Here is a 55374-nt window from a genome sequence, read left to right on the forward strand (position 1 = left end):
GCCGCACCAGCGAGGGCAAGACCAGCCGCGAGATCAAACGCTGCCTCAAGCGTTACATCGCCCGCGACCTCTACCGCCTACTCGAATCAGGACCAATCAGGGATTGACGATCCATAGGAGCGTCCCTCGAGCCGAATCCCCGGGTGGAGGGGTCAGGGGAGCAGCAGCACGACGCTCTCGGCGACCATCGCCGGCTTCGGCTCGTCCTCGATCTCCACGGTGTGCTGGAGGGTGACCTGGTAGCCGGCGGGGATCTCGGTGACCTCGCCGAGGGCGACGGTGAGCCGGATCCGCCTGCCGACGAGCACGGGGTGGGGGAAGCGGACCTTGTTGACGCCGTAGTTGAGCTTGGCGCCGGGGGTGTTGATCTCGAAGATCGAGGAGCCGAGCCACGGGACCAGCGACAGGGTGAGGTAGCCGTGGGCGATGGTGCCGCCGAAGGGGCCGTCCGCGGCCCGCTCGACGTCGACGTGGATCCACTGGTGGTCACCGGTGGCGTCGGCGAACCGGTCGACCCGCTCCTGGGTGATCTCCACCCAGTCGCTGGTGCCGAGGGTCTCCCCGGCCGTGGCGGTCAGCTCGTCGAACGTGGTGAAGACCCGCATGTGGTGCTCCTGCGCTGTGGTCGGGGGAGTAAGAATGCGAACATGGAACCTACACGCGGCCTGCCGGACGACCTGCTGCGGGCGGCGCCCAAGGTGCTCCTCCACGACCACCTCGACGGTGGCCTGCGGCCGGCCACGATCGTCGAGCTCGCCGCCGAGAGCGGGCACGCGCTGCCGGAGAGCAACCACGAGGCCCTGGAGACGTGGTTCGCCGAGGCCGCCGACTCCGGCTCGCTCGAGCGCTACCTGGAGACGTTCGCGCACACCGTGGGCGTGATGCAGACGGCGTCGGCGCTGACCCGCGTCGCCCGGGAGTGCGCCGAGGACCTCGCCGCCGACGGCGTGGTCTACGCGGAGATCCGCTATGCGCCCGAGCTCCACGTGGAGGGCGGACTGGAGCTCGAGGACGTCGTGGCCGCCGTGCAGCAGGGCTTCGAGGAGGGGATGGCGGCCTCGGGCGGCCGGATCATCGTCCGCCACCTGCTCACCGCGATGCGGCAGGCGGCGCGGGCGATGGAGATCGCCGAGCTCGCGATCCGCTGGCGCGACCGGGGTGTGGTGGGCTTCGACATCGCCGGTCCCGAGGCCGGCTTCCCCCCGACCCGGTTCCTCGACGCGTTCGAGTACCTCCAGCGCGAGAACTTCCACTTCACCATCCACGCCGGCGAGGGCTTCGGCCTGCCGTCGATCTGGGAGGCGGTCCAGTTCTGCGGCGCCGACCGGCTCGGCCATGGCGTCCGGATCGTCGACGACATCAAGGTGTCGACGGGCGCGGGCGCGGCGAGCGGCGCGGAGCTGGGGCGGCTGGCGTCGTACGTCAGGGACAAGCGGATCCCGCTCGAGATGTGCCCGTCGTCCAACGTGCAGACCGGCGCGGCGCCCTCCATCGAGGAGCACCCGATCAAGCTGCTGGCCGACCTGCGGTTCCGGGTGACCGTGAACACCGACAACCGGCTGATGAGCCGGACGTCGCTCTCCCGCGAGCTCGGCCTGCTGCGCGACGCCTTCGGCTACGGCCTGCGCGAGGTGGAGTGGCTGACCGTGAACGCGATGAAGTCGGCGTTCCTGCCGTACGACGAGCGCTACCGGCTGATCATGGAGACCATCAAGCCGTGGTACGCCGAGCGGGCCGGCTAGCGAGCCGCACACGCCTCGCCGGCGCGGGGCGCCTGAGCGACGAGGCGATGGAGCCGCTCCACCGGCCACGGTCACTCCCGGGAGCGGCGCACAGCCCAACCGCCGACCATCATGCTCGCAAGTCCCGAGGCAACCGCGACAGCGCCGCCGACCACACCGCCGCCGGTGCCGGGCCCACCGTCACTCGCGGCGATCACGAGACCACCGCCCAGCACGCCGATCAACCCCAACGCCACGCTCGCCAGCGCCGGTCCGCGCGACGCCCGCGTCACCGCCCACACGCCGATGCCCAGCCCAGTGAGGGCCGCGAGTGCAGCGGCCACGCTTCCGATCCGGCCTGTGGTGAGCTCGTAGCCTCCTGAGGCTGCTGCGACTGCGAACGGTGCCACCGTCGTGATGTCCATGGTCGTGCTCCCTTCAACGTGTCGGTTCGGGTGCCGGGCTCGCCGCGACGTCGCCGCCTGCCTCGAGTGTCGAGTGGCCTTCCACCTGCAGTTGAGGCAGCAGCCGGTCGAGCCAGCCCGGGAGCCACCACGCTCGCTCACCGAACAGGCGCATGGCGGCGGGCACCATCAAGCAGCGGATCACCACCGCGTCGAGGAGGATGGCGATCGCCATCGCGAAGCCGGTCTGAGCGAGCATCCGGTCGGGGAAGAGTGCGAACGAACCGAAGACCACCACCATCACGGCTGCTGCCGCGGTGATCACTCCTCCGGTGTGCGCGAGACCCTCACGGACCGCATGCTGTGCGTCGCCCGTCGCCACCCAGATCTCCCGGATCCGGGCGAGCAGGAAGACCTCGTAGTCCATGGAGAGCCCGAAGACGATCGCGAAGATGAAGACCGGCACGAATGCTTCGATCGGACCGGCCTCCGCCCAGAGGCGGCCGTCCTGGAAGACCAGCTTCATCGCGCCCATCGCGGCGCCGATCGAGAGGATATTGAGCACCGCAGCCTTGATCGGGATCAGCAGCGACCGGAAGACACACAGCAGGAGCGCGAACGCAAGCCCCACCACCGCGGTGACGAACAACCAGAACCGGTCGGCGATCGCCTCGGCGTAGTCCACGCTGGCCGCGGTTGCACCGCCCACGAGGTTTGCGTCGCCCAGGTCGGCACGCAGATCGGTGACCAGGTCCGCGGTCGCGTGGTCCTGCGGACCGGTCGTGGGCTCGACCCGCATCAGGTGGACGCCGTCGGCGACCGGCATCGGCGGGGTCAGCCGCTCGCCGACGATGCGGTCGTCACGGCGGAGATGGTCGTACGCCGCCTGCGCCTCGGCCGATGAGCCCTCGGTCACCACCAGCAGCGGCCCGTTGGCACCGGGACCGAACTTCTCGCTGACCAGGTCGTACGCCGCCCGGGTGGTCGAGGACTCCGGGTCGTTGCCCGCGTCGTTGAAGCCCAGCTGCAGCTCCAGCGCTGGGGCCGTGAGGGCACCCAGCGCGAGCACCGAGACCACGAGCGCGCCGACGGGGTGCCGCTGGACCAGCCGGCCCCACTGCCGCCACCGGCTGCCGGGCTCGCGTCGTGCCTTCCTGGCATGTTCGCGAACCCGGCGCTCGAGCCGAGGACCGAAGAGCGCGAGCAGCCCGGGCAACAGGGAGAGGGAGGCCACCATGGTGACCAGCACCGTGAGGATGACTGCGGCGACAACGCCCTGGTAGGCCGGAATGTCGAGAACCACCAGGCCCAGCAGGGCCAGGATCACGCTGAGACCGGCGAAGAGGACGGCGCGCCCGGCGGTGTCGAGCGCCTTCGACGTCGCGACCGTCCAGCTGGCGCCGGACAGCAGCTCGCTGCGCAGTCGGGTGAAGAGCAGCAGGGCGTAGTCGATTCCGACTCCCAGCCCGATCAGGACCGGCAGCGCCGTCGTGTAGTCGGGGACGGAGATCAGGTGCGACAGGAAGGTCACCAGGGCGAGGGCGGTGCCGACCGCGAACAACGCGGTCAGCAACGGAAGGCTCGCTGCCAGGAACGAGCCGAACATGAGCACCAGGATGACCAGCGCGGCGAGCAGCCCGGCGGCCTCGGCGCCCATCCCCTCACCCTGTTGGCTCTTCCTGATGCCCTGCCCGGCGACGTCGACGCGGATCCCGTCGACCGCGTGAGCCTCCGCGATCCCGATGATCTCTTCGTACGTCGCGGTGTCCGCGCTGCCCCTCGCCCCTTCCAGCGCCACGTCCATCAGTCCGACGGTGCCGTCCGGTGACACCGTCCCGGGTAGTGCGCCGGGTGGCGTGACCGCCTCGACCCGGTCCACGGCGCCGAGGTCATCGATGAGGGCGTGCAGATCGACCGCAGCGTCCCAGCCTCGCCGGTCGTGGACCACGACGGTGACACTGTCGCCCGACATGTCGGGGGCGTGTTCCTCGAGCAGGTCGGCCAGCTCCTGCGACTGGGTCCCGGGCAGGCCGAGGTCGCTGCCGTTGCTGTAGTCGTCGCCGGCCACCCGCGCCACCGCCGTGACGCCGGTGAGCACGATGAGCCATGCGACCAAGGCGATCCGGTGATGGCGCTGGGCGAATCCGGCCACGCGATCCATGCGTGATCCTGCAGACATCTGCGCCTCCGTCTGGTGGGTGACGGATCGAGAGTGGCGCCGTCGGTGAGGTTCCGGCATCGGACGAATCGCGGCTACTGCTACGCCTTCCGGCGTAGTCGATGGCCGACTGGTCCCGCCTCTCGTCGTACCCACGAGACATCGGGAACTCCTAGGATCGAGCTGTGCACCGCGCAGCCATGCCCGAGCGCCTGATGACGACACAGGACGCCGTGCTCGCGGCGGGTGCGACCGCGGTCATGCTGGCGTTCGTCGTATGGAGGGCCGACGAGCTCTGGCACCTGGGCACCGGATGTGTGCTCGTCAGTGGCCTGGTACTTCTGGTCCGCCGCCAGTTCCCGACGGGTGCATTCGTGGTGGCGACCGTCGCGGCCACCGGTTACTACCTGCTCGACTTCGCTGAGGGACCGGCAATGCTCGGATGCTGGGTCGCGGGGTACACGATGGCCTCGCGCGGCGACGGTCGCCGATCGCTGTTGATCGCAGGCGGCGCGATCGGCGCCATGGCCGCCATCTGGCTGACGGTGGGCCCCGAGGCCGGGGGTGAAGGGCAAGGATGGGTGTTCTTCCGGGTGGCCTCGCTGGGCCTCTGCGTCGCGCTCGGTGAGTCGATCCGGTCTCGTCGCGTGATCATCGCCGATGCGGTGGCCCGTGCGGAGCGGGCCGAGCAGACCCGGGAGATCGAGGCACAACGAAGAGTCGACGCCGAACGCCTGCGAATCGCCCGCGAGGTCCACGACACCGTCGCGCATGCCATCGCGGTGATCAACGTCCAGTCCGGCGTCACAGCGCACCTTCTCGACAGGCAGCCCGAACGGGCCCGGGAGACCCTCGAGGCGATCGAGATCACCAGCTCGCGAGCGTTGCGTGAGATGCGGACGATCCTCGGCGTCCTCAGCGACCCCCACAACGGCCGGACGCCGCACCCGGGCATCGACCAGATTCCGGACCTGGAGGTGACTGCTCGCGACGCCGGGCTGGAGGTCGACCTTGACGTCTCCCGACCACTCGATCCGCTCCCCAGCGCTGTGGACAGCGCCGTCTACCGGATCATCCAGGAGTCGATCACCAACGTGATCCGCCACGTCGGCCCGGCACGGGTCCGGGTCTCGGTTGCTCCGGATGGCGACCAGCTGGAGGTGCGCGTGGTCAACGACGAGGGAGACGACGATCGGCAGCCCCGAGGAAGGTCGGACGAGCCGGGCCGCGGAATCCTCGGCATGCGGGAGCGCTGCGAGCTCCTGGGTGGCGAGTTCCTCGCCTGCCCCCGACCGGAGGGCGGTTTCGAGGTTCGCGCCAGGCTTCCGGTGGCACCGGTCGGGGCGGCGCCGTGATGACGGCAGGCTCTGCGCTCGAGGACCGGCCGATCAGAGTGATCCTCGTCGATGACGAAGGCCTGGTGCGGTCCGGCTTTCGAGTCCTCCTCGAGTCGGTGGACGACATCGAGGTCGTCGGGGAGGCCGGTGACGGCGCCGCGGCGATCGCCCTCGCCCGGAGCGCCCGCCCCGACGTGGTGCTCATGGACATCCGGATGCCCACGCTCGACGGGATCGAGGCCACCACCGAGATCGTCAAGACACCCGGACTCCAACAGACCCGGATCCTGATCCTCACCACCTACGACACAGACGCCTACGTCTTCGGCGCTCTGGCAGCCGGCGCCAGCGGCTTCCTGCTCAAGGACGCCGGCCCCACGGAGCTGCTGCACGCGGTCCGCGTGGTCGCCGCGGGGGACGCGTTGGTGGCACCCCGGATCACGCGGAGGCTGATCTCGGAGCTCACGGCCCAGCGCAACGCAGCCGACGCCGGCGCAGAGACCCTGTCGGTGTTGACCGATCGCGAACGAGAGGTCCTCGCTCTGGTCGGGCAAGGCATGAGCAACCACGAGATCGGCGAAGCCCTCTTCCTCAGTCCCGCCACGGCGCGGACCCACGTGAGCAACGTGATGGGCAAGCTCGGTGCCCGTGGCCGGGTCCAACTCGTCGTCATCGCCTACGAGACCGGACTGGTCACCCCTCAGCGCGGCTCGTAGGCCAACCTGAACGAACGCGGCTGGCTCAGACCACGAACCAGAAGTGGCTCCAGCCGGCCACGCCGACCCGGTGCCGGGTCCAGCGCTCCTCGTCGACCTGCACGATCCGTCCGGCGGCCGGGTCGAAGACCTCGATCCCCTCGGGCGTCGACCCGACGGCGAGCACGACGTGCCGCGGCAGCCAGCGGTTGCCGAGGTAGACCACGACGGGCCGGTCGGAGAGCTGCTCACGGAGCACGAGGTAGGCGATGGCGGGCCGCGGGCGGGCCGACACGGTGGCGATGCCCATCCCGGTCAGTGAGCGCATCAGGTTGACCAGCGCCCACGGCGGCGTGCCGAGCGCGCGGAGCCATGGGAGCTGGAGGCGGCCGCGGGCGCTGCCGACGGAGGTGAGCCGGCGGTGCTCGGCGAGGATCTCGCTCGGCGGGTCGACCGGACGCCAGCCCTCGAGGATGGCGCGCGCCGCCAGCGCGGTCGCCGCGCCGCAGGTGCGCCGGTCGGGCTGGCGCAGGTCGGCGGGATCGAGGTCAGCCGGCCAGTGCATGCTCGCCCTCCGATCGGCAGAGCTCGACGAACGCGCGGTCGCCGGAGGCGGTGCGGCAGCCGGCGGCGGTCGCCCGACGGACCACGTGCCGCTGCGCCCGCGCCAGGGCGACGCCCCGACGGAGCAGCACCAGCGGGGGCTTGCGGTGCTCGCGCAGGTCGCGGGTCAGGCGGCGCCAGAAGGTGAGGAGCGGGTGCTGGGTCACGCAGTACGCCGCCGCGAGCACCCCCGCACGCCGGCACTCCTCGACCACCTCGGCCGCGAAGATCCCCTCCGCGCAGAACCGGGTGGCGCCGCGCAGGTCGACGTGCTGCGTGCCGGTGCGGCGGCTGCCGGAGATGGAGTAGACGGGGATGTCGGCGACGCCGGTCTCGCACAGCCGGAGCAGCGCCGCGATCGCGTCCTCGTGGTGCCAGGTGCCGGGGTGGTCCCAGTCGACCAGCCCCGCGTTCGCGCCCTCGGCGATCCGCGGGAGTCCCGGCTCGTCGCCGTCGCGGTAGAAGTCGTCCAGGCGCAGCGTGGGCCAGCCGCAGGCCCGCTCGAGCCGCTCGGCGAGCCGCGACTTCCCGGCCCCGGAAGGGCCGGCGAGGACGATCACGCGGGCAGCCACCCGACGAGCCTATGCCGCGCGCCGATCAGCTCTCCAGTTCGCGGGTGACCACGGCCAGCGCCTCGTCGAGCTGGGCGTCGGTGCAGCCACCGAAGCCCACCACCAGGCCGTGGCGCACCACCGAGCGGCAGTAGGGGGCCAGCAGCGGGACGTCGTACCCGGCGCGGCGAGCGGCCAGGTGCGCCCGCTCGGCGTCCGCCCGGGAGAGCTCGACCGTCGCATACATGCCGGCCACGGGCCCGTGGGTCGTGCCGTGGGGGGCCAGCGCAGCGGTGACCCGGGCGGCGCGCTCGGCGTACACGCGGCGCGCGGAGCGGACGACCTTGTCGACGTAGCCGTCGCGGAGGAGGGAGAGGAAGGCCCGCTGGACGGGCCATGAGGCGGTGTCGTGGGTGATGGCCCGGATCCGGTTCAGTGGCTCCAGCAGGCCCGGCGGCGGGACCAGCCAGCCCAGCCGCATGCTGGGGGCGACCGTCTTGCTGGCCGTCCCGAGATACGCCACCCGATCCCGGTCGAGCGCGGCCAGTGCCGGCACCGGGGCCACGTCGTAGCGGAACTCGGAGTCGTAGTCGTCCTCGACCACCAGCGCACCACTCGTCCGGGCGGCCTCCAGCAGGGCGATCCGGGCGGTGCCCGGCATGGTCAGCCCCAGGGGGTGCTGATGCGCCGGTGTCACGTAGGCGGCCGCGCACCCCTGCAGCAGATCGGCCGTGGGTGGCGAGGTGGCCGCGGGGACGTCGACGACGTCCCGCCCGGAGAGCCGGACCGTCTCGACGGCGGCGCGGTAGCCGGGGTCGTCGACGCTGACCGCGCCCGGGCCGAGCACCCGCAGGAGGTGGCGGAGGCCGTCGGCCGTTCCCGCGGTCACCAGCACCTCGTCGGGATCGCACTCCACGCCGCGGGTGCGACCCAGCCGCGCGGCCAGCTCCTCCCGCAGCTCCGGAAGGCCCCGCGGGTCGCCGTAGTCCGCGGGCTGGCGCGCAGCGGCGACGTCGCGCCACGCCCGCCGCCAGAGCGCGGCGTGCCGCGGGTCGATCCACGGCGTCCCGGCGTCGAGCCGGACCAGCGACGGCGCGGAGCGGGCACGCCGCTCCCACGGGGTCCGCCCACGCCGCGCGGGCCCGGTCGGCCCGGTCGGCCCAGCGGGTCCCGCCGGACCGGCCGGCGCGCTCGCGGAGACGAAGGTGCCGGACCCGTGCCTGCCCTCCAGCCAGCCCTCGGCGACGAGCTGTCCGTAGGCCTGCTCGGTGACCGCTCGGGCGACGCCGAGGTCGGCAGCCAGCGCGCGCGAGCTCGGCAGCCGGTCGCCGGCGGCGAGCCGGCCGTCGGTGACCTGGCGACGGATGGCGTCGGCGAGCTGGCCGCCGAGGGGGCGCGGGTCGCCGCGGTCGAGGTCGACGGCGAGCGTGTTGGTCATCCGAAGTGTCCTGTCGAAGTGGCCGATAAGTGGCCCGTGAATGGGGGCCACTTCTCGGCCAGTCTAGGGCCATGAGCGTGGAGCTGACCCTGTCCCCGACCCGTCGTACCCGGATCAACCGGGGGCGCAACCGGATGGTCTCCCGGCGCGCCGACCTGCACCGCTTCCTGGAGGAGGCGCTCGTCGCCCACCTCGGGGTCGTCGTCGGCGAGCATCCCGTCGTGCTGCCCACCGCCTACGCCGTCGACCTCGAGGGGCCTGACGACGGCGGCAGCCTCTACCTGCACGGCTCGGTCGCGGCCGGGTGGCTCCGGGCCGCGGTCGGCGCCACGGTGTGCGTCACCGTGACCGAGCTCGACGGACTGGTCGCCGGGCGCTCCGCCTTCCACCACTCGATGAACTACCGGTCGGCGGTGGTGATCGGGCAGGCCCGGTCGGTCGACGACGACGCCGAGCGGCGCCACGCGCTCGACCTGATCGTCGACCACATGGTGCCCGGCCGCGCGGCGACGCTCCGGCCCAGCACCCGCAAGGAGCTGGCCGCGACCGCCGTGCTCGCGGTGCCGCTCGCGGAGGCCTCCATGAAGGTCCGCACCGGTGATCCGGTCGACGAGCCGGCCGACGTGGCGGCCGGGACCTGGGGCGGACACATCCCGCTGGTGCGGACCGCGACCGGCACGGTGTCGGCCGCCGACTCCCACGGCGACGTCCCCGCGGACGTCGTACGACGCGCAGCGGATCTCGCCGCCGGGCGGCCCGTCGACCGCTAACGTCCCTGGGATGGGTCTCCTGAGACGCCGCAGGCTGCGGCTGGTCCTGCTCTCCGGCGCGGGTCTCGTCGTCGTGGGCACGATCGCGTTCTTCGCGCTCGCGCCGGGCGTGGTGGAGGGGATGCGCAACCGCATCGTCCCCGCCGAGCTTCCGGAGGTCACCCCGGAGACGCAGCGCCTCCACGACTCGCTGCACGTGGTCGACATGCACTCCGACACGCTGATGTGGGACCGCGACCTGCTCGACCGCTCCGACCGGGGCCACATGGACCTGCCCCGGCTGCAGGACGGCAACGTCGCGCTCCAGGTCTTCTCCTCGGTCTCGAAGTCGCCGAAGGGCCAGAACTACGACAGCAACAGCGCCGACAGCGACAACATCACGCTGCTCACCATCGCCCAGCTGCAGCCGCCCCGCACCTGGACTTCGCTGCTGCAGCGGTCGCTCTACCACGCCGAGAAGCTCGAGGACGCCGCGCGCGAGTCCGGCGGCGAGCTCGTGCTGGTCCGCACCCGCGACGACCTCGACCAGCTGCTCGCCGACCGTGAGGCCGGCAAGGACGTGACCGGCGCCCTGTTCTCCGTGGAAGGGCTGCACAACCTCGAGGGCGACCTCGACAACCTCGACCGGCTCTACGACGCCGGGATGCGGATGGCCGGGTTCACGCACTTCTTCGACAACGAGGTCGCCGGCTCCATGCACGGCGTCGACAAGGGCGGCCTGACCGACCTCGGCCGCGAGGTGTTCGCGGAGATGGAGCGCCGGGGCATCGTCGTCGACATCGCGCACGCCAGCCACGTGGCCGTCGCCGAGATGCTCGTGCTGGCGACCAAGCCGCTCGTGCTCAGCCACGGTGGCGTCCAGGCCACCTGCGAGGTCAACCGCAACCTCACCGACGAGGAGATCCGCGGCGTCGCGGCGACCGGGGGCGTCGTCGGCGTCGGCTACTGGAACGCGGCCGTCTGCGCCCGCACCACCGACGCGGTGGTCGACGCCATCGACCACGTCGTGCGGGTCGGCGGCATCGAGGCCGCCGCCCTCGGCAGCGACTTCGACGGCGCCACCACCGTCGGCTGGGACACCAGCCAGCTCGCCGCCCTCACCCAGGAGCTCGTCGACCGCGGGTACGACGACGACGAGATCGCCGCGATCATGGGCGGCAACACGTTGCGGGTGCTGCGGGCGGTGCTGCCGGAGTAAGAACGGGTCGATCACCAGCCCGACGGGCGGCCGCGTCCGCTACACGCCGATCGGGTGCCAGACGGTCTTGGTCTCGAGGAACGCCGTCATCGCGGTCAGGGCCGGCTCGGCGGTCCAGTCGGGCTCGGCGGCCGGCGCGCGTCGTACCCGCTTGAGGTTGTCGGCGGCGGCGACCTCGAGCTCGACGGCGAGCGTGGCGGCGTCGGGGTGCCCGGCCACGCCGGCGAGGTCGATGGCGTTGACGTCCATGTGGCCGGCCAGCCAGGGGCCCAGCACGGCCGCGTCGCCGGTGAGCAGGTTGACCACGCCGCCGGGCACGTCGGAGGTGGCCAGCACCTCGGCGAAGGTGACGGCCGGCAGCGGACGGCCGTACGACGACACGACCACCGCGGTGTTGCCGGTGACGACCACGGGCGCGACCACCGAGACCAGGCCCAGCAGCGAGGAGGCCTGCGGGGCGAGCACCGCGACGACGCCGGTCGGCTCGGGGGCGGTGTGGTTGAAGAAGGGGCCGGCGACCGGGTTGGCGTTGCCGACCACCTGGGCGAGCTTGTCGGCCCAGCCGGCGTACCAGACCAGCCGGTCGACCGCGGCGTCCACCTGGCTGCGGGCAGCGGCGGCCGACGCGCCCTCGGAGAGCCGGACCGCCTCCTCGAACTGCGGGCGCCGGTCCTCCATCACCTCGGCGATCCGGTAGACGACCTGGCCGCGGTTGTAGGCGGTGCGTCCGGACCAGCCGCCGAAGGCCTTGCGTGCGGCTGCCACGGCGTCCCGCGCGTCCTTGCGCGACGCCAGCGAGGCGTTGGCCACGAACCTCCCCTTGCCGTCGAGCACCTCGTAGGAGTGGCCCGACTCCGACCGCGGGAACGCCCCGCCGATGTAGAGCTTGTAGGTCTTGCGGACGTCGATGCGTGCCATCAGGCGTCGGCTCCCTTCAGGTAGGAGGCGAGGCCCTGGCGTCCGCCCTCGCGGCCGTAGCCGGACTCCTTGTAGCCGCCGAACGGGCTGGCGGGGTCGAACTTGTTGAAGGTGTTGGCCCACACCACCCCGGCCCGGAGCCGGTCGGCCATGTGCAGGATCCGCGAGCCCTTCTCGGTCCAGACGCCCGCGGACAGCCCGTAGGGGGTGTTGTTCGCCTTCTCGACCGCCTCGCTGGGCGTGCGGAAGGTGAGCACCGACAGCACCGGGCCGAAGATCTCCTCGCGGGCGATTCGGTGGGCCTGGGTGACGCCGGTGAACAGCGTCGGCGGGAACCAGTAGCCCGAGGAGGGCAGGTCGCACTCCGGCGACCAGCGCTCGGCCCCCTCGGCGTCGCCGGCCCCGGCGAGCTCGCGGATCCGGGAGAGCTGCTCGGCGGAGTTGATGGCGCCGATGTCGGTGTTCTTGTCGAGCGGGTCGCCGACGCGCAGCGCGCCCATCCGCCGCTTGAGCCGGCCCAGCACCTCCTCGGCGACGGACTCCTGCACGAGCAGGCGCGAGCCGGCGCAGCACACGTGGCCCTGGTTGAAGAAGATGCCGCTGACGATGCCCTCGACCGCCTGGTCGATGGGGGCGTCGTCGAAGACGATGTTGGCGGCCTTGCCGCCGAGCTCGAGGGTCACCGACTTGTTCGTGCCGGCGACGGCCCGGGCGATCGCCTTGCCGACCTCGGTGGAGCCGGTGAAGGCCACCTTGTCGACGTCGGGGTGCGCGACGACGGCCTGGCCGGTGGCCCCGGCGCCGGTCACGACGTTGACCACGCCCGGCGGCAGGTCGGCCTGCTGGCAGATCTCGGCGAACAGCAGGGCGGTCAGCGGCGTGGTCTCCGCGGGCTTCAGCACGACGGTGTTGCCGCACGCCAGCGCCGGCGCCACCTTCCACGCCAGCATCAGCAGCGGGAAGTTCCACGGGATCACCTGCCCGGCGACGCCCAGGGGCTGCGGCTCGCGGCCGAGACCGGCGTACGACAGCTTGTCGGCCCAGCCGGCGTAGTAGAAGAAGTTGGCGGCGACCTGCGGGACGTCGACGTCGCGACTCTCCTTGATCGGCTTGCCGTTGTCGATGGTCTCCAGGACCGCCAGCTCGCGGGCCCGCTCCTGGATGATGCGCGCGATCCGGAACAGGTACTTGGCGCGCTCCTTGCCGGGCATCCGGGACCATCCGCGGAACGCCCGCCGCGCGGCTCGGACGGCGCGGTCGACGTCGGCCCCGTCGGCCTCCGCCACCTCGGCGAGGGTCTCCTCGGTGGCCGGGTTGATCGTCTTGAAGGACGGGCCGTGCCCGTCGACGAACTCGCCGTCGACGAACAGGCCGTAGGACGCCTTGATGTCGACGATGCTGCGCGACTCGGGCGCGGGTGCGTACTCGAAAACCATGACAGCTCAGTCCAGGGTGAAGTAGTCGGGGCCGCTGTAGCGCCCGGTGGCGATCTTGGTGCGCTGCATCAGCAGGTCGTTGAGCAGGGTGGAGGCGCCGAACCGGAACCAGTCGGGCGTCAGCCAGTCGTCGCCGGCGACCTCGTTGACCGTCACCAGGTACTTGATCGCGTCCTTGGCGGTGCGGATGCCGCCGGCGGGCTTCACGCCGACCTGCACGCCGGTCGCGTCGCGGAAGTCGCGGACCGCCTCGAGCATGACCAGGGTCACCGGCAGCGTGGCGGCCGGCTGCACCTTGCCGGTCGAGGTCTTGATGAAGTCCGCGCCCGCGAGCATCGCCAGCCACGACGCGCGGCGGACGTTGTCGTAGGTCTGCAGCTCGCCGGTCTCGAAGATGACCTTGAGGTGGGCGTGGGAGCCGTCCGCCCGGGCGCAGGCCTCCCGGGTCGCGACGATCTCCTCGAAGACCTGGAGGTAGCGGCCGGCGAGGAAGGCGCCCCGGTCGATGACCATGTCGATCTCGTCGGCGCCCGCTGCGACCGCATCGCGGGTGTCGGCGAGCTTCACCTCCAGCGAGGCCCGGCCGCTCGGGAAGGCCGTCGCGACGGCGGCGACGTTGACCCGGTCGCCCACGACCGACTTCACCTCGGGCACCAGGTCGCCGTAGACGCACACCGCCGCGACCGGTGGGCAGGACGGGTCGGCCGGGTCGGGGCGCAGCGCCTTGCTGGCGAGGGCGCGGACCTTGCCGGGGGTGTCCTGGCCCTCGAGCGTGGTGAGGTCGACCATCCGGATCGCGAGGTCGAGCGCCCAGGCCTTGGCGGTGGTCTTGATCGAGCGGGTGCCGAGCGCGGCGGCGCGGGCCTCGGCGCCGACCTGGTCGACGCCGGGCAGGCCGTGCAGGAAGCGGCGCAGCGATGCCTCGCTGTTCGTCACGTCGGCGTAGGCCGACAGGCCTGGCGACGGGTCGGTGGGTGCGGAGGCTGTCACCGGTCCAGCATAGGGTTGCCGGTCGTGAGGGACGAAGGCGTCGAGGAGGTCGAGCGGTTCAGCGCGGGCGGCCGCGGGGCGGGGTTCCTCGGCCTGGTCGGTGTGGCGGCGTTCCTGGCCTACGGCGTGCTCGACCCGGCCGCGGACTTCGCGCCGTGGCTGTGGCCGCTCACCCTGCTCGTCGGGGTCGCGCTCTGGGTGGTGCTGGTGCGCCCGGCCGTGCTGGTGCGGGGTCGGGTGCTCGAGCTGCGCAACATGCTGCACACCGACCTGATCCCGCTCGCCCGGGTGACCGACGTGCGGATCAGCCAGGTCACCGTGGTGCGGGCCGACGAGCGCCGGTTCGTCGGCAGCGGGATGGGCAGCAGCCGGCGCCAGCTGGGTCGCGACGAGCAGCGCGGCCACGCCGCCCTCGCGGCCGACCGGCCCTTCGGCTGGCTGGTCGAGGAGAAGCTGAACCGCCTCGCCGAGGCTGCCCGCGAGGTGACGGCGGAGGAGCCGCCTCCCGTGCGGCGCACCTGGGCCTGGCCCGAGATCGCCGGGCTCGTCGTGCTGGGCGGCGCGGTGCTGGTGCTGGCGCTCCGCTGAGCGGGGCGGCTCAGATCCCGGCGGCGGCCGCGACGTCCGTGCGCAGCGCGATCAGCCGGGTCGCCGCCTCCGCCCGGGCGGTCGCCACGTCGCCGTCGACCACCGGTACGACGACCTCGAGGTAGCACTTGAGCTTCGGCTCCGTCCCGCTCGGGCGTACGACGACCCGGCTGCCGTCGCTGGTGCGGTAGCGCAGACCGTCGGTGGGGGGCAGCCCGCCCGCGCCGAGGCTCAGGTCCTCCGCCGACTCCACCGCCGCGGCGCCCAGGGTGACCGGCGGCGTCGCGCGCAGCCGGTCCATCGCGTGCCCGATCTCGGCGAGGTCGCTGACCCGCACCGAGAGCTGGTCGGTCGCGTGCAGCCCGTGGCGCACCGCGATGTCGTCGAGGAGGTCGAGCAGGGTGCGGCCCGCTGCCTTCGCCGACGCGGCCACCTCGCAGAGCACGAGGGCGGCGGAGACGCCGTCCTTGTCGGCCACGTTGCGTGGGTCGACGCAGTAGCCCAGCGCCTCCTCGTAGCCGAACACCAGGCCGGGCAGCCGGCCGATCCACTTGAACCCGGTCAGCGTCTCCTCGTAGCGCTGTCCGTGCGCAGCCGCCATCGCACCGAGCAGCGAGGAGGAGACGATCGAGGTCGCGTAGACCCCCGCGCGCCCCTCGCGCAGGAGGTGGTCGGCCAGCAGGGCGCCGACCTCGTCGCCGCGCAGCATCCGCCACCCGTCGGGTCCGGGCACGGCGCACGCACACCGGTCGGCGTCGGGGTCGTTGGCCACGACCAGGTCGGCGCCGGTCCGCTCGGCGAGCGCCACCGCGCGGTCGATGGCACCCGGCTCCTCGGGGTTGGGGAACGCCACCGTCGGGAAGTCGGGGTCCGGCCGCTCCTGCTCGGGCACGACCTGCGGCGCCTGGAAGCCGGCGGTCTCGAGGACCGCCGGCAGGGCCTCCGCGCCGACGCCGTGCAACGGGGTGTAGACGACGGCGAGGTCGCGCGGCCCGTCCCCGGCGATGCCGGCGACGGTGTCGAGGTAGGCGTCGACGATCCCCTCGTCGAGCACCCGGCCGCCGGTCGCCTCCAGCGGCGACCGGGGGACCGACGCCAGCGACCCGACGGCGGCGATCCGGCCCGCGATCGCCGTGTCGGCGGGCGGCACGATCTGGGTGCCGTCGCTGAGGTAGACCTTGTAGCCGTTGTCCTGCGGCGGGTTGTGGCTCGCGGTGACCATCACGCCCGCGGCGCAGCCGAGCTCCCGGATGGCGTAGGCGAGCACCGGCGTGGGGAGCGGCCGCGGCAGCAGCAGCGGGCGCAGGCCCGCCCCGGCCATCACCTCGGCGGTGTCCCGGGCGAACACGTCGGAGTTGTGGCGGGCGTCGTACCCGATGACGACGGGCGTCCCCGGCTCCGTCCCCTCGCCGAGGAGGTACGCCGCCAGGCCGGCCGCGGCCCGGATGACGACGACCCGGTTCATCCGGTTGGGGCCGGCGCCGAGCGCCCCGCGGAGGCCGGCCGTCCCGAACTGCAGCGTGCCGCGGAACCGGTCGGTCAGGTCGGCGAGCGCGTCGCCGTCGCCCTGCTCGGCGGCGGCGACCAGGGCGTGCAGCTCCGCCACCGTGTGCTCGTCGGGGTCCTCGGCGGCCCAGCTCCGGGCGCGGTTCAGCAGGACGTCGACGTCGGGCGTGGTCATGCGTTGAACGCTAGCGCCCGCGACGGTGCCCGGGTGTCGCTGGAGCGGGGCCGCCACAATGGCCCGGTGGCGCGCTACCGGTTCTCCTCGGCCTGGGAGGTCGCCGCACCCGTCGCGGAGGTCGCCGCCACGGTCGTCGACCTCGAGCGCTACCCGGAGTGGTGGCCGCAGGTGCGTGCCGTCGCCCGGCTGGACACGGACCGGGCCTGGGTGCGCTGCCGGGCGGTGCTGCCGTACACGCTGGACCTGGTGCTGGAGGCCACCTCCCGCACGCCACCGTCGCTGGAGGTCGGGATCGGCGGCGACCTCACCGGGTTCGCCCGGTTCGACCTCTCCGAGACGGCCGGAGGCGGGACCCGCCTGGACTTCCGGCAGGAGGTCACCGCGCACGGCACGCTGGCCCTGGCGTCGTATGTCGCCCGGCCGCTGCTCGCCTGGAACCACGCCCGGATGATGGCCGGCTGCCGCGCCGGCCTGGCTCAGCGCGCCCGCGCCCGCTGACGCTCCACGAACCTCGTCCCGGAGCGCAGCACGAGGCCGGGGGAGAGCCGGCCGAGGCGCCAGGCGAGCCGAGCCTGGACCGGCTCGACCACGAGCGGCCGGTCGGCGAGCACCGCCGCGAGCACCTTGCCCGCGAGGACGTCGGGGTCGACCGGCCTCCGGATGCCCTGTCCCTTCAGGAAGTAGTCACGGCCCCGCACCCGGCCGAGCTCGCCCTTGTCGAGGATCGGCGTGTCGACCGCCGCCGGGCAGACCGCGGTCACGCCGACGTTGTGCGAGGCCGCCTCGGTGCGCAGCGCCAGGGACAGGCCCACGACCGCGTGCTTGGTCATGACGTACGACGTGAGCAGGCCGGCCGCCATCAGTCCGCCCATCGAGGCGGTGTTGACGATGTGGCCGCGGCCCTGCCGGATCATCCGCGGGTAGGCGGCGTGGACGCCGTGCACGACGCCGCGGATGTTGACGTCGATGATCGCGTTCCACTGGTCGAGGGTCATCGCCTCGGCGTCGCCGAGCAGGCTGATCCCGGCGTTGTTGAACATCAGGTCCAGGTGCCCGTGCTCGGCGACCACGTGGTCCACCGCCCGCTGGACCTCCGGGGCCCGGGTCACGTCCACCCGCGACGCGCGGGCGGACCCGGGCCCCGAGACCCGGGCGACCGTCCGCTCCGCGGCGGCGAGGTCCAGGTCGGCACAGACGACCTCGGCGCCGGCCGCGACGAGCGCGCGGGTCAGCGCCGCACCGATGCCGGAGCCCCCGCCCGTGACGATCGCGGTGCGGCCGGCGAGCGTGCCGAGCCCGCTCACGAGAACGCCTTCTCGACGAGGCCGACCAGGTCGGGGTAGCGCCTGAGGTGGGCGCCGCCGTTGATGTCCAGCGTCTCCCCGGTGATCCACGCGGCGTCGTCGGACAGCAGGAACCGGACGGCGGCGGCCACCTCCTCCGGCTCCCCGGGCCGCCCGAGCGCCGTGTTGGCGACGTACTCCTCCCGCACGCCGGGGATGTCCATGGCGGGCGCGGTCAGCGGGGTCACCACCAGGCCCGGCGCCACCGCGTTGACCCGCACCCGGCGCGGGCCCAGCTCGAGGGCGGCGACCTCGGTGAGCGCCACGAGGCCGGCCTTCGCGGCGCAGTAGGCGGCGAGGCCGGTGCCGGGCTGGCGGGCGTTGAGGGAGGACAGCGAGACCAGCGCGCCGCCGTCGGCGACCCGCCGGCCGGCGTGCTTGAGCACGAGGAACGCCCCGGTGAGGCAGACGTCCACGACCCGCCGCCACTCGTCGGCGTCGTGGTCGACGACGCGGGCGAGCGTACTGACGCCGGCGCAGTTGACGACCCCGTGGAGGCCGCCGTGCTCGGCCACCACGCCGTCGAAGAGCGCCGCCACGCTCGCCTCGTCGGTCACGTCGACGGCGATGTCGGCGGTCGTGCCGGGCAGGTCGGCGACGACCACCCGGTGTCCTGCCGCGGCCAGGGCCGTGGCGGTGGCCGCGCCCAGTCCCGAGGCGCCCCCGACCACCACGCTCACCCGTCCTCCGGCCATGCCGGACCTCCTCGTCTGACGCTCGTCGGCGCCTGTTGACACGTGTCAGGTCGAGCCCTAACGTGACCGTCGTCACAGCGGTTTGTCAAGGGCCGCCCGCGGGGGTCCGAGAGGGGTTTCGGCATGAGTGGTCCCACGGTCGCCGTGATCGGCGCCGGCATCAGCGGCCTGACGATGAGCAAGATGCTGGCCGACTACGGCCTGGAGTTCACCACCTTCGAGTCCTCCGACCGGGTGGGCGGCAACTGGGCCTTCGGCAACCCCAACGGCCACAGCAGCGCCTACCGGTCGCTGCACATCGACACCTCGAAGCACCAGCTGTCCTTCAAGGACTTCCCGATGCCCGAGGACTACCCCGACTTCCCGCACCACACGCAGATCAAGGCCTACCTCGACAGCTACGCCGACGCCTTCGACATCCGCAAGGACATCGAGTTCGAGAACGGCGTGCTGAGCGCGAGGCGGCTGCCCGACGGCGGCTGGGAGCTGGAGACCCAGCGCACCGGGATCCGCCGGTTCGACGTGCTGGTCGTGGCCAACGGCCACCACTGGGACCCCCGCTTCGCCGACAAGCCCGGGGACTTCACCGGCACGACCATGCACTCGCACAGCTACATCGACCCGCGCACGCCGTACGACCTGAGCGGCAAGCGGATCCTGATCATCGGCATCGGCAACAGCGCCGCCGACATCGCCGTGGAGCTCTCCAGCCGGACCCTCGAGAACGAGGTGGTCATCTCCACCCGCTCCAGCGCCTGGATCGTGCCGAAGTACTTCGCCGGCAAGCCGGCCGACAAGTACTACCGGACCTCGCCGCACATCCCGTTCGCCTGGCAGCGCAGGTTCGTCCAGCTGATGCAGCCGATGACGGCGGGCCGCCCCCAGGACTACGGGCTGCCGGAGCCCAACCACCGCTTCTTCGAGGCGCACCCCACCCAGTCCGTGGAGCTGCCGCTGCGCCTGGGCTCCGGCGACCTCCGGGCCAAGGGGGACGTCGAGCGCTTCGACGGCAGCACCGTCCACTTCGCCGACGGGACGGCCGAGGACTTCGACGTGGTCATCCACGCCACCGGCTACAACATCACCTTCCCCTTCTTCGACCCCGACTTCATCAGCGCTCCCGACAACCACATCCGGCTCTACAAGCGGATCTTCAAGCCCGGCATCGACGACCTCGCCTTCGTCGGCTTCGCCCAGGCGACGCCGACCCTGTTCCCGTTCGTGGAGAGCCAGACCCGGCTCGTCGCGGCGTGGCTGGTGGGGCAGTACGCCCCGCCGAGCGAGTCGGAGATGGAGGAGGTGATCACCGCGGACCAGGAGTTCTACACCGCCCACATGGTCCAGCGGCCCCGGCACACCCAGCAGCTCGACTACTTCCTCTACGAGCACGACGTGCGCGTGAAGGAGATCCCGGCGGGCCGCGAGCGTGCCCGCACGAGGCCGCGACGCGCACCCGCCGCGGCCGCCGCCCGGCCGGTGACCGCCGGGGCGGCGGGGTGAGCGACGAGGAGCGCGCCTGGGCGAGGCTCGTCGACCGGCGCAGCGTCAACCGGGGCGACCTCCGTCGGACCGCCCTGCTCCGGGCGCTCGACGAGCTGCTCAGGGAGCAGTCGCTCGAGGAGGTCAACGTCGCGGAGATCTCCCGCCGCGCGGGCGTCACCCGCTCGGCCTTCTACTTCTACTTCGAGAGCAAGGCCGTCGCCGTGATGGCCCTGATGGCCGACCTGTACGACGACGCGTCGGACGCCACCGACCTGCTGGTCAAGGCCGAGGGTGAGCCGGAGCCGCGGATCCGGGCCGTGGTCACCCGGCTCTTCGACTCCGTCGACAAGACCCCGCACACCTACCGCGCGCTCCTGGAGGCGCGGGCGACCAACCAGGACGTCCGCGAGGTCTGGGACGCGGGCCGCTCCGACTTCGCGAGCATGGTGGCCGAGATGATCCAGCGCGAGCGCGCCGCCGGCCACGCCACCGACGGTCCCGACGCGGCGGGGCTCGCCGCCGTCCTGCTCGACCTCAACGACCACGCGGTCGAGCGCCACGCCATCGGCGGGGGCCCGCCCCGCGAGCAGCACATCGACGCGCTGACCCACATCTGGATGCGCAGCATCTACGGCACCGACAGGAGTGCACCGTGAGCACCACCTTCACCTTCCGGTCCGAGGGCGTGGCCTGCGCCGCCACGCACCACCCCGCCGCCGACGGGTCCGCCGGACCCGTGCCCGTGGTCGTGCTCGGGCACGGCCTGGCCGGGACGCAGGACTCCGGCCTGACGGAGTTCGCCGCCGCCTTCGCCGCCGCCGGCTTCTCCGCGGTCACCTTCGACTACCGCGGGTTCGGCGCGAGCGAGGGCAGTCCGCGCCAGTCGGTCTCGATCGCCGGCCAGGTCGCCGACTGGCATGCCGCGGTCGACGCGGCGAAGCGGCTCCCCGGCGTGGACCCCGCGCGTGTGGTGCTCTGGGGCATCTCGCTCGCCGGCGGGCACGTCGTGTCGGTGGCCGCCGCCCGCGACGACGTCGCCGCGGTGGTGTCCGCCGTGCCCCTCGTGGACGGGCTCGCCGCGGCCCGGCTGGCCGCCCGGCACCACTCGCCGGCGCAGCTGCTCAGGTCGACCGGCCGCGGCGTCGCCTCGGCCGTACGACGTCGGGCCGGCCAGGCGCCCACCATGATCCCGGTGGTGGCCCGTCCCGGCGAGGTGGGGGCGCTGACCCTGCCGGGCGCCTACGAGGACTACCTCTCGATCGCCGGACCGAGCTGGCGCAACGAGATCGCCGCCGACGTGGTGATGGAGCTCGGCGGACGCACTCCGGCGAAGGACGCCCGCCGCCTGGACGTGCCGTGGCTCGTCCAGATCTGCGACTTCGACAACAGCGCCCCGCCGCACGCCGCGGCCAAGGCCGCCTTCGCGGGCCGTGCCGAGGTCCGGCACTACCCCGGGGACCACTTCGACCTGTTCCCCGGCAAGCCGTTCCACCGCCGCGCCTGCGAGCACGCGGTGCACTTCCTGCGCCGCCACCTGTCCGCTCCCTCCACCGCCACCTCCACCGAGACCGCAACGGAGCCGTCCCATGTCTGACACCGTCCAGGCCCTCCTCCTCGAGCACGCCGAGCGCGACACCCCCGGGCTGAAGTACCGCGACCGGGTGTGGTCGTGGCGCGAGTACCTCGGCGAGAGCGCCGCGCGCGCCCACGTCCTCCACGGCATGGCCGGCGGCGCGGAGCCGCTACACGTCGGCGCACTGATGAAGAACACCCCGGAGATGGCGATGGCGATCGCCGCCGGGGCCATCGGCGGCCACGTCACGGTGGGGATCAACGCGACCCGGCGCGGGGAGGGGCTGGCGGCCGACGTGCGCCGGGCGGACTGCCGGGTGCTGCTCACCGACGACGAGCACGTCGGCCTGCTCGACGGGCTCGACCTGGGCGGCGCGGTGGTGGTCAACACCGACGAGGAGGGCTGGCGCAAGCAGGTGGCCGACGCGCCGCGTACCACCGACGGGTTCCGCACCGTCGAGACGATGGACACCTTCATGCTGATCTTCACCTCGGGCACCAGCGGCGACCCGAAGGCGGTGCAGGTCGCGAACTTCATGGTGGTGCTGTCGGGGGCGACCCTGGTGGACAAGTTCGGGCTGACCCCCGACGACGTCGCGTACTGCTCGATGCCGCTCTTCCACAGCAACGCGATCCTCGCCGGCTACGCCGTCGCCGCGAAGTCCGGTGCCGCGATCGCGCTGGCCCAGTTCAGCGCGAGCCACTTCCTCGACGACATCCGCGACTACGGCGCGACGTACCTCAACTACGTCGGCAAGCCGCTCGCCTACGTCCTCGCCACCCCCGAGCAGCCGGACGACAAGGACAACCCGCTGCGGGTGGCCTTCGGCAACGAGGCCTCCGACCGCGACATCGAGCAGTTCGCCGAGCGGTTCGGGTGCACCGTGTGGGACGGCTTCGGCTCGACCGAGACCGCGGTGATCATCACCCGCACCGAGGACACCCCGCCCGGCTCGATCGGCGTGCCCTTCGAGGGCGTCGCGGTCTACGACCGCGAGACGCGGCAGGAATGCCCGCGCGCGGTGTTCGACGAGCACGGCCGGGTCACCAACCTCGACGAGTGCGTCGGCGAGCTCGTCAACACGACGGGCGCGGGCTTCTTCGCCGGCTACTACAAGGACGAGAAGGCGACCCAGGAGCGCCTCGACGGCGGGATGTACTGGTCGGGCGACCTCGGTTACCGCGACGAGGCCGGCTTCGTCTACCTGGCCGGGCGCACCAGCGACTGGCTCCGCGTCGACGGCGAGAACCTCGCCGCGGCGCCGATCGAGGCGCTGCTGCTGCGGCACGAGGCGATCAGCCAGGCCGCCGTGTACGGCGTCCCCGACGAGCGCGTCGGCGACCAGCTGATGTGCGCCCTGGTCCTGCGGGACGGCGCGAGCCTGACGCCCGAGGAGCTCCGGTCGTTCCTCGACGCCCAGCAGGACCTGTCGCCGAAGGCATGGCCGCGCTACGTGCGGATCGCCGACGAGCTGCCGAGCACGGCGACCAACAAGGTGCTCAAGCGCGAGCTCCGGGCGCAGGGCACCGACACGACCGACACGCTCTGGGTGCGCGGCGAGCGGGACCGGGTCTACACGCCGCGCTGAGCGACGAAGCGCCGGCCGACCCGGCCGAGCAGGTCGACCAGCTCGGCCGGCTCCTCGACGGTGAAGTCGCAGTCGAGGGTGGTGAGGACCATGACCGGCCAGTCGAGGCTCTCGGTGTTCATCGTCAGCCGGCAGCCGTCGTCCCGGAGCGGCTCGACGGTGCCCCACCGGCCCAGGTAGGCGGTCACCTCGGGCGCGGGGGCGTCGAGCCGGGCGCGGACCTGGTAGCGCTGCGGGCGGCTGCGCAGCCCCTCGTTGACGAAGGTCAGCGCGTCGCCGCCGGGGATCTCGCGGGGCCGGAAGCGCAGGCCGGTCGGCTGCGGGGCGCCGGCGACCCGGTCGACCCGGAAGGAGCGCCAGTCCTGGCGGTCCCGGTCGTAGCCGGCGAGGTACCAGCGGCGGCCCAGGTTGACCAGGCGGTGCGGCTCCACGCGGCGCGTGCTCGCGGTCCCGTCCGCGGCGGTGTAGGGGAAGGAGAGCACCTCGCCGTCGCGGCACGCCTGGGCCAGGGTGGTCAGCACCTCGGCGTCGAGCGCCGGGCCGCCGGTCCAGGGCAGTCCCTCGGTCTGGGTGTGCACGGCGTCCATCCGCCGGCGCAGGCGCGGCGGCATCAGGGCGATCACCTTCGTCAGCGCCTGCACCGAGGTCTCCTCCAGGCCGGGCACGCCCCCGTTGGCCGCCGAGCGGAGCCCGGCCGCGATGGCGACCGCCTCGTCGTCCTCCAGCAGCAGCGGGGCCAGCGCGCCGCCCGCTCGCAGCTGGTAGCCGCCGGCGGCGCCGCGCACGGCCTCCACGTCGTAGCCCAGCTCGCGGAGCCGGTCGACGTCGCGACGCAGGGTGCGGTCGCTGACCTCGAGCCGGCCGGCCAGGTCCTGGCCCGACCAGAACCGGTGGGTCTGGAGGAGCGACAGCAGGCGAAGCATCCGGGCGCTCGTGCTCATGTCACGAAGATTAGCGAGAATCAGGACAGAACCTGACCGCATTGCTCCCTAGCGTGGGAGTCATGGACAACAACCAGGCAAGAACAGGCAGTGCGGTGGGACCGGTGGGACCGGTCGGAATGGTCGGAGCGGCGGGGGCGGCCGGCGCCCTCGGCGGTCCGGTGATCCGGACGTCCGGGCTCACCCGGCACTTCACCCGCAACAAGCAGACGATCGAGGCCGTCCGCGGGCTCGACCTGGAGGTCGGGGCGGGCGAGCTCGTCGCGTTCCTCGGACCCAACGGCGCCGGCAAGTCGACGACGCTGCGGATGCTCACCACGTTGATCGCCCCGACGGCGGGCTCCGCCGAGGTGGCCGGCCACGACGTGGTGCGCGACCGTGCGGCCGTACGGCGCTCCATCGGCTACGTCGGCCAGGGCAACGCGGCCGGCCACCAGTTCCGCGGCCGCGACGAGCTGCTGTGCCAGGCCCGCTGGCACGGGCTGTCGGCCCGGGACGCCCGGATGCGCACCGACCAGCTGCTCGAGGCCTTCGACCTCACCGAGCACGCGGACCGGCCGGTGTCGCAGCTCTCCGGCGGCCAGCGCCGCCGGCTCGACGTGGCGATCGGCCTGGTCCAGGAGCCGGCGATCCTGTTCCTCGACGAGCCCTCGACCGGGCTCGACCCGCAGAACCGGGTGAACCTGCAGGAGCAGGTCCGGCGGCTCAACGCCGAGCTCGGCACCACGATAGTGCTCACCACCCACTACCTGGAGGAGGCCGACGCGCTCGCCGGCCGGGTGATCGTCATCGACCACGGTCGGGTGATCGCCGACGACACCGCCGGCGGCCTCAAGTCGGCGCTCGGCGACCTGGTCGGCATGGACTTCGCCGACCCGGACGCCGCCCACGCGGCCGCACGCCGGGCCGACCGGCTGCCCGGGGCGCACGTGACCGTCACCGACGCCCACGTCGCGGTGCGCGCGCCCTTCGGCCGCGACGCCGCACCCACCCTCGTCGCCGAGCTGGCCGCGGCCGGCACGCCGGTCACCCGGCTCGAGGTCGTCGGGCCCACGCTCGACGACGTGTTCCTCAACCTCACCGGGCGCAGCCTGCGTGAGTCACAGACCTCCGGCCCCGTCGCCGACGAGGCCCTCACCGAAGGAGACGCAGCATGACCATCGAGATCGAGATGACCGCGGCGCCGGCACCGGCCGTCCGTCGTACCCGTATCGCGGCGGGGCCGGTCGGCATCGTCGCCGACATCTGGCACGTGCTGGTCCGCGAGCTCCAGCCCGTGCTGCGCCAGCCGGTGTCGGTGCTGTTCGCGATGGTGCAGCCGCTGGTGTTCCTCGGCCTCTTCGCGCCGTTGCTGCCGGACACCGGCGAGGGGTCGGCGCTGCAGTGGTTCGTGCCGGGCATCGTCGCGATGACGGCGCTGATGAGCGCGTCCTTCACCGGGGCGAACCTCAGCGAGGAGATCATCAGCGGCTCCTTCGAGCGGCTGCTCGTCGCGCCGGTGCGCAGGTCGGCGCTGATGGTCGGCAAGGCCCTCCGCGAGACCGTGCCGCTGCTCCTGCAGACGGCGATCATCGTCGTCGCGGTGACGCCCTTCGCGTTCGACCTGCACCTGCCGGGCGTCCTGGTCGGTGTGGTCGTCCTGGTGCCCTTCAGCGTCGGCCTGGGCGCGCTGAGCCTCGCCCTGGCCGTCGCGGCGAAGGACCAGGCGTGGGTGTTCTGGACCGTGCAGCAGACGGTGATCTTCCCGCTGCTGCTGCTCGCCGGCGTCCTGCTCCCGCTGGACGGAGCACCGGGCTGGCTGCAGGCGGCCGCCGACGTGAACCCGCTGCGGTACGTCGTCGACGCGGAGCGGGCCCTGTTCGCCGGGTCCTTCCCGGTGGACACCGTGGCCGCCGGGTTCGGGGCGTCCCTGGTGGTCGGCGCGCTCGGCCTCTGGGTGGGCGTGCGGACGATGAACCGCGCGAGCTGAGCGCGGCCGGTCCAGGCCTCAGACGAGCGGCACCACCCGGCTGAGCAGCTCGCCCATCCGGGTGGCTGCCGCTCGTCCGGCCTCCAGCACCTCGGCATGGTCGAGCGGCTCGCCGCTGATGCCGGCGGCGAGGTTGGTCACCAGGCTGATGCCGAGGACCTCCATCCCGGCCTCGCGGGCGGCGATCGCCTCCAGGGTCGTGCTCATCCCGACCAGGTGCCCGCCGATCGCGCGCACCATGCCGATCTCGGCCGGGGTCTCGTAGTGGGGTCCGGGGAACTGCACGTAGACGCCCTCGTCGAGCGACGCGTCGACCGTGCGGCACAGCTCCCGCAGTCGCTGGGAGTAGAGGTCGGTGAGGTCGACGAACCGCGGCCCGACGATCGGCGAGCGACCGGTCAGGTTGATGTGGTCGCTGATCAGCACCGGCTGTCCCGGCTGCCAGGTGTCCTTGAGGCCGCCGCAGCCGTTGGTGAGCACGATCGCATGGCAGCCGGCCGCGGCCGCCGTACGCACACCGTGGACGACCGACTCGACACCCCGGCCCTCGTAGTAGTGGGTGCGGCTCAGGAAGACGAGCAGGTTGCGGTCGCCGCCCTCGCCGGGCAGCCGGATGGACCGCACCTTGCCGGCGTGGCCCGCCACGGCCGCGGCGGAGAACCCGGGCAGGTCCGTGACGTCCAGCTCGGTCGTGTGGGTGCCGGTCGGGTCCAGCGCCTCGGCGGCCGGGAGCCAGCCCGACCCGAGCACCAGGGCGATGTCGTGACGGGCCACGCCCGTCAGCTCCGCGAGGCGGGCGGCGGCCTGTTCGGCCAGGGCGTACGGCGAGGGCGACTCGGTCACGAGCCGGAGCCTAGCCGGGTCACCACCCGGCGATGACGCTCTCCGGCACGTAGCCGTGACGGACCCGCTGCGGGTGGTCGCCGACGGCCAGGTAGGCGAGCTCCTTGCCGGTCGCCGGGTCGACCACGGCCACGGCGTCGCTCTCGGACAGCGAGATCCAGCAGGTGTCGCGCGGCCCCTCGGTCGTCCAGTACGGCTTGAGGTAGGTGTGGCCCGTGGTCTGCTCGTCGAGGATCGTGTAGCGGCCGGTGGCGCGGTCGACGATCGCGGCGTAGTCGTCCATGGTGCCCGCGACGCAGAGCTTGGTGCCGTCCTTGTTGATCGACAGGCCGTGGTGGGCCGAGTCGTTGACGTACTGCTCGCGGAGCATGTTGGGCACCCGGTTGGGCAGCGGAATCACCCGCGTGACGGCCCCGTGGCTCGGCTCGGCCACGCCGCCCAGGGTGTAGTCGGTCGTCCCGTTGATGTCGGGGGCCTGCGTGTCGAACTCGACCAGGCCGTGGAAGAACGACACCTGGAAGTAGAGAAAGCGCTCGCCGGGAGCGACGGCCATCGGCCGCACGGCGCTGCTCATCCGCGGGTAGCCCGCCTCCTTCAGCTCGTGGCCGATGCCCCACCGGCTGGCGACGGAGAAGTCGGGCTCGTTGACGACCTGGAACCACCGGTCGCCCTTGAGCGGGTCGAGCAGCGGGTGGTCGCCCGGGGTGTACACCAACCCGATCGAGGCGTGGTAGACCCGGTCGCCGCGCTTGGAGTAGTTCGACTCGTGCGGCGTCTCGCCCGAGGTGAAGGTGCGCAGCCGGTCGCCCATCCTCACCACCCGGCCGTCCGGCAGGGTCTCGTCGACCATGGAGAACTCGATGACCTGGCGCTCGGTGGAGTCCGACACCAGCAGCCGGCGGCCGTCGGGGGAGAGGGCCATGTGGTCGCTGCGGTGGCCGTCCATCGGCTGCTCGCGGACGATCGAGTCGGTGCGCCCCGCGGTCGCCTTCGCGATGTCGATCCAGACCACGTCGGCGAAGCTGGGTCGCGACACGGCGAGGTAGCGGCCGTCCGCGGTGGTGAACATGTCGTCGACGTACTGGTCGTGGCCCTCGCCCGGTCCCTGCTGGATCGCGAGGTAGAACGCCAGCCGCACCGGGTTGGTGAGGATGGCGGAGAGCTCCTGGGACTTGTCCGGGATCAGGTTGACGCCGCGCTTGAGCACCTCGAACGTCCTGGTGTCCACGATGCTGGCGGTGCCGGCCCAGTTGTTGCCCACCCACATCACGTCGCGCAGGCCGGGGGCCGGCGCCTGCCGGGCGGTTGCGGCGGCCGGGGCCGCGGCGGACGCGTCGGACGCGGCGGCCGGCGCGGAGGGAGCGGGCGGCGCCGTCGTGGCGGTCACCGCGAGCGCGAGGGCGGCGGCCGCGGTGCCGACCGCGGCGAGCCGGGGCAGGGGGAGGGAGGGACGCATGACCGGCACAACGACCCGGAACTGGAACGGGTTACAGGCCGGTCGACCGGCACGGCCGCGCCCGCAGCGCCGCGACGTAGTCGACCGGGGCGTCGGCCGCCTCGGCGGCATCGGCCAGCACGCCGAGGTACGACGCCGAGGGCAGCCCGCCCTCGTAGGCGTCCAGCACGTAGGTCCAGGCGACGACCTCGCCGGCCATCGTCGACACCCGCACCTTCGTCTTGCGGTAGAGCCCGCTGTCGGCCGCCTCCCACCCGTCGAGGTGCGGCTCGTCGAGCGGGCTCACGTCGTACACGGCGACGAAGACCTGCTCGAAGGGGTCCTGGACGATCGTCGCCAGGGCGCCGTCCCAGCCGTGCTCCTCGCCGCCGAACGTCAGCCGCCAGCCGGGGAGCCATCCGGTGGCACGGAGCGGGGAGTGCGGGCACCGCTCGCTCATCCGGACGGGATCGAGGTTGGTCCCGTAGGCGGCGTACGACGTCACGGCGACAGGCTAGTGGTAGCCGGCGCCGGGACGTCGCACGCCGCCGCCGGTCAGCGCCCGGTGTAGAGCAGGTCGTTGTTGGGGGTCGCCGGCTGGCACAGCACGAGCAGCAGGCAGGTGCGGGCGGTGTTGGTGACCTTGTCCTTGGTCGTCGCGGCGAGGATCGCCGAGCTCACCTCGGCCGGCGACGCGCCGGGGTCGCCGGACAGGTGCAGCGCGGCCGCCGCCGCGACGTGCGGGGAGGCCATCGAGGTGCCGCTGATCGTGTCGCTGCGGTCGGCCAGCCAGGCCGAGGTGATCTGCACCCCCGGAGCGAACAGGTCGACGCAGGTGCCGCGGTTGGAGAAGCTCGCCCGCGCGTCGCTGCGGTCGCTGGCCCCGACGGTCAGCGCCTCGCCGACGCGGGCGGGAGAGCGGGTGCAGGCGTCGGCGTTCTCGTTGCCCGCGGCCACGGCCATGCTCACCCCGTCGTCGATCACTCGACGCACGGCCGCGTCGAGCGCCGTGGAGGCGCCGCCTCCGAGGCTCATGTTGGCCACGGCGGGGGAGCCCGCGCGGTGGTGGGCGGCCACCCAGTCCAGGCCCGCGATCACGCCCGACGTGGCGCCCGAGCCTCCGCAGTCGAGGACGCGCACGCCGATCAGCCGCGCCTGCTTCGCCATGCCGTACGACGCGCCGCCGACGGTCCCCGCGACGTGGGTGCCGTGGCCGTTGCAGTCGGTGGCGTCGCCGTCGCCGTCGACGGTGTCGGTGCCGTGCACGGCGCGCCCGCCGAAGTCGGGATGGGTGGTGAGGATCCCGGTGTCGACGACGTAGACGTCGACGCCCGCGCCGGTCCGCTCGTAGCCGTACGAGCCGTCGAGGGGCAGGTCGCGCTGGTCGACCCGGTCCAGGCCCCAGCTCGGGGTGGGGGTCTGCGTGTCGCTCGCCCGCATCGTGCGGTCGAGCTCGACGGCGGCGACGCGCGCGTCGCTGCGCAGCAGGCCCAGCAGCGCGTCGGTCAGGGTCGCGGCGAACCCGTTGAGCGCGTGCTCGTAGACGTGGGTGACCAGCCCGCCCCGGCGGCTGACCAGGGCGTCGGCGACCCGCGCCGGGTCGGCGGACGGCTCGAGGGTGACGATCACGTCGACCAGCGAGGCGGAGCCGTGCGCGTCCGGCTGGGTCTGCGCCGCCGACGGCGGGACGTGGACCAGTGCTGCCACCGCGAGGGCGCAGGCGAGTGCGTATCCGGGGATCCGAGACATCGGGAGCATCTCCTTGGTCGCCGGGCCGGCCGTGCCCCATGCGCGACCGCACCCGAGGGTGAGCAGAACTCTGCCTCGTCGTGACCTGGGCCACAAGGACCCCGCGCTCCCTCGGGTTCGCGCGCGAGAACTAGGCTGGCTCCGTGACCCACTTCGATGTCCTCGTCCTCGGTGCCGGCCCCGGTGGGTACGTCGCCGCCATCCGTGCCGCGCAGCTCGGCAAGTCCGTTGCCGTGATCGAGAAGAAGTACTGGGGAGGCGTCTGCCTCAACGTCGGGTGCATCCCGTCCAAGGCGCTCCTGCGCAACGCGGAGATCGCCCACATCATCACGCACGAGAAGAGCACCTTCGGGATCTCCGGCGACGCCACGATGGACTTCGCCGCCACCCACAAGCGCAGCCGCGGGGTGGCCGAGGCCAGTGCCAAGGGCGTGCACTACCTGATGAAGAAGAACAAGATCACCGAGATCAACGGGTGGGGCACGCTGACCGGTCCGAAGGCGGTCGACGTCCAGGACGACAACGGCGACGTCACGGCGCACACCTGCGACGACCTGATCATCGCGACCGGCGCGACGGTGCGCACCGTGCCGGGCGTGGAGCTCAACGGCCGCAACATCGTCTCCTACGAGGAGCAGATCCTCGACGAGAAGCTGCCCGGGTCGGTGGTCATCGGCGGGTCGGGCGCGATCGGCGTCGAGTTCGCCTACGTGATGAAGAACTTCGGGGTCGACGTCACCATCGTCGAGTTCCTGGACCGGATGGTCCCCACCGAGGACGCCGACGTGTCCAAGGAGCTCGCCCGCCAGTACAAGAAGCTGGGCGTCAAGGTGCTCACCTCCACCGCGGTGAAGGGCGTCGAGGACACCGGGTCGGGCGTCAAGGTGACGGTCGCCCCCGCCGACGGCGGTGAGGAGCAGGTGCTCGAGGCGGACAAGTTCCTCGCGGCGTTCGGCTTCGCGCCCCGGGTGGAGGGCTACGGCCTGGAGAACACCGGCGTCGAGCTCACCGAGCGCGGCGCGATCGCGGTCGACGCCCGTGGCCGCACCAGCGTCGACGGCGTCTGGGCCATCGGCGACTGCACCGGCAAGCTGATGCTCGCGCACACCGCGGAGGCGATGGGCGTGGTCGCCGCCGAGACCATCGGCGGCGCGGAGACCATGGAGATCGACTTCGACATGATCCCGCGGGCGACCTTCTGTCAGCCGCAGATCGCTTCCTTCGGCTACAGCGAGCAGCAGGCCAAGGAGAAGGGCTTCGACGTGAAGACGGCCTCGTTCCCGTTCTCGGCCAACGGCAAGGCGCGCGGCATGGCCGAGGGCGTGGGCTTCGTCAAGATCGTCGCCGACGCCGAGCACAACGAGCTCCTCGGCGCCCACATGATCGGTCCGGAGGTGACCGAGCTGCTGCCCGCGCTGACGCTGGCCCAGCAGTGGGACCTCACCGCCGACGAGGTCGCGCGCAACATCTTCGCCCACCCGACGCTGTCGGAGGCGATGAAGGAAGCCGTGCACGGCATCGCCGGCCACATGATCAACCTCTGAGGCCGGCCGCGACCGCGCGAGCGAAGGAGTGACCGTGACCCGAGTCGTGATCGTGGGCGGCGGCCCGGGCGGCTACGAGTCCGCCCTGGTGGCGGCGCAGCTGGGCGCGGAGGTCGTCGTGGTCGACTCCGACGGGGTCGGGGGGTCGGCGGTGCTCACCGACTGCGTGCCGAGCAAGACGCTGATCGCGACGGCCGAGGTGATGACCGACCTCAGCGAGGCCGGCGAGCTCGGCATCCTCGTCGACCGCCCCGGCGTCGACCTCCACCGGATCAACCAGCGGGTCAAGAGCCTGGCGCTCGCCCAGTCCGCCGACATCGAGGGGCGGCTCGCGCGGGAGGGCGTCACGGTCGTCCGCGGCCGCGGTCGCCTCGACGGTCCCTCCCGGGTGGCCGTCGCGTGCGCCGACGGCTCCGAGGCGTCGTACGACGCCGACGCGGTGCTCGTGGCGACGGGAGCCGCGCCGCGGACCCTGCCGACCGCGCAGCCGGACGGCGAGCGGATCCTGACCTGGGAGCAGGTCTACGACCTCGACCGGACGCCCGAGCACATGATCGTCGTGGGGTCCGGCGTCACCGGGGCGGAGTTCGCCAGCGCCTACCAGTCGCTCGGCATCCCGGTCACCCTCGTCTCCTCGCGCGACCGGGTGCTGCCCGGCGAGGACGCCGACGCCGCCCAGGTGCTCGAGGACGTCCTCAAGCGGCGCGGCATGACCGTGCTCTCGCGGTCCCGGATGCAGTCGGTGACCCGCAACGGCGACGCGGTGACCGTCGCCCTCGTCGACGGCCGCCAGGTCGAGGGGTCGCACTGCATCCTCGCGCTCGGGTCGGTGCCCAACACGACCGGGATCGGGCTCGAGGAGGCCGGCGTCGCGCTGACCGACGGCGGCTTCGTCGAGGTCGACCGGGTCTCCCGCACCACCGCCCGCGGTGTCTACGCCGCCGGCGACTGCACCGGCGTCCTGATGCTCGCCTCCGTCGCCGCGATGCAGGGACGGATCGCGATGTGGCACTTCCTCGGCGACGCGGTGCAGCCGCTGGACCTCAGCGAGGTGTCCTCCAACGTGTTCACCTCCCCGGAGATCGCGACCGTCGGCGTCACCCAGCAGCAGGTCGACGCCGGCCGGCTCGCCGCCGACGTCGTCGTGCAGCCGCTGGCGACCAACGCCCGGGCGAAGATGCAGGGCATCCACGACGGCTTCGTGAAGCTCTTCGTCAACCCGGCCTCGCGCAGCGTGCTGGGCGGCGTCGTGGTGGGACCCCGCGCCTCGGAGCTGATCCATCCGCTCGCGATCGCGGTCACCGAGCGGATGACCGCCGACCAGCTCGCCGGCACCTTCACGGTGTATCCGTCGATCAGCGGCTCGATCGCCGAGGCGGCCCGCCGCCTGCACCAGGCCTGAGCCGACACCGCTCACTCGCACCACCATCCACTCGAAAGGCACCACCCCGCCCATGCGCGTCCACCTCGGCTGCGACCACGCCGGCCTCGAGCTCAAGTCCCACCTCATCGACTGGCTGACCGAGCACGGCTACGAGCCGGTCGACCACGGTCCCTTCGTCTACGACGCCCTCGACGACTACCCCGTCTTCTGCCTGCGCGCGGCGGAGGGGGTCGTGACCGACCGCGACGCCGGTCTCGACAGCCTCGGCGTGGTCATCGGCGGCTCGGGCAACGGCGAGCAGATCGCCGCCAACAAGGTCAAGGGCGTCCGGGCGGCGCTGGCCTGGTCGGAGGAGACGGCCCGGCTCGCCCGCGAGCACAACGACGCCTGGGTGGTCGCGGTCGGTGGCCGGATGCACAGCCTGGAGGAGATGACCCGGCTGGTCGAGGTCTTCCTCGCCACGCCGTTCCCCGGCGACGAGCGCCACGTCCGGCGGATCGGCCAGCTGGCGTCGTACGAGGCGAGCGGCGAGCTGCCGCCCCTGCCGGAGTCCGCGCTACGGCGGGGCGATGCCTGAGGGGCACACCCTCCACCGCCTGGCGGACTCCCTCACCGAGGTCTTCGGCGGCGAGCACGTGCGGGTGGGGAGCCCGCAGGGACGGTTCGCCGAGTCGGCCGCACGCCTCGACGGCGCCCGGCTGCTCGACGCCGACGCCTGGGGCAAGCAGCTCTTCCTCCGGTTCGACGAGGACCGCTTCGTCCACGTCCATCTCGGTCTCTACGGCACCTTCGACGTGTACGACGCCGTGCCGGCCGTCCCCGACCCCGTGGGCCAGGTGCGGCTGCGCCTGGTGCGCCCGGCCCGGGCCGACCGGCCGGCCGGCTACGCGGACCTGCGCGGGGCGACGACGTGCGCGCTGGTCACCGCGGCCGAGCGGGCCGCCGTCGTGGCCAGGACCGGCCCGGACCCGCTGCGGTCCGACGCCGACCCGGCACGGGCCTGGGAGCGGGTCCGGCGCAGCGCGTCACCGATCGGGACGCTGCTGATGGACCAGTCGGTGCTCGCCGGCGTCGGCAACGTCTACCGGGCCGAGGTGCTCTTCCGGCACCGGATCCATCCGTTGCGCCCGGGCCGTACGCTTCGGGCCGCACAGTGGCGCGCGATCTGGGACGATCTCGTCGTGCTGATGGCTGAGGGTGTGCGCACCGGGCGGATCGACACGGTGCGTCCCGAGCACACGCCGGAGGCGATGGGCCGGCCGCCGCGGGTCGACGACCACGGGGGAGAGGTCTACGTCTACCGCCGGACCGGCCAGCCCTGCCATGTCTGCGGGCGGCCCGTGCGCACCCAGGTGCTGGCAGGTCGCAACCTGTTCTGGTGCAGCCGGTGCCAGCCGGTCTTCCGGTCGCGCGCCGGCCGGGCCGGGGCCGCGCGATGACCCAGCTCCGGCGCCTGGGCCACCAGGGGGTCGAGAACCTCATCCTCCTGGTCCTGTCCGGGCTGGTGGTCGCCGCGATCGTCGGCATCGTCCTGGCCCCCGGCACGTTCCCGTTCACGAGCCTCAACGTGCCGCTGCTGCTGGGCGCGATCACCCTCGGCCCGCGGCGGCTCACGCTGCTGGCCCTGCTGGTGGCGGTGGCGACGGTCGTCGCCGCGGTCAGCGAGCCCGCCTTCACGACGCGGACCCTGACGGCGATCGCGCTGCTGTCGCTGCTGTGCCTGGCGGTGCTGGCCATCAGCCTGACGCGCAGCCCGATCGGCATCGGCTCCCGCGCGCGGGAGTCGATGCTCGTCGACCTCCGCGACCGGATCCTCGCCCAGGGCCAGATCCCGGAGCTGCCGAAGGGCTGGCTGGTGGAGTCGGCGCTGTCGTCGGCCGGGGGGTCGCCCTTCGCCGGCGACTTCCTGGTGGCGACCACCCGCGAGCGCGGCCGCCGGCTCGAGCTGGCGGTCGTCGACGTCTCCGGCAAGGGCGAGGCGGCCGGCACCCGGGCGCTGCAGCTCTCCGGCGCGATGGGTGGTCTGCTGGGGGCGCTGCCGCCCGGGCAGTTCCTGCCTGCCGCCAACGACTACCTGCTCCAGCGCGCCTGGGAGGAGGGCTTCGCCACCGCCGTCCACCTCTCGGTGGACCTGGCGACCGGGGCCTTCGAGCTGCGCGGCGCGGGGCACCCGCCGCCGGTGCAGCGGCACGCCGGCTCGGGCCGCTGGGAGCTGCTGCGCACCTCCGGCCCGGTGCTGGGCATCGTCGACGACGTCGAGTTCGACTGCGTGCGCGGCCGGCTCGGACCCGGCGACAGCCTGCTGCTCTACACCGACGGGATGGTCGAGGAGCCGCGGCGCGACATCGACCTGGGCGTCGACCACATGCTGGGCGCGGCCGAGTCGCTGCTGCGCCACTCGTGGGACGGCCTCGCCGACCGGCTGGTCGCCGCGGTCGGGTCGCCCGACGACGACCGGGCCCTCCTGGTCGTGCACCGCCGCCCGTAGCGCCGTCTGGTCGCGGCGCCGGTTACGAGGAGCCGCGGGCCATGTGGCACGATGACACGTGCGAATCGGCGTGCCCGCGGGCGCGCCGAGGGGCGCGGGGATGTAGCTCAATGGTAGAGCCCCAGTCTTCCAAACTGGCTACGCGGGTTCGATTCCCGTCATCCCCTCGGAGCGCGGCCTGTGGCCAGTGGCAGGCCGCTCGACGGGGCGTAGCGTAGTGGCTAGCGCGCCTGCTTTGGGAGCAGGAGACCGCAGGTTCGAGTCCTGTCGCCCCGACGCATCACCATCACCGACAAGTAGGAGAACACCTGTGAAGAGCGCCGTCGAGACCTTGAGCCCGACCCGGGCCAAGCTGACCGTCGAGGTGCCCTTCGAGGAGCTCAAGCCGAGCCTCGACGCGGCGTACCAGAAGATCGCCAAGCAGATCAACGTCCCCGGCTTCCGCCGCGGGAAGGTGCCGCCGCAGGTCATCGACCGCCAGGTCGGTCGCGGCGTGGTGCTCGACGAGGCCGTCAACGAGGTGCTCCCCAAGGCCTACGTCGAGGCGCTGACCGAGAACTCCCTGACCCCCCTGGCGCAGCCGGAGATCGAGGTCACCAAGTTCGAGGACAACGACGGCCTCGAGTTCACCGCCGAGGTGGACGTCAAGCCGGAGATCGAGCTGCCGTCGTACGACGGGCTCGAGGCGACCGTCGACGACCTGGAGGTCTCCGACGCCGACGTCGACGAGCAGCTCGAGGCCATGCGCGAGCGGTTCGGCACCCTCATCGACGTCGAGCGCCCCGCCCAGGACGGCGACTTCGTCGTGATCGACCTCGTCGCCACCAAGGACGGCGAGGTCGTCAACGGCGCCGAGATCTCCGACTTCTCCTACAAGGTCGGCAGCGGCGGCATGATCGACGGCCTCGACGAGGCGCTGACCGGCACCGCCGCCGGCGAGGACAAGACCTTCACCACCCAGCTCGTCAGCGGCGACCTGGTCGGCCAGGACGTCGACGTCAAGGTCACCGTCAAGCAGGTGCAGGAGCAGGAGCTGCCGGAGCTCGACGACGACTTCGCCCAGGAGGCCTCCGAGTTCGACACCCTGGAGGAGCTGCGCGCCGACGTCCGCGAGCGGCTGACCCGCGGCAAGCGCCTCGAACAGGCCTCCGCGGCCCGCGACGCGGTGCTCGAGTCGCTGCTGGAGAAGGTCGAGATCCCCCTCCCGGAGACCATGGTCACCGAGGAGCTCAACGCCCGCCGACAGAACGTCGAGCAGCAGCTGATGATGGCCGGGATGACCCTGGAGAAGTACCTCGAGGACGAGGGGCAGACCCAGGAGGAGTTCGAGGCCGACCTCGAGCGTCGGGTCCGCGACGCCATCGCCGCGCAGTTCCTGCTCGACGAGATCGCGGACAAGGAGGAGATGGGCGTCGACCAGTCCGAGCTGACGCAGCACATGATCCGCCGCGCGCAGCAGTCCGGTCAGGACCCGCAGGAGTTCGTCAACCACATGTTCGAGCACAACCACGTGCCGGACCTGGTGCAGGAGATCCGCCGCGGCAAGGCGCTGCAGCAGCTGGTCGAGGGTGCGACCGTCACCGACGCCTCCGGCAACGCCGTGGAGCTGAAGAACCTGCGCGGCGACGGCTCGATCGGCGAGGACGCGCCGGACGAGGCCGACTCCGACGAGGAGGCGCCGGTCAACGCGCCCGCCGAGCTCGTCGCCGACGAGGACTGAGCCCCGCACGGACACCTCAGTGCACGAGTGTGCACTGAATGGCTAGGATCGGCTCCATGAAGCAGGAGCCGACCCTGGTCGACGCGCTCGCCCTCCTCGCCGGCGTGGCCGACGACCTGGTCGTCGCCACCGCACGCGACACCCACACCGCCATCGGCGACCGGCTCCACACCGTCGCGCGCCGCGGCGTCGGGGCCGGCGGGCTGCCCGCGGAGACGCTGCACAAGGGCATCGCGGCGACCGTCTACGGCGCCCTGGGCCTGTCGTTCCGCGGCGCGAGCAAGGGGCTCTCCCGGCTCGCCGAGACCGGCGTCGGGCCCCGGCTGGAGGACAGCCCCCGCGGGCGGTTCGTGAACGCCGCCGTGAACGGGCTGATCGGTGACGAGCTGCGCCGCGACCGGCCCCGGCTGGCGATCGAGATGGGCGTGCGGCGCGACGGGCGCGACGTCGCGCTGACCAGGGGCGAGGTCGCCGAGGCGTTCCCCGGCGCCACCGGGCAGGTGGTCGTCTTCCTCCACGGCCTGTGCGAGAACGAGGACTACTGGCGCCTGCACCGCGACCGGACCGGCTCGACGTACGGCGAGATGCTGTCGCGACGCGGCTGGACACCGGTCTACCTGCGGGCCAACACCGGGCTGCCGCTGCGCGAGAACGGCGTCATCCTCGCGTCGCTGCTGCAGCGGCTGACCGACGTGTGGCCGACCGAGGTCAGCCGGATCGCGCTCGTGGGCCACTCGCTCGGTGGCCTGGTGATGCGCGCGTCCTCGGCCGTGATGGCCGACGGCGACGCGCCGGCCGCGTGGACCGGGAAGGTCACCGACGTGGTCACCCTGGGCACGCCGCACCTCGGCTCCTGGTTCGCGGTCGGCGCGGACCACACGAGCCGCACCTTCGCCCGGCTGCCGGAGGTGGCCGCGTTCGGCCGGATCATCGACCGGCAGGCGCCCGGCATCCACGACCTCATCGAGGGCCTCGCTGAGGACGTCGCGCCGCTGGCCCACGCCCGCTACCGGCTGGTGTCCGCCACCCTGACCCGGTCACCGCGCCACCCGCTGGCGCGCGCGGTCGGCGACCTGCTCGTCACTCCCCGCTCCGCGGTCGGCCGCGACCGCCGGGGCAGGGAGCTGTTCCCGGGTGCCGAGGTGCTCCACGTCGGCCGCACCGACCACTTCGGCCTCCTCAACCACCCCGAGGTGCACGCGGCCCTGGCGCGCTGGCTGGCCTGAGGGCCCGGCTCCGCCGAGCAGGATCCGACGGTCGGAGGGGACAAATCTGCTGTCGGCGAACAGCGGCGGTTATCGCGTGGATCTGTCCCCCGGGACGGCTACTGTCACCCGCGTGACTCAGTTTCCCGGTGGCCCCCAGCTCACTGCCTCGAGCGGCCCTCAGATGAACGGAGCCGGGGGGATCAACTTCCTCGACGACAACATCTACAGCCGGCTGCTCCGCGAGCGGATCGTCTTCCTCGGCTCCGAGGTGCGCGACCAGAACGCGAACGCGATCTGCGCGCAGCTCCTCCTGCTCTCGGCGGAGGACCCCGAGGCCGACATCTTCCTCCACATCAACAGCCCGGGCGGCTCGGTGGACGCCGGCATGGCGATCTACGACACGATGAACTACATCCCCAACGACGTGGCGACGGTCGGCATGGGCCTCGCCGCCTCGATGGGCCAGTTCCTGCTCTGCGCCGGCGCCAAGGGCAAGCGCTACGCCCTGCCGCACGCGCGGATCATGATGCACCAGCCCTCCTCCGGGATGGGCGGCTCGGCCTCCGACATCAAGATCCAGGCGCAGCAGTCGCTGCACATCAAGCAGGTGCTCCTCGACCTGATCGCCCAGCACACCGGCCAGAGCGTCGAGCAGGTCACCGCCGACGCCGACCGCGACCGCTGGTTCACCGCCGACGAGGCCCGCGAGTACGGCCTGGTCGACAAGGTGATCGCGAGCGCGAAGGAAGCCTCCGACGAGGGTCGTCCGGCCCACAAGAAGGACTGACGGGAAGGACTGGGCATGAACTACTACATCCCGCAGTGGGAAGAGCGGACCTCCTACGGCTTCCGCCGGATCGACCCCTACGCCAAGCTCTTCGAGGACCGCATCATCTACCTCGGCACGCCGATCTCCGACGACGTCGCCAACGCGGTCATCGCGCAGCTGCTGTGCCTGCAGTCGATGAACCCCGACCAGGACATCAGCATCTACATCAACAGTCCCGGTGGCTCGTTCACCGCGCTGACCGCGATCTACGACACGATCCAGTTCATCAAGCCCGACGTGCAGACGGTCTGCATCGGCCAGGCCGCGTCGGCGGCCGCCGTCCTGCTCGCCGCGGGCGCGAAGGGCAAGCGGCTGGCGCTGCCCAACAGCCGGATCCTGATCCACCAGCCCTACACCGAGGGCACCTTCGGCCAGACCTCGGACATCGAGATCCAGGCCAACGAGATCCTCCGGATGCGCGAGATGCTCGAGAAGATGATCAGCGACCACTCCGGCAAGCCGATCGAGGAGGTCAGCCGCGACATCGAGCGCGACAAGATCCTGACCGCGCAGGGCGCCATCGAGTACGGCCTGATCGACTCCGTGCTGGAGTCGCTGAAGACCCCGGCGCTCGCCTGACCAGCAACACCCGATGAGCCGCCCGACGTACTCCTCGTGTCACGCCCCGTCGTGGGCGTGGCAGGGGGTACCGTCGGGGAGTTCACACGTGAGGAGGATCCGTGGCACGCATCGGTGACGGTGGCGACCTGTTGAAGTGCTCGTTCTGCGGCAAGAGCCAGAAGCAGGTCAAGAAGCTCATCGCTGGTCCGGGTGTCTACATCTGCGACGAGTGCATCGACCTCTGCAACGAGATCATCGAGGAGGAGCTGGCCGAGGGCTCGGACGTCGAGCTGGCCGACCTCCCGAAGCCGAAGGAGATCTTCGAGTTCCTGAACTCCTACGTCATCGGTCAGGAGCAGGCGAAGAAGTCCCTCGCGGTCGCGGTCTACAACCACTACAAGCGCGTCCAGGCCGGCGTGCAGGCGGTCGGCGGCGCGTCGGGCAAGCACAGCAAGGACGAGGTGGTCGAGGTCGCCAAGTCCAACATCCTGGTGATCGGCCCGACCGGCTGCGGCAAGACCTACCTGGCCCAGACGCTCGCGCGGATGCTGAACGTCCCGTTCGCCATCGCCGACGCGACGGCGCTGACCGAGGCCGGCTACGTCGGCGAGGACGTCGAGAACATCCTCCTCAAGCTGATCCAGGCCGCCGACTACGACGTCAAGAAGGCCGAGACCGGGATCATCTACATCGACGAGATCGACAAGGTCGCCCGCAAGGCGGAGAACCCGTCGATCACCCGCGACGTCTCCGGCGAGGGCGTGCAGCAGGCCCTGCTGAAGATCATCGAGGGCACCACCGCCTCCGTCCCGCCCCAGGGCGGCCGCAAGCACCCGCACCAGGAGTTCATCCAGATCGACACCACGAACATCCTGTTCGTGGTGGGCGGCGCGTTCGCCGGGCTGGAGCACATCATCGAGCAGCGGGTCGGCAAGAAGTCCCTCGGCTTCACCGCCGAGCCCCGCGGCGAGGCCGAGCGCAAGGCCGAGGACCTGCTCGCCCAGGTGCGTCCGGAGGACCTCACCAAGTTCGGCCTGATCCCGGAGTTCATCGGCCGGCTGCCGCTGATCGCGAGCGTCAGCCCGCTCGACCAGGACGCCCTCGTGCAGATCCTGACCGAGCCGCGCAACGCCCTGGTCAAGCAGTACAAGAAGCTCTTCGAGCTCGACGGCGTCGAGCTGGAGTTCACCGACGACGCCGTGCAGGGGATCGCCGACAAGGCGCTCGAGCGCGGCACCGGCGCCCGCGGCCTGCGGGCCATCATCGAGGAGGTCCTCCTCCACGTGATGTACGACGTCCCGAGCCGGGGCGACGTGGAGAAGGTCGTCGTCACGCGGGAGACCGTCGACGAGGAGGTCCCGCCGACCCTGGTGCTGCGCGAGACGAAGAAGAAGAAGTCCGCCTAGTCGCCGTGGTTCCCTAGGCGGCCGGACGCGCCACCCCGGGGGCCAGCAGCGGCGCTGCCTTGGCCCAGATCTCGGCCGGGATCGGCGTCGGCCGCAGCGTCTGCCCGTCGAGGAAGACGACCACGCGGTGGCCCTCTGCGTGCACCGTCGCGTGGTCGGGGGAGAGCACCCGGAACCGATAGGTCACGCTGGTCGTCCCTGCGCGGTCGACCCAGAAGTGCACGTCGATGTCGCCGACGCCCAGCACCGGCCGGTGGTAGGTGAGCTGGAGGTCGCGGATCACGAGCACCGTCTCCTCGGGCCGCAGCCGCCACCCGGCGTCGTACCAGAAGTCCTGGACGGCGTTGTCGAAGAACGTGGCGAACCGGGCGTGGTAGAGCATCCCGTAGCCGTCGAGGTCGTCGAGGTGGACGCGCTGGCGCACCACGACCCCTGGGCCGGCATCGGCGGGCGTGCTGCTGGTCGCGGTCTCGGGTGAGACGGTCGCGGTCATCGGGGCTCCTCAGCAAGTGTGCGTGCGATCGGTCGTATAGTTCGCCAGCGTAGGCCTCCTCCCGCTTTGCGTCCAGTCGGTCGTATAGTGATCTGCATGACCACCGCGACCGGCACGACCGACGGCCGCCGCCTCCGCGGCGACGCCACCCGCCGCAAGGTGGCGCGGGAGGCGGCGATGGTGGCCACGGTCCGCGGGCTCGACTCGATCAGCGTCGGCGGCCTCGCCGAGGCCACCGGCATCAGCAAGAGCGGCATCCTCACCGTCTTCGGCAACCGAGAGGCGATCCAGGTGGCCGCCGTCGCGGAGGCGCGCCGGATCTACCAGGAGCACGTCATCGGCCCCGCCTGGGACGTCACGCCCGGCCGCGAGCGGCTGACGGCGATCCTCCAGGCCTGGCGCGGCTACCTGCACTCGGCCGTCTTTCCGGGCGGGTGCTTCCTGGCCAGCACGTCGGTCGAGTACGGCCACCGCGAGGGCCCCGTGGCCGACGCCGTACGCCGGCTCAAGCGCGAGTGGCTCGACCTGCTCGAGGCGGACCTCCGCGCCGCCGGCGCGCCGGACCCGGTGGACGACGCCTTCCGGATCGACGCCTACCTCGACGCCGGCAACGCCCGCTTCCAGCTGTACGGCGACCGCGCCGACCTCGAGCGCGGTTGCCGGCTCGCGCTGGCGGTGGTCGGAGGTCGCTGAGGACGTTACTGTCCCGGCAGCCGCGCGCCGGACAGGAACGACTCGTACTCCGCCCTGACGTCAGGATCCACCTGGGGCTGTGCGCTCGAGTAACGCGCATCCGTCCGGTCCCGCTTGGGACCGGAGATCCAGAACCCCTCGCCCGTCTCGACGTCGACGAAGTTGCCGTCGTGATTGGCCCGCGCAGTGCCGGTCACCCGCCGCAGGGTGCGGCCCCGGAAGTACGCCGTTCGCCAGCTCCTCGTGAACGTGACGCGCGCGATCCACGCCGGGCCGCGGTCGGCGTCGTACCCGGTCTTCAGCTGGACGAACATGATGCGGTCGGGCACGGGCCGATCCTAGAACGGCGGACTAGCGTGGGCGCGTGGCCGTGCGACCGAAGACGGGCTTGGCAATGGGCCCGAAGGCAGGGTTGACGACAGCCGGCGGCGCGGTGGCTGGATCGATCGCTGCACTCACCACGGCGATGTGTGTCTGGTGCATCGCGCTGTACGCGCTGGAGCGCGATCCCTACCTCGGCTACACTAGCGATCCCGAGGTCACGCGAGCGATCGCCTTCGTCGTGCTTCCGCTCGGCGCGGCGTGTGCCGCGGGCGTCGTCGCCATGGTCGTCTTCTTGTGTCGCACCGCCACGGTGCGCTGGCTGGCCGTCGCCCTCGGGCTACCGGTCATCGTCGCGGTGGCATGGCTTCCGGCATCTGCCCTGACGACATCCGCGCCCTGACTCTCCGCCGGCGCAACGGTTCCCGAGGCGCCTCGTCGGTACTCGTTCGACCGACTGTCATCGGTCCGACCGCGCGGATCGCGGGATGAGCGGGCGGGTCGCCTGCATACTGACGGCCATGTTGGATTGTCCGGTGTGCGGCTCCACCGAGCTGACCGCAAAGCCGTATGCGACTTGGCCGCCACCTGAAGGCTCGCGCCTCACCCCACCGTATGAGGACTCCCTCGGATCGCCGTCCTACGAGGTGTGTCCGAACTGCGGTTTCGAGTTCGGCAATGACGACAACCCCGGCACGGCGTCGCCCGTCTCGTTCGAGGACTACCGCGCCGAATGGGAGGCCGACGGCTCCTCGCGCTTCGGGTCTTCCTGACCGGACACCCATCGGAACGACCGCGCGCGGATCGCGGCAGATCCGGGCGCTCTCAGCGATCGTCGTGTCCGCCGTAGATGTCCAAGCCCAGCGCAATCCCTCGCTGGCCCAAGGCGAGCAGGGTCTCGGCCGACACTTCTAGTCCTTCGTTGAGGTGTCGCAGGAACCAGCCGCAGAAGAGGTCGATCTTGAATGCTTCGGCCAGACCTGTCCAGACCTGGCGGTCGGACGTGAGCCCAAGGAGCAGCTCGCGAACCTGGGCGTCGATGTCGGCCAGAACAGATTCAGGACCTTGATAGCTCCAGAGCCCGGACCTCGCGATCCGACTCACACCTTGCTTGCTGGTCACCATGTCGCCGCGCGCGTAGGCCAGCGATGCAGCCGCCCCCAGGAGGGAGCTCACCTCGTCCGGGACCAGGTCATCTCCCATGATCCGCAAGGACGCGACTGCTCGGCTCAGGATTGCCATCAGCGGGAGACTACGACTCGACGGCATGCGGCTGCGACACGTTTGTGCGAGCGTGCCCCGTCAGCGGCATGAGCGGGCGAGCGATCGGCGCCATAGCTGGCGCGCGACACGCGTCAAGAACGCGTTCGTCCGTACAGGACGGCAGCCCATAACCCCGTTGTCAGCAGCCCAGCCAACCCCGCCAGCGCGGCCCAGAAACTCGCAACCATCGCGGCGTCTGTGGACGCCGTAGCCACCCCAAGTGCCTCCGCCTCATCGAAGCCGACACCCCACCACCACAACACGCCTGCAGCACCGCTGAGAGCCACAACTCCGAAGACGACGGCCAGTGACCAGAGCAGCGGTCGCGTATGCCGCCTGCTGGCCGAGGTCATGCGCCCAACTTACCTGCGAGAGCGCCGAACGCTCCGCCCGATGCGACCGCAAATCGGCACGAGCAAGCGGATCGCAGTCCCGACCGCAGCGACCACGTCGCCCTCGCCGAAGTGCCGTGCGCGGGGCTCGGTCAGGCGGCGGGGAAGTCGGTGGCGAGCTCGACGGCGGTCGTCGTCAGCAGCTGGTACTCGGCGGCGGTGATCCGGGTCGTCCCGCTGCCGGTGACGAGGCGGTAGAGGCCGTGGGGGGTGCCCCAGACCCATCGGTCCGGGGCGAGCTGGAAGACCGAGTAGCCGAGGTGGGTCTTCGCCCGGTGGGCCGTCCGGGTGAGGGGTGTGTCGTTGTGGTCGCCGGTCTGGCCCGGTGGTCCGTGGGGTCGGTACTCGTCGGTGTGGTCGTGGTCCGGCGGTCGGCCGCCGCGTCTCCACAGGGTCGGGGCGTGGGGGAAGCGGTCGCCGACGGTGCGCAGCTCGCTGCGCGCCTTCACGTCGGTGGGGTGCTCGTAGCCGTTGACGCTGCGGCCGGAGTTGAGATCGACGACCGGGGTGAGGACGACGTCGTCGCGCCGCAGCAGGTCGCCGACCTGGGAGAGCAACACCGGGCCCAGGCCCTCGACGCGGCCCACGGGGCCGAGCGCTGCGCTGACTGCGTCGAAGGAGAGGTGGACGTGGAGATGGGCGACTGAGCGCCTCTTCGCTGACCCGCTGGGCTCTTGGGGCTCGCTGGGCTCCTCCGGCGCGTCGATGGACCGCAGGAACCCGAGAACCGCCTCGGGGTCGGCGAGCATCGCGAACGCCTCGGCGCGCCAGTGGTCGGAGGACGGAGGCTCCTCGCCCTCCCCGGGCGGTGGTGCGTGGGTGGCGAGCGCATCAGCGAGGTCGTCGACCATGCGGGCGTAGGCGCGGGCGTCCGCCTCGTCGACCCGGGCGAAGACGGCGGCCACGCCGGCCGCCTCTCCCTCGACCTGCTCGCCCGGACGGGGCTTGGGGAACCAGACGCCCTTGCGCTCACGGTTGCGGCGGAGCCGCTCCTCGTGAGCCACGGGGTCCGCCTCGATGACCTTCGCCTCGGCGATCTCCAGGATCCGGCCCGGCGGCTCGTCGAGAGCGGCTGCGACCGCTTCGTCGACGAGGAGCGCCTGCTCCTGCGTCAGCCGGCGCGACATCACGGCCACCTTCTTGAGCACCCAGGGCTCACACCGCAGGGCCTTGCCTCCCGCGAAGCACTGCGGCAGCCGGTGGCGCAGGTCGAAGGCCGTGGCGAGCTCGCGGCGCAGGGTGAACACGCCCTCCTGGCGGGCCACGGCCATCTCGGCGAGGTGGAGGTCGGAGACCTGCGGGGTGCCCTCGCCGCCGAGCGAGATCAGGCGCGGTCCACCGAACCGGACCGGCACGGCGCCCGGCTCGTCCTGCGGGTCACCGGAGTTGGCGTCGGCCCAGGCGAGGAGGAGCTCGAGGGCCTCCATCTCGACCTCGCGCCGCTTGAGCACGACGCGCTCCGCCCGCTGCAGCAGGGCTGCGACGTCAGACGGGGGAGTGGAGACCATGTCTCATCCTACCGAACTGACGTTCGAATATCAAGCGTGAGTTCGGCGCTGCCCGACGAGCTCGACTCGCCCACCTACGCGCCGCAGTGCTCCTCGACGTACGACGCCAACGCCGCTCCACCCTCGCGGCCGGCGTCGGGGCCGGCCGCGGGGCCGGCGTCCGGTCCGACGTCCGCGTCACCCTCCGCGTCGGCCGGCTCGCCCGCCGCGAGGTCGATGAGGTGGCGACGCGCCTGCCACGGCAGGTCGGGCGGCGTGCCCACCCGCCTCACCTCGTCGAGACGGCCGTCCGCGAACGACGGCGAGGTCACCGCCTCGCAGAACTCCTGCGTCTCGGCGTCGGACGGCCAGACGGTCTCGCGACAGCCGGTGGCCGCGAGCACCACTGCCGCCAGGGCGCAGGCGCAGGCGACGCCCGCCGCCCGCATCACTCGGCGGGCGGCTGCTCGGCGATCTCGGCGATCTCGGCGGTCACCGTCAGCTCCGTCGCCGATTCGTCCACGGTGAAGACCAGGTCGCCGGTGATCTTGCCGGCGGCGACCAGGTCGTGCCGCGCGACCTCGGCGTCGCGCACCAGCTTCTCCGGGCCGCGCACCTCGACCCGCGCCAGCGGGGTCTTCATGTTGACCTTGGCCTGCGACTTGGCGCCGCGGACCCCGGCCAGCGCCGCGGCGACCGAGTCGATGATCGCCGCGTCCGAGGCGGCCGCGGAGCCCAATTCGGTCACGGTCGGCCAGGGCGCGCGGTGGATGGACCCGTCCTGCCACCACGACCAGACCTCCTCGGTCACGTAAGGCAGGAAGGGTGCGAGCAGCCGGAGCTGGACCTGGAGCGCCAGGGCCAGCGTCGCCTTCGCGGAGGTGATCGGCTGGTCGGCGATCGGGTCGCCGGTCTCCGCGGTGTAGGCGCGCTCCTTGACCAGCTCGAGGTAGTCGTCGCAGAACTCCCAGAAGAACTTCTCGGTGACCTCGAGCGCGGTGGTGTAGTCGTAGGCCTCGAACGCCTCGGTCGCGCGGCGCACGACGGCGGCGAGACGCCCCACCAGCGCAGTGTCGACCGGCTCTCCCACGCACGACGGGCTGAAGTCGGTGGCGCCCACGCTGCCGAGCACGAACTTGGAGGCGTTGAGCACCTTCATCGCCAGCCGGCGGCCGACCTTCATCTGGGTCTCGTCGAACGGCGAGTCGAGACCCGGCCGCGCGATCGCGGCGCGCCACCGGACGGCGTCGGCGCCGTACTTGTCGAGGATCTCGTTGGGGACGACCACGTTCCCCTTCGACTTCGACATCTTCTTGCGGTCGGGGTCGACGATGAAGCCGGAGATCATCGCGTGCCGCCACGGCGCCGCGCCGTTCTCGAAGTGCGCGCGGACGACGCGGCTGAACAGCCAGGTCCGGATGATGTCGTGGGCGTGGGTGCACAGGTCCATCGGGAAGACCCGCGACCACAGGTCCGGGTCGGACTCCCAGCCGCCCGCGATGTGGGGCGTCAGCGACGAGGTCGCCCAGGTGTCCATCACGTCGGGGTCGCCGACGAAGCCGCCCGGCTTGCCGCGCTGGTCCTCGGTGTAGCCGGCGGGTGCCTGCGTCGACGGGTCGACGGGCAGCTCGGCCTCGTCGGGCAGCAGCAGCCGGCCGTAGTCGGGCTCGCCCTCGTCGTCGAGCGGGTACCAGACCGGGAAGGGGATGCCGAAGAACCGCTGGCGCGAGATCAGCCAGTCGCCGTTGAGCCCGCCGACCCAGTTGTCGTAGCGGTGCTTCATGTGCGGCGGCAGCCACTCGATCTCCGCGCCGCGGGCCAGCAGCTGCTCGCGGACGGCGGCGTCCCGGCCGCCGTTGCGGACGTACCACTGGCGGGTGGAGACGATCTCGAGCGGCTTGTCGCCCTTCTCGTAGAAGTTCGCCATCCGCTGCGTGGGCTTGGGGTCGCCGTCGAGGTCGCCGGTCTCGCGCAGCTTGGCGACCATCGCCTCCCGGGCGGAGTGGACGGTCTTGCCCTTGAGGTCCTCGTACGCCGCCGCAGCCTGCTCGCCGCTGAGCCACTCGGGCGTCTCGCGGGTGAACCGCCCGTCGCGCCCGATCACCGTGCGGACCGGCAGCTGCAGCTCGCGCCACCACTGCACGTCGGTCAGGTCGCCGAAGGTGCAGCACATGGCGATGCCGGCGCCCTTGTCCATCTCGGCCGCGGGGTGGGGGAGCACCGGGATCGCCACCCCGAAGACGGGCGAGGTCACGGTGCTGCCGAACAGCGGCTGGTAGCGCTCGTCGTCGGGGTGGGCGATCAGCGCCACCACCGAGGCGATCAGCTCGGGCCGGGTGGTCTCGATGTGGACCGGGCTGCCGTCGGGGCGGTGGAAGGCGACCCGGTGGTAGGCGCCGGCGTACTCCCGCGCCTCGAGCTCGGCCTGCGCGACGGCGGTCTGGAAGGTGACGTCCCAGAGCGTCGGCGCCTCCTGCAGGTAGGCCTCGCCGCGGGCGAGGTTGCGGAGGAACGCCCGCTGGCTGACGGTCTGGGCGTGCGTGCCGATGGTCGTGTAGTTGATGTCCCAGTCGACGCTGAGGCCGAGGGTCCGCCACAGCGACTCGAAGACCTTCTCGTCCTCCTCGACGAGGCGGCCGCACAGCTCGACGAAGTTCGGCCGGCTGATCGGCACCTGCCGCTTCGGGTCGGGCTTCTCCGGCGGCGTGAAGTCCGGGTCGTACGGGAGCGACGGGTCGCACCGGACGCCGTAGTAGTTCTGGACGCGGCGCTCGGTGGGCAGGCCGTTGTCGTCCCAGCCCATCGGGTAGAACACCGACTTGCCGCGCATCCGCTGGAACCGGGCGACCAGGTCGGTGTGGGTGTAGGAGAAGACGTGGCCGACGTGCAGGCTGCCGCTGACGGTCGGCGGCGGGGTGTCGATCGAGTAGACGTTCTCGCGGGGCTGCGAGCGGTCGAAGGCGTAGGTGGCCTCGGCCTTCCACCGCTCGGCCCACTTCTCCTCGAGGCCCTCCAGCACCGGCCTGTCCGGTACGACGACAGCGCGGCCCGGGACCTCGGCGGCCTCGTCCGGGCTGGTCGGTGCCGTGGCCTGGGTGCTGTCGGTCTCGGTCATGGTCAAGAATCCTAGGGCGAGGATGCCGGCAGCCTGGAACCGGCGGGTTACCCTCGGCCGATGCGCCTGCTGCTCGGAATCGCGCTGCTCGTCTCCACCGCGCTGACGGCCAGCACGCTCACCCTCCCCGCCGCCGAGGCCGCCGGGCCCGCCTCGGTGACCCTGGTGGGTCGCGGCTACGGCCACGGCAAGGGCCTGTCCCAGTACGGCGCGCAGAACGCGGCGAAGAACGAGGGACTCACCGCGAACCAGATCCTCTCCTTCTACTATCCCGGCACGTCCGTCGGCGCCGCGGGCGGGGTGATCAAGGTGCTGATCACCGCCGACACGTCCGACGACGTGGTCGTGCGGCACCGCTCGCGCCTCGCGGTGCGCAGCGTCGGCACGGGCAGGGAGTGGGCCCTGTCCGCCCGCGGTGCCGAGCGGTGGCGGATCGTCGCCGACCGCAGCATCCCCGGCAGCCGGGTCGACGTGCTGACCGACGACGGCTGGCGCCGCGGCGTCCGCCGCATCCGCGGCGAGGCGGAGTTCGTCGCCGGCGGCGCGCCGATGCGGCTCTACACCCCGTCGGGGCCGGTGGTCTACGACGGTCGGCTGCGGTCGGCGTACCACTCCGGAGGCCGCGACACGGTCAACGTGGTGCACCTCGAGGAGTACCTGCAGGGCGTGGTGCCGCGCGAGGTGCCGGCCACCTGGCACCCGCAGGCGGTCCGGGCCCAGGCCGTCGCGGCCCGCAGCTACGCCGCCTACGAGCGGGCGCACGCGCCGCGCCGCCACTTCCACGTGTGGGACACCACCCAGTCCCAGGTGTACGGCGGGGTCGCGGCCGAGCACCCCGCCGCCAACGACGCGATCGCGAAGACCCGCCGCCAGGTCCGGACCTACGGCGGTGAGCCGGCCTTCACCCAGTTCGGCTCGAGCAACGGCGGGTGGAGCCTGGCGGGGTCGATGCCCTACCTCCGGGCGCGCGAGGACCGCTACGACCTGTGGAGCGGCAACCCGAACCGGCGCTGGGAGGTGCGGGTCAGCGACAACGCCATCCAGCGGGCGTGGCCGGCCATCGGCGACTTCCGCCGCCTGGTCGTCAGCAAGCGCGACGGCCGGGGCACCTGGGGCGGCCGGGTGGTCACCGTCCAGGTGCGGGGCAGCAGGGGCTCGGTGACGGTGCCCGGCGACGACTTCCGGTCGGCCCTCGGCCTGCGGTCCACCATGTTCGTCTGCGCCGGCGGGAGCGACGCCTGCCCCTGACCCGGTGGCGGGTCGAACCGAAACTCCGGCGGGACCCTCGCCGGTCCCGCTCGTTGACGCGGCATGGGGGAAAAGCTTCAGGCATCCGTTCTCGCACTGGTGACCGCCGTCGGAGGGCTGGGGGTGCTCGCCGCGGGCTCCGCGCCGGCCGCCGCGGCGCCACCGATGACGTGCGGCGGCAAGCCGGTCACCATCTTCACCGCGACCGACGGCAACGACGACCTGTTGGGCACAACCGGAGCGGACGTGGTGCACCTGGGCGCCGGTCACGACCGCTTCCAGGGCCTCGACGGCGACGACCTGGTCTGCGGCGGGTCCGGCAACGACAAGCTCTTCGGCGGTGAGGGCAACGACCACCTCTCCGGCCAGGACGGAAGGGACCGGCTCGGCGGTGGCGGCGGCAACGACCGGCTGTTCGGCGGCAACCACGCCGACACGCTGGTCGGCGGCGACGGCGACGACAGCAGCAAGGGCGGCAACGGCAACGACTACGTCTCGGAGACCGCCGGCGGCAACGACAAGATCGCGGGCGACGCCGGTCGCGACTACCTCAGCTACCGCAGGATCACCGACGGCTCGGTCCGCGTGGTGCTGTCCCGCGGCGAGGTGACGGGTGCGGCAGGCTTCGACAAGGTCGGCATCGAGACGGTCGAAGGCACGCCGCAGGGCGACGCCATGTACGGCAGTGCGGAGTCCGACGACCTGCGCGGTGGCGGTGGCGCCGACAAGATCCGCGGCGGGGCCGGCAACGACGTGCTCTACGCCTCCGGCGGGGTGGTCGACGGCGGCTCGGGCAACGACTTCATCGACGCCCGCGGCAGCGCCGTCGCCCGGGGCGGCGACGGCGCCGACAGCATCCGGATCCGCTCCGGGAGCGTGCGCGCCTACGGCGGTGCCGCCGCGGACGCCTTCAGCGTCGTCTCCTACGGAGCCACGCCGTACGTCGACGGCGACGGGGCGCTCAACCAGCTCTCCTTCGCGAGCTTCCGCCGCGGCCTGAGCGTCAACGTCGGCGAGGGCCGCGCCCGCTGGTCGGGCGGGTCGATGCGGTTCACCTCGATCGCGATCGTGCGCGGGTCCAAGCGGGCCGACACCCTGGTCGGGTCCTCCCGCGGCGACTACCTCGACGGCCTCCGGGGCGACGACGTCCTCCGCGGCGGTGGTGGCGGCGACCTGCTCGTCGGCCGCACCGGCTTCGACCGGGCGATCGGCGGCTCGGGCTACGACGTCTGCCGCGCGGAGTCCCGGTTCGGCTGCGAGCGCCGCTGATCCTCCGGGTTCCGCCCGAGCCGCAGGAAGGCCCGTAGCGCCAGGCCGACCAGCAGCGCCCAGAAGGCGGCGCCGATCCCCAGCAGGCTGACCCCCGAGGCGGCGACCACCAGCGTCGCGGCCGCCGCCTCGCGGTCGGCGACGTCGGCCAGGGCGTCCGCCAGCGACGAGGCCAGGGTGCCGAGCAGGGCGAGGCCGGCGGCGGCCTGCACCACGCCACCCGGCGCCGCGACCACCACCGCCACGACGATGCCGCTGGTCGCTGCCAGCACCAGGTACGTCGCGGAGGCGCTGACCGCGGCGAGCCAGCGTCGTGTCGGGTCGGGCCCGGCGTCGGGGCCGGCGGCGAGCGCCGCGCTGATCGCGGCGAGGTTGACGGCGTGCCCTCCGGAGGGTGCTCCGGCGACCGTCGCCAGCCCGGTGACGGCCAGGGACTCCCGCCACGGGACGCGGTAGCCGAAGCCGCTCATCACCGCGACGCCGGGCACGTTCTGCGATGCCATGGTGACGACGTAGAGCGGGAGGGCGATGCCGATCGCAGCGGACGCCGACCAGTGCGGCGCGGTCCAGGCGAGCTGCGGCACCAGCGTCGCGGTGCCGATGTCGCCGGTTGCGGCCACGGTGCCGAGGGCGACCGCCAGCGCGCCCGGCACGGCCCAGCGCCGGGCGATCCGCAGCAGCACCAGCCAGGTCAGCACGACGGGCGCCACCACCTCCGGCGAGGCCACGAGCGCGGTGACCGGCGCGAGGCACAGCGGCAGCAGCACGCCGGCCAGCATCGCCTTGGCCAGCGGGTGGGGGATGGTCGCGACGAGGTCTCCCAGCCGCGGGACCAGCGCGGTGAGCAGGATCAGCCCGCCGGTGACGACGAAGGCGCCGACGGCTGCGGCCCAGCCGCCGGAGACGCCGGCCGTCGAGGCGAGCAGCGCCGCTCCCGGCGTCGACCAGGCGACCGTGATCGGCATCCGGTGTCGGACGCTGAGCCAGAGCATCGCCAGGGCCTGCGTCACGCAGAGGGCCAGCAGCCCCGACGCCGCCTGCGCGGGCGTCGCGCCGACGGCGGCCAGCCCGGCGAGCACGACCACGAAGCTGCTGCTGAAGCCGACCACGGCCGCGACCACGCCGGCCACCACGGGTCCGTGGGTAGTGTCCTCGCCCATGCAGCCTCCTCCTCCCCGGCGATCGGGTAGCGTCGTTCTGTATACAGAACACTACGCGAAGCGGGGGTCGCGATGAGCCGGACCGGCGAGCTGGCCGGCGTCGGCGCGCGGATCCGCGGGCTCCGAGAGGCGCGCGGGCTCTCCCTGTCGGCCCTGGCCGCCGCCGCGGGCATCGGGAAGGGCTCCCTCTCCGAGCTCGAGAACGGCCAGCGCAACCCGACGCTCGACACGCTGTACGCCGTCGCCGCGCCGCTGGGCGTGCCGCTCGCGGCCCTGCTCGACGACCACGACGGCGCGGTCGTGGCCGGCGCCGGCATCGTCGCCACCCGCGTGCGGGTGGTGCGCGAGCCGGGTCGCACCACGGAGGTCTACCTGCTGCGCCTGGCCGCCGGCGCCGAGCGACGCTCGCCCGCCCACTCCGTCGGAGTGGAGGAGCAGCTGGTCGTGCTCACCGGCTCCGCCGTGGTGGAGCACGACGGCCGGGTGCTCACCGCCGGACCGGGGGACCACGTGCGGTTCCCGGCCGACCGCCCGCACCTCTACCGGGCCGGCTCCGATGAGCCGCTCGAGGCCGTCAACGTGATCGTCACCCCAGCACGAGGATGAGGTCGCCGCCCTCGACCTGCTGGGTGCCGGTGATCGCGAGCCGACGTACCGTCCCGTCGCGGGGCGCGGTGATCGCGGCCTCCATCTTCATCGCCTCGATCGTCGCGACCGGGTCGCCGGCCGCCACCCGGTCGCCCTCGGCGACGGTGACGGTGACCGCACCCTGGAACGGTGCCGCCAGGTGGCTGTCGTCGGCGGGGTCGGCCTTCTCGGCCGCGGCGACCTCGGCGGCGACGGACCGGTCGCGGACGCTGACCGGGCGCAGCTGGCCGTTCACCCGGCACATCACCGTGCGGTAGCCGCGCTCGTCGGGCTCGCTGATCGCCTCGAGCTCGAGCAGCAGGCGCTTGCCCTCCTCGATCTCCACGGCGTGCTCCTCGCCCTGCACGAGGCCGTAGAGGTAGTCGAGGGTGGAGACGACGGAGACGTCGCCGTACGACGACCGGGCGGCCTCGAACTCCTTGGTGGGGCCGGGGAAGAGCAGCCGGTTGAGGGTGCGCCGGCGGTCGGTGACCAGCCCGTGCTGCTGCTCGCCGGTCAGCTCGGCGGCCGGCGGCTCCCACGTGCGCCCCGCCAGGGCCTTGCTCCGGAACGGCTCCGGCCACCCGCCCGGCGGGTCGCCGAGCTCGCCGTGGAGGAACCCGATCACCGAGGCGGGGATGTCGTACCTCTGCGGGTCCGCGGCGAACTCGGCCGGGTCGGCGCCCAGGCCGACGAGTGCGAGGGCGAGGTCGCCGATCACCTTCGAGCTCGGGGTGACCTTGGGGACGTTGCCGAGGATGTCGTTGGCCGCGGCGTACATGTCCTCGACCTGCTCGAACTTCTCGCCCAGGCCGAGCGCGATGGCCTGCTGGCGCAGGTTGGAGAGCTGGCCGCCGGGAATCTCGTGGCGGTACACGCGCCCGGTCGGCGAGGCCAGGCCGGACTCGAACGGCGCGTAGACGCGGCGCACCGCCTCCCAGTAGGGCTCGAGCGCGCCGACGGCGGCGACGTCGAGCCCGGTCTCCCGGTCGCTGTGGTCGGTGGCGGCGACCAACGCGGTCAGCGAGGGCTGCGACGTGGTGCCCGACATCGACGCGGCGGCGGCGTCGACCGCGTCCACGCCGGCGTCGATCGCGGCGAGCAGCGTGGCGAGCTGGCCGCCGGGGGTGTCGTGGGTGTGCAGGTGCACCGGCAGGTCGAACCGCTCGCGCAGCGCGGTGACCAGGCGCCGGGCGGCCGGCGCCCGGAGCAGGCCCGCCATGTCCTTGATGGCCAGCACGTGCGCGCCCGCGTCGACGATCTGCTCGGCGAGCCGCAGGTAGTAGTCCAGCGTGTAGAGCCGCTCGCCGGGGTCGGAGAGGTCGCCGGTGTAGCAGAGCGCGACCTCCGCGACGGCGGTGCCGGTCTCGCGGACGGCGTCGATCGCCGGCCGCATCTGGGAGACGTCGTTGAGCGCGTCGAAGATCCGGAACACGTCGAGGCCGGTGGCCACGGCCTCCTCGACGAAGGCGGAGGTCACCTCCGTGGGGTACGGCGTGTAGCCGACCGTGTTGCGCCCGCGCAGCAGCATCTGCAGGCAGAGGTTGGGCATCGCCTCGCGCAGCGCGGCGAGGCGCTCCCACGGGTCCTCGTTGAGGAAGCGCAGCGCGACGTCGTAGGTGGCGCCGCCCCAGGCCTCGACCGACCAGAGCTGCGGCGTGGTGCGGGCGACGTGCCCCGCCGCGCCGAGCAGGTCGACGGTCCGCACCCGGGTGGCGAGCAGGCTCTGGTGCGCGTCGCGGAAGGTCGTCTCGGTGACGGCCACCCGGTTCTGCTCGCGGAGCCGCCGGGCGAACTCCTCCGGGCCCAGGCTCAGCAGCTGCTGCCGCGAGCCGTCGGGCGGCGGGACGGTGAGGTCGATCTCGGGCAGCTTGGCGGTCGGCGGCAGCGAGACCGGCGCGTCGCCGTACGGCTTGTTGACGGTGACCTCCGCCAGGTACTGCAGCAGCATCGACCCGCGGTCGCTGGAGGACCCGGCCGACAGCAGGTGCGGATGGGTCTCGATGAACGACGTGGTGATCGCGCCGGACACGAAGTCGGGGTCGGCCAGCACCCGC

The 55374-nt window shown here is 72.5% G+C and carries 54 protein-coding genes and 2 tRNA genes (1 of these 56 only partly in view); 31 read left to right on the forward strand and 25 right to left on the reverse strand.

Features of this window, described 5'->3' with window-relative positions; translation table 11 throughout:
* Nucleotides 1–152 precede the first annotated feature (152 nt).
* Nucleotides 153–605, reverse strand: coding sequence for a MaoC family dehydratase (locus tag ACPOLA_RS12320; RefSeq protein ID WP_435770734.1), 453 nt, complete (start codon nucleotides 603–605; stop codon nucleotides 153–155).
* A 42-nt stretch (nucleotides 606–647) separates the two neighbouring features.
* Here ACPOLA_RS12320 and ACPOLA_RS12325 point away from each other — a divergent pair, with 42 nt between their 5' ends.
* Nucleotides 648–1742 carry an adenosine deaminase gene (locus tag ACPOLA_RS12325; RefSeq protein WP_435770735.1) on the forward strand — a complete coding sequence of 365 codons (1095 nt, stop codon included), beginning with the start codon at nucleotides 648–650 and terminating at the stop codon, nucleotides 1740–1742.
* Nucleotides 1743–1813: 71 nt separating this feature from the next.
* Here ACPOLA_RS12325 and ACPOLA_RS12330 read toward each other — a convergent pair whose 3' ends face one another.
* Together ACPOLA_RS12330 and ACPOLA_RS12335 are read right to left on the reverse strand one after the other, a co-directional pair.
* A complete protein-coding gene (locus tag ACPOLA_RS12330; RefSeq protein ID WP_435770736.1) occupies nucleotides 1814–2146 on the reverse strand; it encodes a DUF6223 family protein in 333 nt (110 codons plus the stop codon).
* Nucleotides 2147–2159: 13 nt separating this feature from the next.
* A complete protein-coding gene (locus tag ACPOLA_RS12335; protein WP_435770737.1) occupies nucleotides 2160–4286 on the reverse strand; it encodes an MMPL family transporter in 2127 nt (708 codons plus the stop codon).
* 182 nt (nucleotides 4287–4468) lie between these two features.
* Here ACPOLA_RS12335 and ACPOLA_RS12340 point away from each other — a divergent pair, with 182 nt between their 5' ends.
* Both ACPOLA_RS12340 and ACPOLA_RS12345 read left to right on the forward strand, forming a co-directional pair.
* A complete protein-coding gene (locus ACPOLA_RS12340) occupies nucleotides 4469–5638 on the forward strand; it encodes a sensor histidine kinase (RefSeq protein WP_435770738.1) in 1170 nt (389 codons plus the stop codon).
* Nucleotides 5638–6336, forward strand: a complete 699-nt coding sequence (locus ACPOLA_RS12345; protein ID WP_435770739.1) for a response regulator — start codon at nucleotides 5638–5640, stop codon at nucleotides 6334–6336. The genes ACPOLA_RS12340 and ACPOLA_RS12345 overlap by 1 nt, the downstream gene beginning before the upstream one ends.
* Before the next feature lie 25 nt (nucleotides 6337–6361).
* On the opposite strand, the gene ACPOLA_RS12350 is transcribed toward ACPOLA_RS12345, so the two are convergent.
* From ACPOLA_RS12350 to pdxR, 3 genes are read right to left on the reverse strand one after another with little or no spacing between them, the layout of a single operon-like run.
* Nucleotides 6362–6880 (reverse strand): hypothetical protein, encoded by a 519-nt coding sequence (locus tag ACPOLA_RS12350; protein ID WP_435770740.1) that lies wholly within the window; start codon nucleotides 6878–6880, stop codon nucleotides 6362–6364.
* Nucleotides 6864–7490, reverse strand: a complete 627-nt coding sequence (locus ACPOLA_RS12355) for an ATP-binding protein (protein ID WP_435770741.1) — start codon at nucleotides 7488–7490, stop codon at nucleotides 6864–6866. The genes ACPOLA_RS12350 and ACPOLA_RS12355 overlap by 17 nt, the downstream gene beginning before the upstream one ends.
* A 25-nt stretch (nucleotides 7491–7515) precedes the next feature.
* A complete protein-coding gene (pdxR, locus tag ACPOLA_RS12360; protein ID WP_435770742.1) occupies nucleotides 7516–8907 on the reverse strand; it encodes a MocR-like pyridoxine biosynthesis transcription factor PdxR in 1392 nt (463 codons plus the stop codon).
* A 71-nt stretch (nucleotides 8908–8978) separates the two neighbouring features.
* Here pdxR and ACPOLA_RS12365 point away from each other — a divergent pair, with 71 nt between their 5' ends.
* Together ACPOLA_RS12365 and ACPOLA_RS12370 are read left to right on the forward strand one after the other, a co-directional pair.
* Nucleotides 8979–9677: a pyridoxamine 5'-phosphate oxidase family protein gene (locus ACPOLA_RS12365; protein WP_435770743.1), complete on the forward strand. Its 699-nt coding sequence runs from the start codon at nucleotides 8979–8981 to the stop codon at nucleotides 9675–9677.
* A gap of 10 nt (nucleotides 9678–9687) precedes the next feature.
* Nucleotides 9688–10875 (forward strand): dipeptidase, encoded by a 1188-nt coding sequence (locus ACPOLA_RS12370; protein WP_435770744.1) that lies wholly within the window; start codon nucleotides 9688–9690, stop codon nucleotides 10873–10875.
* Nucleotides 10876–10914: 39 nt separating this feature from the next.
* Here the strand turns inward: ACPOLA_RS12370 and ACPOLA_RS12375 are convergent, their stop codons facing one another.
* From ACPOLA_RS12375 to deoC, 3 genes are read right to left on the reverse strand one after another with little or no spacing between them, the layout of a single operon-like run.
* Nucleotides 10915–11793: an aldehyde dehydrogenase family protein gene (locus ACPOLA_RS12375; RefSeq protein ID WP_435770745.1), complete on the reverse strand. Its 879-nt coding sequence runs from the start codon at nucleotides 11791–11793 to the stop codon at nucleotides 10915–10917.
* Entirely contained in the window at nucleotides 11793–13229 is a 1437-nt protein-coding gene (locus ACPOLA_RS12380) for an aldehyde dehydrogenase family protein (protein ID WP_435770746.1), read from the reverse strand. Before ACPOLA_RS12380 ends, ACPOLA_RS12375 begins: the two co-directional genes overlap by 1 nt.
* A 6-nt stretch (nucleotides 13230–13235) precedes the next feature.
* Entirely contained in the window at nucleotides 13236–14219 is a 984-nt protein-coding gene (deoC, locus tag ACPOLA_RS12385; RefSeq protein ID WP_435770747.1) for a deoxyribose-phosphate aldolase, read from the reverse strand.
* A 24-nt stretch (nucleotides 14220–14243) separates the two neighbouring features.
* Here deoC and ACPOLA_RS12390 point away from each other — a divergent pair, with 24 nt between their 5' ends.
* Nucleotides 14244–14807, forward strand: a complete 564-nt coding sequence (locus ACPOLA_RS12390; protein ID WP_435770748.1) for a hypothetical protein — start codon at nucleotides 14244–14246, stop codon at nucleotides 14805–14807.
* A 10-nt stretch (nucleotides 14808–14817) separates the two neighbouring features.
* Here ACPOLA_RS12390 and ACPOLA_RS12395 read toward each other — a convergent pair whose 3' ends face one another.
* On the reverse strand, nucleotides 14818–16488 hold the full coding sequence (locus ACPOLA_RS12395) for a phospho-sugar mutase (protein WP_435770749.1): 1671 nt from the start codon (nucleotides 16486–16488) through the stop codon (nucleotides 14818–14820).
* A 66-nt stretch (nucleotides 16489–16554) separates the two neighbouring features.
* Between ACPOLA_RS12395 and ACPOLA_RS12400 the strand changes: the two genes are divergently transcribed.
* The gene (locus ACPOLA_RS12400; RefSeq protein WP_435770750.1) at nucleotides 16555–16989 is read left to right on the forward strand and encodes an SRPBCC family protein; all 435 of its coding nucleotides are present in this window, start codon (nucleotides 16555–16557) and stop codon (nucleotides 16987–16989) included.
* Here the strand turns inward: ACPOLA_RS12400 and ACPOLA_RS12405 are convergent.
* Nucleotides 16968–17795: an SDR family oxidoreductase gene (locus tag ACPOLA_RS12405; RefSeq protein WP_435770751.1), complete on the reverse strand. Its 828-nt coding sequence runs from the start codon at nucleotides 17793–17795 to the stop codon at nucleotides 16968–16970. The two genes, ACPOLA_RS12400 and ACPOLA_RS12405, sit on opposite strands and share 22 nt — an antisense overlap.
* Nucleotides 17792–18529, reverse strand: a complete 738-nt coding sequence (locus tag ACPOLA_RS12410; protein ID WP_435770752.1) for an SDR family oxidoreductase — start codon at nucleotides 18527–18529, stop codon at nucleotides 17792–17794. Before ACPOLA_RS12410 ends, ACPOLA_RS12405 begins: the two co-directional genes overlap by 4 nt.
* 123 nt (nucleotides 18530–18652) lie before the next feature.
* On the opposite strand from ACPOLA_RS12410, the gene ACPOLA_RS12415 reads away from it, so the two are divergent.
* From ACPOLA_RS12415 to fadD1, 4 genes are read left to right on the forward strand one after another with little or no spacing between them, the layout of a single operon-like run.
* A complete protein-coding gene (locus ACPOLA_RS12415; RefSeq protein WP_435770753.1) occupies nucleotides 18653–20029 on the forward strand; it encodes a flavin-containing monooxygenase in 1377 nt (458 codons plus the stop codon).
* Nucleotides 20026–20667: a TetR/AcrR family transcriptional regulator gene (locus ACPOLA_RS12420; RefSeq protein ID WP_435770754.1), complete on the forward strand. Its 642-nt coding sequence runs from the start codon at nucleotides 20026–20028 to the stop codon at nucleotides 20665–20667. Before ACPOLA_RS12415 ends, ACPOLA_RS12420 begins: the two co-directional genes overlap by 4 nt.
* Entirely contained in the window at nucleotides 20664–21605 is a 942-nt protein-coding gene (locus ACPOLA_RS12425) for an alpha/beta hydrolase (protein WP_435770755.1), read from the forward strand. Before ACPOLA_RS12420 ends, ACPOLA_RS12425 begins: the two co-directional genes overlap by 4 nt.
* On the forward strand, nucleotides 21598–23172 hold the full coding sequence (gene fadD1 / locus ACPOLA_RS12430; RefSeq protein ID WP_435770756.1) for a fatty-acid--CoA ligase FadD1: 1575 nt from the start codon (nucleotides 21598–21600) through the stop codon (nucleotides 23170–23172). Before ACPOLA_RS12425 ends, fadD1 begins: the two co-directional genes overlap by 8 nt.
* On the opposite strand, the gene ACPOLA_RS12435 is transcribed toward fadD1, so the two are convergent.
* Entirely contained in the window at nucleotides 23157–24113 is a 957-nt protein-coding gene (locus ACPOLA_RS12435) for a helix-turn-helix transcriptional regulator (RefSeq protein WP_435770757.1), read from the reverse strand. The genes fadD1 and ACPOLA_RS12435 overlap by 16 nt on opposite strands.
* A gap of 62 nt (nucleotides 24114–24175) precedes the next feature.
* On the opposite strand from ACPOLA_RS12435, the gene ACPOLA_RS12440 reads away from it, so the two are divergent.
* Both ACPOLA_RS12440 and ACPOLA_RS12445 read left to right on the forward strand, forming a co-directional pair.
* Entirely contained in the window at nucleotides 24176–25270 is a 1095-nt protein-coding gene (locus ACPOLA_RS12440; RefSeq protein ID WP_435770758.1) for an ATP-binding cassette domain-containing protein, read from the forward strand.
* Entirely contained in the window at nucleotides 25267–26082 is an 816-nt protein-coding gene (locus ACPOLA_RS12445) for an ABC transporter permease (RefSeq protein ID WP_435770759.1), read from the forward strand. The genes ACPOLA_RS12440 and ACPOLA_RS12445 overlap by 4 nt, the downstream gene beginning before the upstream one ends.
* A gap of 18 nt (nucleotides 26083–26100) precedes the next feature.
* On the opposite strand, the gene ACPOLA_RS12450 is transcribed toward ACPOLA_RS12445, so the two are convergent.
* Genes ACPOLA_RS12450 through ACPOLA_RS12465 form a run of 4 tightly spaced genes read right to left on the reverse strand, consistent with a single transcriptional unit; the run spans nucleotide 26101 to nucleotide 30109 of the window.
* Nucleotides 26101–26925: a purine-nucleoside phosphorylase gene (locus ACPOLA_RS12450; RefSeq protein ID WP_435770760.1), complete on the reverse strand. Its 825-nt coding sequence runs from the start codon at nucleotides 26923–26925 to the stop codon at nucleotides 26101–26103.
* 19 nt (nucleotides 26926–26944) lie between these two features.
* A complete protein-coding gene (locus ACPOLA_RS12455; RefSeq protein WP_435770761.1) occupies nucleotides 26945–28381 on the reverse strand; it encodes a YncE family protein in 1437 nt (478 codons plus the stop codon).
* 31 nt (nucleotides 28382–28412) lie between these two features.
* Entirely contained in the window at nucleotides 28413–28865 is a 453-nt protein-coding gene (locus tag ACPOLA_RS12460; protein WP_435770762.1) for a gamma-glutamylcyclotransferase, read from the reverse strand.
* A gap of 50 nt (nucleotides 28866–28915) precedes the next feature.
* On the reverse strand, nucleotides 28916–30109 hold the full coding sequence (locus ACPOLA_RS12465; protein WP_435770763.1) for a S8 family peptidase: 1194 nt from the start codon (nucleotides 30107–30109) through the stop codon (nucleotides 28916–28918).
* 143 nt (nucleotides 30110–30252) lie between these two features.
* Here ACPOLA_RS12465 and lpdA point away from each other — a divergent pair, with 143 nt between their 5' ends.
* The 12 genes from lpdA to clpX all read left to right on the forward strand — a co-directional run bounded on the left by lpdA (nucleotide 30253) and on the right by clpX (nucleotide 41249).
* The gene (gene lpdA, locus ACPOLA_RS12470) at nucleotides 30253–31653 is read left to right on the forward strand and encodes a dihydrolipoyl dehydrogenase (protein ID WP_435770764.1); all 1401 of its coding nucleotides are present in this window, start codon (nucleotides 30253–30255) and stop codon (nucleotides 31651–31653) included.
* A 34-nt stretch (nucleotides 31654–31687) separates the two neighbouring features.
* Nucleotides 31688–33055: an NAD(P)H-quinone dehydrogenase gene (locus tag ACPOLA_RS12475; RefSeq protein ID WP_435770765.1), complete on the forward strand. Its 1368-nt coding sequence runs from the start codon at nucleotides 31688–31690 to the stop codon at nucleotides 33053–33055.
* Nucleotides 33056–33107: 52 nt separating this feature from the next.
* Nucleotides 33108–33614 carry a ribose-5-phosphate isomerase gene (locus ACPOLA_RS12480; protein WP_435770766.1) on the forward strand — a complete coding sequence of 169 codons (507 nt, stop codon included), beginning with the start codon at nucleotides 33108–33110 and terminating at the stop codon, nucleotides 33612–33614.
* A complete protein-coding gene (locus tag ACPOLA_RS12485; protein ID WP_435770767.1) occupies nucleotides 33607–34476 on the forward strand; it encodes an Fpg/Nei family DNA glycosylase in 870 nt (289 codons plus the stop codon). The genes ACPOLA_RS12480 and ACPOLA_RS12485 overlap by 8 nt, the downstream gene beginning before the upstream one ends.
* Nucleotides 34473–35525 (forward strand): PP2C family protein-serine/threonine phosphatase, encoded by a 1053-nt coding sequence (locus ACPOLA_RS12490; RefSeq protein WP_435770768.1) that lies wholly within the window; start codon nucleotides 34473–34475, stop codon nucleotides 35523–35525. The genes ACPOLA_RS12485 and ACPOLA_RS12490 overlap by 4 nt, the downstream gene beginning before the upstream one ends.
* 96 nt (nucleotides 35526–35621) lie before the next feature.
* Nucleotides 35622–35692: transfer RNA gene (locus tag ACPOLA_RS12495), tRNA-Gly, on the forward strand.
* Nucleotides 35693–35728: 36 nt separating this feature from the next.
* A tRNA-Pro gene (locus tag ACPOLA_RS12500) sits at nucleotides 35729–35801 on the forward strand.
* Between the two features lie 34 nt (nucleotides 35802–35835).
* A complete protein-coding gene (tig, locus tag ACPOLA_RS12505) occupies nucleotides 35836–37245 on the forward strand; it encodes a trigger factor (protein ID WP_435770769.1) in 1410 nt (469 codons plus the stop codon).
* A gap of 56 nt (nucleotides 37246–37301) precedes the next feature.
* On the forward strand, nucleotides 37302–38471 hold the full coding sequence (locus ACPOLA_RS12510; protein WP_435770770.1) for an esterase/lipase family protein: 1170 nt from the start codon (nucleotides 37302–37304) through the stop codon (nucleotides 38469–38471).
* Nucleotides 38472–38634: 163 nt separating this feature from the next.
* Nucleotides 38635–39240, forward strand: a complete 606-nt coding sequence (locus tag ACPOLA_RS12515) for an ATP-dependent Clp protease proteolytic subunit (protein WP_435770771.1) — start codon at nucleotides 38635–38637, stop codon at nucleotides 39238–39240.
* Nucleotides 39241–39255: 15 nt separating this feature from the next.
* Nucleotides 39256–39861 (forward strand): ATP-dependent Clp protease proteolytic subunit, encoded by a 606-nt coding sequence (locus tag ACPOLA_RS12520; protein ID WP_435770772.1) that lies wholly within the window; start codon nucleotides 39256–39258, stop codon nucleotides 39859–39861.
* Between the two features lie 101 nt (nucleotides 39862–39962).
* Complete coding sequence (gene clpX, locus ACPOLA_RS12525) at nucleotides 39963–41249, forward strand: ATP-dependent Clp protease ATP-binding subunit ClpX (RefSeq protein ID WP_435770773.1); 1287 nt, start codon at nucleotides 39963–39965, stop codon at nucleotides 41247–41249.
* A 13-nt stretch (nucleotides 41250–41262) separates the two neighbouring features.
* Here the strand turns inward: clpX and ACPOLA_RS12530 are convergent, their stop codons facing one another.
* Nucleotides 41263–41742, reverse strand: coding sequence for an acyl-CoA thioesterase (locus tag ACPOLA_RS12530; protein WP_435770774.1), 480 nt, complete (start codon nucleotides 41740–41742; stop codon nucleotides 41263–41265).
* Nucleotides 41743–41838: 96 nt separating this feature from the next.
* Between ACPOLA_RS12530 and ACPOLA_RS12535 the strand changes: the two genes are divergently transcribed.
* Nucleotides 41839–42435 carry a TetR/AcrR family transcriptional regulator gene (locus ACPOLA_RS12535; protein WP_435770775.1) on the forward strand — a complete coding sequence of 199 codons (597 nt, stop codon included), beginning with the start codon at nucleotides 41839–41841 and terminating at the stop codon, nucleotides 42433–42435.
* A gap of 5 nt (nucleotides 42436–42440) precedes the next feature.
* On the opposite strand, the gene ACPOLA_RS12540 is transcribed toward ACPOLA_RS12535, so the two are convergent.
* The gene (locus ACPOLA_RS12540) at nucleotides 42441–42764 is read right to left on the reverse strand and encodes a hypothetical protein (RefSeq protein ID WP_435770776.1); all 324 of its coding nucleotides are present in this window, start codon (nucleotides 42762–42764) and stop codon (nucleotides 42441–42443) included.
* Nucleotides 42765–42799: 35 nt separating this feature from the next.
* On the opposite strand from ACPOLA_RS12540, the gene ACPOLA_RS12545 reads away from it, so the two are divergent.
* A complete protein-coding gene (locus tag ACPOLA_RS12545) occupies nucleotides 42800–43159 on the forward strand; it encodes a hypothetical protein (protein ID WP_435770777.1) in 360 nt (119 codons plus the stop codon).
* 85 nt (nucleotides 43160–43244) lie between these two features.
* Nucleotides 43245–43529, forward strand: coding sequence for a hypothetical protein (locus ACPOLA_RS12550; RefSeq protein ID WP_435770778.1), 285 nt, complete (start codon nucleotides 43245–43247; stop codon nucleotides 43527–43529).
* A 52-nt stretch (nucleotides 43530–43581) separates the two neighbouring features.
* Here ACPOLA_RS12550 and ACPOLA_RS12555 read toward each other — a convergent pair whose 3' ends face one another.
* The 4 genes from ACPOLA_RS12555 to valS all read right to left on the reverse strand — a co-directional run bounded on the left by ACPOLA_RS12555 (nucleotide 43582) and on the right by valS (nucleotide 49013).
* On the reverse strand, nucleotides 43582–43998 hold the full coding sequence (locus ACPOLA_RS12555) for a DUF4279 domain-containing protein (RefSeq protein WP_435770779.1): 417 nt from the start codon (nucleotides 43996–43998) through the stop codon (nucleotides 43582–43584).
* A 505-nt stretch (nucleotides 43999–44503) separates the two neighbouring features.
* A complete protein-coding gene (locus tag ACPOLA_RS12560) occupies nucleotides 44504–45919 on the reverse strand; it encodes a hypothetical protein (RefSeq protein ID WP_435770780.1) in 1416 nt (471 codons plus the stop codon).
* A gap of 74 nt (nucleotides 45920–45993) precedes the next feature.
* Nucleotides 45994–46350: a hypothetical protein gene (locus tag ACPOLA_RS12565; RefSeq protein WP_435770781.1), complete on the reverse strand. Its 357-nt coding sequence runs from the start codon at nucleotides 46348–46350 to the stop codon at nucleotides 45994–45996.
* The gene (gene valS, locus ACPOLA_RS12570; protein WP_435770782.1) at nucleotides 46347–49013 is read right to left on the reverse strand and encodes a valine--tRNA ligase; all 2667 of its coding nucleotides are present in this window, start codon (nucleotides 49011–49013) and stop codon (nucleotides 46347–46349) included. Before valS ends, ACPOLA_RS12565 begins: the two co-directional genes overlap by 4 nt.
* 60 nt (nucleotides 49014–49073) lie before the next feature.
* Here valS and ACPOLA_RS12575 point away from each other — a divergent pair, with 60 nt between their 5' ends.
* Nucleotides 49074–50261, forward strand: coding sequence for a SpoIID/LytB domain-containing protein (locus ACPOLA_RS12575; protein ID WP_435770783.1), 1188 nt, complete (start codon nucleotides 49074–49076; stop codon nucleotides 50259–50261).
* A gap of 99 nt (nucleotides 50262–50360) precedes the next feature.
* The gene (locus ACPOLA_RS12580) at nucleotides 50361–51530 is read left to right on the forward strand and encodes a calcium-binding protein (RefSeq protein ID WP_435770784.1); all 1170 of its coding nucleotides are present in this window, start codon (nucleotides 50361–50363) and stop codon (nucleotides 51528–51530) included.
* Here ACPOLA_RS12580 and ACPOLA_RS12585 read toward each other — a convergent pair.
* Nucleotides 51482–52690 carry a benzoate/H(+) symporter BenE family transporter gene (locus ACPOLA_RS12585; protein WP_435770785.1) on the reverse strand — a complete coding sequence of 403 codons (1209 nt, stop codon included), beginning with the start codon at nucleotides 52688–52690 and terminating at the stop codon, nucleotides 51482–51484. The two genes, ACPOLA_RS12580 and ACPOLA_RS12585, sit on opposite strands and share 49 nt — an antisense overlap.
* A gap of 72 nt (nucleotides 52691–52762) precedes the next feature.
* Here ACPOLA_RS12585 and ACPOLA_RS12590 point away from each other — a divergent pair, with 72 nt between their 5' ends.
* Complete coding sequence (locus ACPOLA_RS12590) at nucleotides 52763–53296, forward strand: helix-turn-helix domain-containing protein (protein ID WP_435770786.1); 534 nt, start codon at nucleotides 52763–52765, stop codon at nucleotides 53294–53296.
* Here ACPOLA_RS12590 and ACPOLA_RS12595 read toward each other — a convergent pair.
* Nucleotides 53277–55374, reverse strand: the 3' portion of a protein-coding gene (locus ACPOLA_RS12595; protein WP_435770787.1) for a pyruvate carboxylase. Its footprint extends 1331 nt past the window's final position; 2098 of the gene's 3429 nt are visible here — the last part of the coding sequence; its start codon lies off the right edge, out of view — the gene reads right to left on this strand; the stop codon is at nucleotides 53277–53279. The genes ACPOLA_RS12590 and ACPOLA_RS12595 overlap by 20 nt on opposite strands.

It is taken from the genome of Nocardioides proteolyticus, assembly GCF_051280635.3.
In the GTDB taxonomy this organism is placed as follows: domain Bacteria; phylum Actinomycetota; class Actinomycetes; order Propionibacteriales; family Nocardioidaceae; genus Nocardioides.

Coding starts and splice junctions, on each gene's coding strand:
- pdxR (WP_435770742.1), bottom strand. CDS start 8,907: ATGACCAACACGCTCGCCGTCGACCTCGACCGCGGCGACCCGCGCCCC.
- ACPOLA_RS12380 (WP_435770746.1), bottom strand. CDS start 13,229: ATGGTTTTCGAGTACGCACCCGCGCCCGAGTCGCGCAGCATCGTCGAC.
- ACPOLA_RS12485 (WP_435770767.1), top strand. CDS start 33,607: ATGCCTGAGGGGCACACCCTCCACCGCCTGGCGGACTCCCTCACCGAG.
- ACPOLA_RS12440 (WP_435770758.1), top strand. CDS start 24,176: ATGGACAACAACCAGGCAAGAACAGGCAGTGCGGTGGGACCGGTGGGA.
- ACPOLA_RS12535 (WP_435770775.1), top strand. CDS start 41,839: ATGACCACCGCGACCGGCACGACCGACGGCCGCCGCCTCCGCGGCGAC.
- ACPOLA_RS12550 (WP_435770778.1), top strand. CDS start 43,245: ATGAGCGGGCGGGTCGCCTGCATACTGACGGCCATGTTGGATTGTCCG.
- ACPOLA_RS12410 (WP_435770752.1), bottom strand. CDS start 18,529: ATGGCCGGAGGACGGGTGAGCGTGGTGGTCGGGGGCGCCTCGGGACTG.
- ACPOLA_RS12520 (WP_435770772.1), top strand. CDS start 39,256: ATGAACTACTACATCCCGCAGTGGGAAGAGCGGACCTCCTACGGCTTC.
- fadD1 (WP_435770756.1), top strand. CDS start 21,598: ATGTCTGACACCGTCCAGGCCCTCCTCCTCGAGCACGCCGAGCGCGAC.
- ACPOLA_RS12445 (WP_435770759.1), top strand. CDS start 25,267: ATGACCATCGAGATCGAGATGACCGCGGCGCCGGCACCGGCCGTCCGT.
- ACPOLA_RS12590 (WP_435770786.1), top strand. CDS start 52,763: ATGAGCCGGACCGGCGAGCTGGCCGGCGTCGGCGCGCGGATCCGCGGG.
- ACPOLA_RS12325 (WP_435770735.1), top strand. CDS start 648: ATGGAACCTACACGCGGCCTGCCGGACGACCTGCTGCGGGCGGCGCCC.
- ACPOLA_RS12455 (WP_435770761.1), bottom strand. CDS start 28,381: ATGCGTCCCTCCCTCCCCCTGCCCCGGCTCGCCGCGGTCGGCACCGCG.
- ACPOLA_RS12320 (WP_435770734.1), bottom strand. CDS start 605: ATGCGGGTCTTCACCACGTTCGACGAGCTGACCGCCACGGCCGGGGAG.
- ACPOLA_RS12555 (WP_435770779.1), bottom strand. CDS start 43,998: ATGGCAATCCTGAGCCGAGCAGTCGCGTCCTTGCGGATCATGGGAGAT.
- ACPOLA_RS12375 (WP_435770745.1), bottom strand. CDS start 11,793: ATGGCACGCATCGACGTCCGCAAGACCTACAAGCTCTACATCGGCGGG.
- ACPOLA_RS12560 (WP_435770780.1), bottom strand. CDS start 45,919: ATGGTCTCCACTCCCCCGTCTGACGTCGCAGCCCTGCTGCAGCGGGCG.
- ACPOLA_RS12465 (WP_435770763.1), bottom strand. CDS start 30,109: ATGTCTCGGATCCCCGGATACGCACTCGCCTGCGCCCTCGCGGTGGCA.
- ACPOLA_RS12415 (WP_435770753.1), top strand. CDS start 18,653: ATGAGTGGTCCCACGGTCGCCGTGATCGGCGCCGGCATCAGCGGCCTG.
- ACPOLA_RS12575 (WP_435770783.1), top strand. CDS start 49,074: ATGCGCCTGCTGCTCGGAATCGCGCTGCTCGTCTCCACCGCGCTGACG.
- valS (WP_435770782.1), bottom strand. CDS start 49,013: ATGACCGAGACCGACAGCACCCAGGCCACGGCACCGACCAGCCCGGAC.
- ACPOLA_RS12530 (WP_435770774.1), bottom strand. CDS start 41,742: ATGACCGCGACCGTCTCACCCGAGACCGCGACCAGCAGCACGCCCGCC.
- ACPOLA_RS12350 (WP_435770740.1), bottom strand. CDS start 6,880: ATGCACTGGCCGGCTGACCTCGATCCCGCCGACCTGCGCCAGCCCGAC.
- ACPOLA_RS12370 (WP_435770744.1), top strand. CDS start 9,688: ATGGGTCTCCTGAGACGCCGCAGGCTGCGGCTGGTCCTGCTCTCCGGC.
- ACPOLA_RS12435 (WP_435770757.1), bottom strand. CDS start 24,113: ATGAGCACGAGCGCCCGGATGCTTCGCCTGCTGTCGCTCCTCCAGACC.
- ACPOLA_RS12330 (WP_435770736.1), bottom strand. CDS start 2,146: ATGGACATCACGACGGTGGCACCGTTCGCAGTCGCAGCAGCCTCAGGA.
- ACPOLA_RS12365 (WP_435770743.1), top strand. CDS start 8,979: ATGAGCGTGGAGCTGACCCTGTCCCCGACCCGTCGTACCCGGATCAAC.
- ACPOLA_RS12510 (WP_435770770.1), top strand. CDS start 37,302: ATGAAGCAGGAGCCGACCCTGGTCGACGCGCTCGCCCTCCTCGCCGGC.
- ACPOLA_RS12395 (WP_435770749.1), bottom strand. CDS start 16,488: ATGACCACGCCCGACGTCGACGTCCTGCTGAACCGCGCCCGGAGCTGG.
- ACPOLA_RS12345 (WP_435770739.1), top strand. CDS start 5,638: ATGACGGCAGGCTCTGCGCTCGAGGACCGGCCGATCAGAGTGATCCTC.
- ACPOLA_RS12585 (WP_435770785.1), bottom strand. CDS start 52,690: ATGGGCGAGGACACTACCCACGGACCCGTGGTGGCCGGCGTGGTCGCG.
- ACPOLA_RS12515 (WP_435770771.1), top strand. CDS start 38,635: ATGAACGGAGCCGGGGGGATCAACTTCCTCGACGACAACATCTACAGC.
- ACPOLA_RS12480 (WP_435770766.1), top strand. CDS start 33,108: ATGCGCGTCCACCTCGGCTGCGACCACGCCGGCCTCGAGCTCAAGTCC.
- ACPOLA_RS12490 (WP_435770768.1), top strand. CDS start 34,473: ATGACCCAGCTCCGGCGCCTGGGCCACCAGGGGGTCGAGAACCTCATC.
- ACPOLA_RS12335 (WP_435770737.1), bottom strand. CDS start 4,286: ATGGATCGCGTGGCCGGATTCGCCCAGCGCCATCACCGGATCGCCTTG.